Origin of the sequence: Neisseria sp. HMSC068C12 (assembly GCF_001814095.1) — a bacterium.
Classification (GTDB): Bacteria; Pseudomonadota; Gammaproteobacteria; order Burkholderiales; family Neisseriaceae; genus Neisseria; species Neisseria perflava.
In genome coordinates this window covers 57672-115342 of sequence record NZ_KV814808.1, presented here as the reverse complement: position 1 = coordinate 115342, position 57671 = coordinate 57672, and the positions used below count along the sequence as shown (strand labels likewise).

51 protein-coding genes, 4 tRNA genes and 1 pseudogene (1 of these 56 only partly in view) are annotated in these 57671 nt (G+C 49.5%); 32 read left to right on the top strand and 24 right to left on the bottom strand.

Going from position 1 to position 57671, the window contains the following annotated elements; all coding sequences use genetic code 11:
* The 3 genes from metZ to HMPREF2952_RS04385 all read right to left on the bottom strand — a co-directional run.
* Positions 1-437, bottom strand: the 5' portion of a protein-coding gene (metZ, locus tag HMPREF2952_RS04395) for an O-succinylhomoserine sulfhydrylase (protein WP_004521103.1). The gene continues 733 nt to the left of window position 1, outside the view; 437 of the gene's 1170 nt are visible here — the first part of the coding sequence; the start codon lies at positions 435-437; the stop codon falls past the left edge of the window.
* 144 nt (positions 438-581) lie between these two features.
* Positions 582-1142 carry a DUF3465 domain-containing protein gene (locus HMPREF2952_RS04390; protein WP_004521102.1) on the bottom strand — a complete coding sequence of 187 codons (561 nt, stop codon included), beginning with the start codon at positions 1140-1142 and terminating at the stop codon, positions 582-584.
* Positions 1143-1263: 121 nt separating this feature from the next.
* Entirely contained in the window at positions 1264-2064 is an 801-nt protein-coding gene (locus HMPREF2952_RS04385; protein WP_004521101.1) for a hypothetical protein, read from the bottom strand.
* Positions 2065-2226: 162 nt separating this feature from the next.
* On the opposite strand from HMPREF2952_RS04385, the gene HMPREF2952_RS04380 reads away from it, so the two are divergent.
* The 3 genes from HMPREF2952_RS04380 to HMPREF2952_RS04370 all read left to right on the top strand — a co-directional run bounded on the left by HMPREF2952_RS04380 (position 2227) and on the right by HMPREF2952_RS04370 (position 3727).
* Entirely contained in the window at positions 2227-2478 is a 252-nt protein-coding gene (locus tag HMPREF2952_RS04380) for an NGO1151 family protein (protein WP_003680526.1), read from the top strand.
* A gap of 76 nt (positions 2479-2554) precedes the next feature.
* Complete coding sequence (locus HMPREF2952_RS04375) at positions 2555-3358, top strand: basic amino acid ABC transporter substrate-binding protein (protein ID WP_004521100.1); 804 nt, start codon at positions 2555-2557, stop codon at positions 3356-3358.
* 129 nt (positions 3359-3487) lie between these two features.
* The gene (locus tag HMPREF2952_RS04370) at positions 3488-3727 is read left to right on the top strand and encodes a putative hemolysin (RefSeq protein ID WP_004521099.1); all 240 of its coding nucleotides are present in this window, start codon (positions 3488-3490) and stop codon (positions 3725-3727) included.
* Positions 3728-3792: 65 nt separating this feature from the next.
* Here the strand turns inward: HMPREF2952_RS04370 and serS are convergent, their stop codons facing one another.
* A complete protein-coding gene (gene serS / locus HMPREF2952_RS04365; RefSeq protein WP_004521097.1) occupies positions 3793-5088 on the bottom strand; it encodes a serine--tRNA ligase in 1296 nt (431 codons plus the stop codon).
* Between the two features lie 125 nt (positions 5089-5213).
* A tRNA-Glu gene (locus tag HMPREF2952_RS04360) sits at positions 5214-5289 on the bottom strand.
* A gap of 133 nt (positions 5290-5422) precedes the next feature.
* Between HMPREF2952_RS04360 and rdgC the strand changes: the two genes are divergently transcribed.
* From rdgC to dcd, 4 genes are all read left to right on the top strand, one after another.
* Entirely contained in the window at positions 5423-6322 is a 900-nt protein-coding gene (gene rdgC / locus HMPREF2952_RS04355) for a recombination-associated protein RdgC (RefSeq protein ID WP_004521096.1), read from the top strand.
* A gap of 78 nt (positions 6323-6400) precedes the next feature.
* Positions 6401-7183, top strand: coding sequence for an ADP-ribosylglycohydrolase family protein (locus HMPREF2952_RS04350; protein WP_039862574.1), 783 nt, complete (start codon positions 6401-6403; stop codon positions 7181-7183).
* Between the two features lie 22 nt (positions 7184-7205).
* Positions 7206-7637 (top strand): MORN repeat-containing protein, encoded by a 432-nt coding sequence (locus tag HMPREF2952_RS04345; RefSeq protein ID WP_004521094.1) that lies wholly within the window; start codon positions 7206-7208, stop codon positions 7635-7637.
* 126 nt (positions 7638-7763) lie between these two features.
* A complete protein-coding gene (gene dcd / locus HMPREF2952_RS04340) occupies positions 7764-8330 on the top strand; it encodes a dCTP deaminase (protein WP_003680541.1) in 567 nt (188 codons plus the stop codon).
* A 55-nt stretch (positions 8331-8385) separates the two neighbouring features.
* On the opposite strand, the gene HMPREF2952_RS04335 is transcribed toward dcd, so the two are convergent.
* Positions 8386-9207: a posphoenolpyruvate synthetase regulatory kinase/phosphorylase PpsR gene (locus tag HMPREF2952_RS04335; protein WP_004520520.1), complete on the bottom strand. Its 822-nt coding sequence runs from the start codon at positions 9205-9207 to the stop codon at positions 8386-8388.
* Between the two features lie 412 nt (positions 9208-9619).
* Between HMPREF2952_RS04335 and ppsA the strand changes: the two genes are divergently transcribed.
* The 5 genes from ppsA (at position 9620) to HMPREF2952_RS04310 (ending at position 15103) form a co-directional block, all read left to right on the top strand.
* The gene (gene ppsA / locus HMPREF2952_RS04330; RefSeq protein WP_004520518.1) at positions 9620-12004 is read left to right on the top strand and encodes a phosphoenolpyruvate synthase; all 2385 of its coding nucleotides are present in this window, start codon (positions 9620-9622) and stop codon (positions 12002-12004) included.
* Between the two features lie 270 nt (positions 12005-12274).
* Positions 12275-12979, top strand: a complete 705-nt coding sequence (locus HMPREF2952_RS04325) for a peptidoglycan DD-metalloendopeptidase family protein (RefSeq protein ID WP_049332073.1) — start codon at positions 12275-12277, stop codon at positions 12977-12979.
* Positions 12980-13149: 170 nt separating this feature from the next.
* Entirely contained in the window at positions 13150-13632 is a 483-nt protein-coding gene (locus HMPREF2952_RS04320; RefSeq protein ID WP_049336190.1) for a hypothetical protein, read from the top strand.
* 205 nt (positions 13633-13837) lie between these two features.
* Positions 13838-14797, top strand: coding sequence for a DnaJ C-terminal domain-containing protein (locus HMPREF2952_RS04315; protein WP_063068882.1), 960 nt, complete (start codon positions 13838-13840; stop codon positions 14795-14797).
* Between the two features lie 15 nt (positions 14798-14812).
* A complete protein-coding gene (locus tag HMPREF2952_RS04310) occupies positions 14813-15103 on the top strand; it encodes a chaperone modulator CbpM (protein WP_049336193.1) in 291 nt (96 codons plus the stop codon).
* A 117-nt stretch (positions 15104-15220) separates the two neighbouring features.
* Here the strand turns inward: HMPREF2952_RS04310 and HMPREF2952_RS04305 are convergent, their stop codons facing one another.
* Positions 15221-15415 (bottom strand): YbdD/YjiX family protein, encoded by a 195-nt coding sequence (locus tag HMPREF2952_RS04305; RefSeq protein WP_003747442.1) that lies wholly within the window; start codon positions 15413-15415, stop codon positions 15221-15223.
* On the bottom strand, positions 15405-17486 hold the full coding sequence (locus HMPREF2952_RS04300; protein WP_049336196.1) for a carbon starvation CstA family protein: 2082 nt from the start codon (positions 17484-17486) through the stop codon (positions 15405-15407). Before HMPREF2952_RS04300 ends, HMPREF2952_RS04305 begins: the two co-directional genes overlap by 11 nt.
* A 330-nt stretch (positions 17487-17816) precedes the next feature.
* Here HMPREF2952_RS04300 and HMPREF2952_RS04295 point away from each other — a divergent pair, with 330 nt between their 5' ends.
* Complete coding sequence (locus HMPREF2952_RS04295; RefSeq protein ID WP_004520512.1) at positions 17817-18560, top strand: pseudouridine synthase; 744 nt, start codon at positions 17817-17819, stop codon at positions 18558-18560.
* Positions 18561-18619: 59 nt separating this feature from the next.
* Here HMPREF2952_RS04295 and alr read toward each other — a convergent pair whose 3' ends face one another.
* Positions 18620-19678, bottom strand: a complete 1059-nt coding sequence (alr, locus tag HMPREF2952_RS04290; RefSeq protein ID WP_049336198.1) for an alanine racemase — start codon at positions 19676-19678, stop codon at positions 18620-18622.
* A 216-nt stretch (positions 19679-19894) separates the two neighbouring features.
* Between alr and HMPREF2952_RS04285 the strand changes: the two genes are divergently transcribed.
* Together HMPREF2952_RS04285 and HMPREF2952_RS04280 are read left to right on the top strand one after the other, a co-directional pair.
* Positions 19895-20356, top strand: coding sequence for a winged helix-turn-helix transcriptional regulator (locus HMPREF2952_RS04285; RefSeq protein WP_079453694.1), 462 nt, complete (start codon positions 19895-19897; stop codon positions 20354-20356).
* A gap of 574 nt (positions 20357-20930) precedes the next feature.
* Entirely contained in the window at positions 20931-22268 is a 1338-nt protein-coding gene (locus tag HMPREF2952_RS04280; RefSeq protein ID WP_070695322.1) for a GTPase/DUF3482 domain-containing protein, read from the top strand.
* 73 nt (positions 22269-22341) lie between these two features.
* Here HMPREF2952_RS04280 and HMPREF2952_RS04275 read toward each other — a convergent pair whose 3' ends face one another.
* The 3 genes from HMPREF2952_RS04275 to HMPREF2952_RS04265 are packed head-to-tail and all read right to left on the bottom strand — an operon-like array spanning position 22342 to position 28297.
* Entirely contained in the window at positions 22342-23748 is a 1407-nt protein-coding gene (locus HMPREF2952_RS04275) for an efflux transporter outer membrane subunit (protein ID WP_141754810.1), read from the bottom strand.
* Positions 23749-23804: 56 nt separating this feature from the next.
* On the bottom strand, positions 23805-27017 hold the full coding sequence (locus HMPREF2952_RS04270; RefSeq protein WP_070695320.1) for an efflux RND transporter permease subunit: 3213 nt from the start codon (positions 27015-27017) through the stop codon (positions 23805-23807).
* 11 nt (positions 27018-27028) lie between these two features.
* On the bottom strand, positions 27029-28297 hold the full coding sequence (locus tag HMPREF2952_RS04265) for an efflux RND transporter periplasmic adaptor subunit (protein WP_070695319.1): 1269 nt from the start codon (positions 28295-28297) through the stop codon (positions 27029-27031).
* A 226-nt stretch (positions 28298-28523) separates the two neighbouring features.
* Between HMPREF2952_RS04265 and HMPREF2952_RS04260 the strand changes: the two genes are divergently transcribed.
* Positions 28524-29159, top strand: coding sequence for a multidrug efflux system transcriptional repressor MtrR (locus tag HMPREF2952_RS04260; protein WP_070695318.1), 636 nt, complete (start codon positions 28524-28526; stop codon positions 29157-29159).
* A 65-nt stretch (positions 29160-29224) separates the two neighbouring features.
* Here HMPREF2952_RS04260 and ettA read toward each other — a convergent pair.
* Positions 29225-30901 (bottom strand): annotated as a pseudogene (gene ettA / locus HMPREF2952_RS04255) (energy-dependent translational throttle protein EttA).
* Between the two features lie 339 nt (positions 30902-31240).
* On the opposite strand from ettA, the gene HMPREF2952_RS04250 reads away from it, so the two are divergent.
* The 3 genes from HMPREF2952_RS04250 to pgmB all read left to right on the top strand — a co-directional run bounded on the left by HMPREF2952_RS04250 (position 31241) and on the right by pgmB (position 35604).
* A complete protein-coding gene (locus tag HMPREF2952_RS04250; protein ID WP_049336211.1) occupies positions 31241-32593 on the top strand; it encodes an SLC45 family MFS transporter in 1353 nt (450 codons plus the stop codon).
* A gap of 74 nt (positions 32594-32667) precedes the next feature.
* Positions 32668-34926 (top strand): glycoside hydrolase family 65 protein, encoded by a 2259-nt coding sequence (locus tag HMPREF2952_RS04245; RefSeq protein WP_049336213.1) that lies wholly within the window; start codon positions 32668-32670, stop codon positions 34924-34926.
* A gap of 12 nt (positions 34927-34938) precedes the next feature.
* Positions 34939-35604 carry a beta-phosphoglucomutase gene (gene pgmB / locus HMPREF2952_RS04240; RefSeq protein ID WP_049336215.1) on the top strand — a complete coding sequence of 222 codons (666 nt, stop codon included), beginning with the start codon at positions 34939-34941 and terminating at the stop codon, positions 35602-35604.
* A 161-nt stretch (positions 35605-35765) separates the two neighbouring features.
* On the opposite strand, the gene nadB is transcribed toward pgmB, so the two are convergent.
* Both nadB and nadA read right to left on the bottom strand, forming a co-directional pair.
* The gene (nadB, locus tag HMPREF2952_RS04235; protein WP_004520497.1) at positions 35766-37274 is read right to left on the bottom strand and encodes an L-aspartate oxidase; all 1509 of its coding nucleotides are present in this window, start codon (positions 37272-37274) and stop codon (positions 35766-35768) included.
* Between the two features lie 51 nt (positions 37275-37325).
* Positions 37326-38438, bottom strand: a complete 1113-nt coding sequence (gene nadA, locus HMPREF2952_RS04230; RefSeq protein ID WP_003747473.1) for a quinolinate synthase NadA — start codon at positions 38436-38438, stop codon at positions 37326-37328.
* A gap of 156 nt (positions 38439-38594) precedes the next feature.
* Here nadA and HMPREF2952_RS04225 point away from each other — a divergent pair, with 156 nt between their 5' ends.
* A complete protein-coding gene (locus HMPREF2952_RS04225; protein ID WP_049343932.1) occupies positions 38595-39533 on the top strand; it encodes an NUDIX hydrolase in 939 nt (312 codons plus the stop codon).
* 75 nt (positions 39534-39608) lie between these two features.
* Positions 39609-40490 carry a carboxylating nicotinate-nucleotide diphosphorylase gene (nadC, locus tag HMPREF2952_RS04220; protein ID WP_004520494.1) on the top strand — a complete coding sequence of 294 codons (882 nt, stop codon included), beginning with the start codon at positions 39609-39611 and terminating at the stop codon, positions 40488-40490.
* Positions 40491-40552: 62 nt separating this feature from the next.
* Here nadC and murI read toward each other — a convergent pair whose 3' ends face one another.
* On the bottom strand, positions 40553-41362 hold the full coding sequence (gene murI / locus HMPREF2952_RS04215; RefSeq protein ID WP_049343929.1) for a glutamate racemase: 810 nt from the start codon (positions 41360-41362) through the stop codon (positions 40553-40555).
* A gap of 61 nt (positions 41363-41423) precedes the next feature.
* Positions 41424-42653 carry a multidrug effflux MFS transporter gene (locus HMPREF2952_RS04210; RefSeq protein ID WP_070503814.1) on the bottom strand — a complete coding sequence of 410 codons (1230 nt, stop codon included), beginning with the start codon at positions 42651-42653 and terminating at the stop codon, positions 41424-41426.
* A 241-nt stretch (positions 42654-42894) separates the two neighbouring features.
* On the opposite strand from HMPREF2952_RS04210, the gene HMPREF2952_RS04205 reads away from it, so the two are divergent.
* Entirely contained in the window at positions 42895-44424 is a 1530-nt protein-coding gene (locus tag HMPREF2952_RS04205; RefSeq protein WP_070607567.1) for a helicase HerA-like domain-containing protein, read from the top strand.
* A 181-nt stretch (positions 44425-44605) separates the two neighbouring features.
* Positions 44606-45085: a DUF4410 domain-containing protein gene (locus tag HMPREF2952_RS04200; RefSeq protein WP_049343922.1), complete on the top strand. Its 480-nt coding sequence runs from the start codon at positions 44606-44608 to the stop codon at positions 45083-45085.
* A 99-nt stretch (positions 45086-45184) separates the two neighbouring features.
* Here the strand turns inward: HMPREF2952_RS04200 and HMPREF2952_RS04195 are convergent, their stop codons facing one another.
* From HMPREF2952_RS04195 to HMPREF2952_RS04185, 3 genes are all read right to left on the bottom strand, one after another.
* The gene (locus HMPREF2952_RS04195) at positions 45185-46540 is read right to left on the bottom strand and encodes a PFL family protein (protein WP_070695317.1); all 1356 of its coding nucleotides are present in this window, start codon (positions 46538-46540) and stop codon (positions 45185-45187) included.
* Between the two features lie 15 nt (positions 46541-46555).
* On the bottom strand, positions 46556-46828 hold the full coding sequence (locus HMPREF2952_RS04190; protein ID WP_003680574.1) for an ACT domain-containing protein: 273 nt from the start codon (positions 46826-46828) through the stop codon (positions 46556-46558).
* Between the two features lie 107 nt (positions 46829-46935).
* A complete protein-coding gene (locus HMPREF2952_RS04185) occupies positions 46936-48075 on the bottom strand; it encodes a polyamine ABC transporter substrate-binding protein (protein WP_070695316.1) in 1140 nt (379 codons plus the stop codon).
* Positions 48076-48403: 328 nt separating this feature from the next.
* On the opposite strand from HMPREF2952_RS04185, the gene HMPREF2952_RS04175 reads away from it, so the two are divergent.
* Positions 48404-48940 (top strand): RNA pyrophosphohydrolase, encoded by a 537-nt coding sequence (locus tag HMPREF2952_RS04175; protein ID WP_004520487.1) that lies wholly within the window; start codon positions 48404-48406, stop codon positions 48938-48940.
* A gap of 68 nt (positions 48941-49008) precedes the next feature.
* Positions 49009-50994, top strand: a complete 1986-nt coding sequence (gene parE, locus HMPREF2952_RS04170) for a DNA topoisomerase IV subunit B (RefSeq protein ID WP_070695315.1) — start codon at positions 49009-49011, stop codon at positions 50992-50994.
* A 191-nt stretch (positions 50995-51185) separates the two neighbouring features.
* Here parE and HMPREF2952_RS04165 read toward each other — a convergent pair.
* From HMPREF2952_RS04165 to HMPREF2952_RS04150, 4 genes are all read right to left on the bottom strand, one after another.
* Positions 51186-51262, bottom strand: a tRNA-Asp gene (locus HMPREF2952_RS04165).
* Between the two features lie 32 nt (positions 51263-51294).
* Positions 51295-51370: transfer RNA gene (locus HMPREF2952_RS04160), tRNA-Val, on the bottom strand.
* Between the two features lie 125 nt (positions 51371-51495).
* Complete coding sequence (ribA, locus tag HMPREF2952_RS04155) at positions 51496-52089, bottom strand: GTP cyclohydrolase II (protein WP_070695314.1); 594 nt, start codon at positions 52087-52089, stop codon at positions 51496-51498.
* The gene (locus HMPREF2952_RS04150) at positions 52082-52747 is read right to left on the bottom strand and encodes a hypothetical protein (protein ID WP_070695313.1); all 666 of its coding nucleotides are present in this window, start codon (positions 52745-52747) and stop codon (positions 52082-52084) included. Before HMPREF2952_RS04150 ends, ribA begins: the two co-directional genes overlap by 8 nt.
* Before the next feature lie 161 nt (positions 52748-52908).
* On the opposite strand from HMPREF2952_RS04150, the gene HMPREF2952_RS04145 reads away from it, so the two are divergent.
* The 7 genes from HMPREF2952_RS04145 (at position 52909) to HMPREF2952_RS04115 (ending at position 57637) form a co-directional block, all read left to right on the top strand.
* Positions 52909-52993, top strand: a tRNA-Leu gene (locus HMPREF2952_RS04145).
* A gap of 196 nt (positions 52994-53189) precedes the next feature.
* Positions 53190-54431 carry a tyrosine-type recombinase/integrase gene (locus HMPREF2952_RS04140; RefSeq protein WP_070695312.1) on the top strand — a complete coding sequence of 414 codons (1242 nt, stop codon included), beginning with the start codon at positions 53190-53192 and terminating at the stop codon, positions 54429-54431.
* Positions 54432-54769: 338 nt separating this feature from the next.
* A complete protein-coding gene (locus HMPREF2952_RS04135; protein WP_070587524.1) occupies positions 54770-55591 on the top strand; it encodes a hypothetical protein in 822 nt (273 codons plus the stop codon).
* Between the two features lie 251 nt (positions 55592-55842).
* Entirely contained in the window at positions 55843-56427 is a 585-nt protein-coding gene (locus HMPREF2952_RS04130; RefSeq protein ID WP_083300551.1) for a Panacea domain-containing protein, read from the top strand.
* 8 nt (positions 56428-56435) lie between these two features.
* A complete protein-coding gene (locus HMPREF2952_RS04125) occupies positions 56436-56852 on the top strand; it encodes a hypothetical protein (protein ID WP_070587521.1) in 417 nt (138 codons plus the stop codon).
* Between the two features lie 193 nt (positions 56853-57045).
* Positions 57046-57252, top strand: coding sequence for a helix-turn-helix transcriptional regulator (locus HMPREF2952_RS04120; protein ID WP_070587518.1), 207 nt, complete (start codon positions 57046-57048; stop codon positions 57250-57252).
* Positions 57253-57370: 118 nt separating this feature from the next.
* A complete protein-coding gene (locus HMPREF2952_RS04115) occupies positions 57371-57637 on the top strand; it encodes a helix-turn-helix domain-containing protein (RefSeq protein ID WP_070587516.1) in 267 nt (88 codons plus the stop codon).
* The last annotated feature ends 34 nt before the right edge of the window (positions 57638-57671 follow it).

The window sequence follows — 57671 nt, the reverse complement described above, 5'->3', positions numbered from 1 at the left end:
TTGGGCTTGATGGCAGCTTTCCATTCATCCACATCAACCGGCGATACATGGCTGACTTCGATGCCGAACTTGGTAACGATGTTATTGATGAAACCGACAGTTGTACCAAACAGGCTGCGGCTGGAAATAACATGATCACCGGCTTGCAAGAAGGTAAAAAACGCTGCCTGAATCGCGGACATACCGGTCGAAGTGGCTACCGCGCGCTCTGCGCCTTCCAATGCGGCAATGCGTTTTTCAAAAGCGGCAGTAGTCGGATTGGCTGTACGGGTATAGGTAAAGCCTTTAATTTTTTTGGAAAACAAATCTGCCGCATGTTGCGCGCTTTCCCACATGAAGCTGCTGGTCAAAAACAGCGCCTGATTGTGTTCGCGATATTCGGTTTGCTCTTTGCCGCCCCGGATGGCCAGCGTTTGCGGATGAAGTTTTTTGTTCATTTATTTTCCAATCTACTGTGTATTCCAATGGACGGAACAATATTTTTCCGTCTGTTTAACTTGTTAACATTTTGCGCCGATTTCTACTATCTTTCAAGCCGAAGGCCGTGTTTCGGACCGTCTGAAAAAACAGGAAAACCGTTTTTACTGATAAAGGCGGCCGTCGTGTTTCAACCAGCCGTCAGTATGCCGGGCTGACGGGTCATGGTGCGTCCAATGGATAACGCCGCCCTGCTCCGACCATTCGTATTCGCCGTAAAACGCTACTTTATCGCCTTTTTTCAAACCCTTAATCTTATCGGCAAGGTCGATATTGTGTGCCACCAAAAGCGTCTGACCGCTGGAGAGCTTCAAGATAAAGCGTTGGTGGCGCGTGCCTTTGTTGTCATCCGGCAGGGTTTTCCATACCGTGCCCTCGCCCTCAACCTGAATATCGCTTTGCTCGTTTTCAAACGCCTGTTTCAAAACCGCTTCGGCTGATTCTTTGCCCGAACCGATTTGCTGCTGAGCCGCATCGGCATTCTTTTTACCCACATTATTTTGTTTTTGAACAGCTTCTATTTTCTGCTGATTCTGCGATTGTACCGGCTGATTGTTTTGCATTTTGTTATAGGCAAATACGGCAACCAAAGCAATCAGCAATACAATGATTTTATTTTTATTCATAACAATCTCAAAAAAAATGCCCGATTCTGCATCGGGCATATCAACTATTTAGAAAGGATATTTATCACGAAAACGTGAGCCGCTATTATACACGTTTCGTAAAATTTTAAGGGAATTTTACGCCAAAGGCCGTCTGAAACTTTTCAGACGGCCAGGATACTCAACGGCGGTATTTCATTTCAGTCTTCATATCGTCCAAAATACGTTTGACGTTGTGTTCCAATACATCCTCCACCAAGCCAGGCGCCTGCTCGTTCAGCATTTGCTGCAACTGGTAAGTGAACAAGGCCATTTGTTTTTGCACGGCAATCCGAATCATGCCGTTGACCGCATCGGCCACATGGGGACGCAAACGCTTAATCAGACGCTCGGTCAAATCCTTTTCAGAAACACAGAATACTTCCCGACGGCCAATCGCCTGCGGGTTCAATACATTGATATGGACATTGATGGCCGGTTCTTTTTCAAGGCCGTCTGAAACCGCCTCTTCAGCCGCTTGCGCATCATCATTTTCCGGTTTTTCAGTTTCTTCCACTTCAGGCGCATCAAAATCTACGGCACCTGATTTCGGATTCAGTCTGACAGTGCGGGTGGATTCAATATGACGCTCTGAAGCCGCGGCCTGCAATGCCGATTGCGCGCTCAACCAGTTGTCCTGCAAAACCACCATCGCATCGGTTTCCACTGCTTCGCCATCGTCTGCAAGGGCAGTATTGTGTTCCAACTGCCAGCGGTACAAATATTCTTCCAATACTTTTTCACGATTGTCCGCATCTAATTTATATTCTTTTTTAGACGCGGTTTTGGGCGCAACATCGACAGCGTCGTCCGATTTTTTGACCAATGGCGCATGAGTCGGCGCAGTATTGAATTGTCGTGCCTGACGCAATCTTTCCAAGCGTTTTTCCCAATTCAGATCTTCTTCCTCGAGGGCTGTGGGGTCAAGACGGTTGTTTTCCATAATAATCTCGTTTTTTCATTTTTATTGTGAGCCGCATTCAAACCTAAAATCACTTGAAATACGGCCGATGGTTGGACATATCCGGCAAGCCGGCGCAAGCGTCACATTTTAATATTAATTCGCTATATAATCACTATTTTATTTAATACTCAAGGATACATCATGAGCAGCATCGAACAACGCCTCGAATATCTGGAAGAGGCCAACGACGCTTTGCGTATGCAAAACCACGTCCTCGCCACCGCCCTCAAAGGCCTTATCCGCTCCCTGCCCTCTGACATGGCCAACGATGCCGTAGAATCCATCCAGCTTGCCTTTGAAGACGCGTTGGCGGAATTGAGCTATGAAGACAGCCCGCACACCGACCTTTTCCATGACGTAACCTACGCATTTTTCCGAGAAAAAGACCACTGATTTCGGCTAGTTTGTTCACAAAATTATGCTAAACTAAGATTTTATCCGTTAACATTTTATTAAGAAAGCACATATCATGAACATGAAAAAATGGCTGGCCACTGCCCTCGCTTGTTCCGCCCTTGCCCTGACTGCCTGCGGCGGTCAAAGCAACAATGCCTCTGCTCCTGCCGATAAAGTGTACCGTGTCGGCTCTAACGCCGAGTTTGCCCCATTTGAATCTTTGGATTCTGCCGGCAAAGTGGAAGGTTTTGACGTTGACTTGATGAATGCCATGGCCAAAGCCGGCAACTTCAAAGTCGAATTCAAACACCAGCCATGGGAAAGCCTCTTCCCTTCGCTGAACAACGGCGACGTGGACATCGTTATGTCCGGCGTAACCATCACTGACGACCGCAAACAAAGCATGCTCTTCAGCGACCCATACTTTGAAATTACCCAAGTCGTCCTCGTTCCGAAAGGCAAAAAAGTATCTTCTTCCGAAGACCTGAAAAACATGGCCAAAGTCGGCGTGGTAACCGGCTACACCGGCGACTTCTCCGTTTCCAAACTCTTGGGCAACGACAATCCGAAAATCGCCCGCTTTGAAAGCGTTCCCCTGATTATCAAAGAATTGGAAAACGGCGGTTTGGATTCCGTAGTCAGCGACAGCGCAGTCATTGCCAACTATGTGAAAAACAACCCGACCAAAGGCTTGGATTTCATCTCCCTGCCTGACTTCACCATCGAAAACTACGGTATCGCTGCACGCAAAGGCGACGAAGCAACCATCAAAATGTTGAACGATGCGCTGAAAAAAGTACGCGAAAGCGGCGAATACGACAAAATTTACGCCAAATACTTTGCTAAAGAAGGCGAAAAAACCGAAGCAGCCAAATAATCCGGTATGACTTCTTAAACTAAAGGCCGTCTGAAAACTTTTCAGACGGCCTTTAATCTGTTTAACTCAATTAAACGCAAGCGTCCCCTATAATCCACTTGTTTTTATCCTTCAAATGAAAGATACGTCATGATCAAACCCCTTATCCTCAGCCTCGCTGCCGCCACTGCTTTGGCCGCCTGCTCCGCTTCTGAAAAACAAGAATCTCCTAAGGTCGGCGTGGCCAATCCTGCTTCTGAATTCTGCGTCAAACAAGGTGGCAAATCCGAAATCAAAAAAGATAAAGACGGTGGTGAATACGGCGTGTGCCACTTACCTAACGGTACCGTTGTCGAAGAATGGGAATATTTCCGTCAACACAACAAATAATTGCTCAATCATAGAAAAGGCCGTCTGAACCCAAGTTTCAGACGGCCTTTTTATTTAAACAACGATTATTTTACTTCCAATTTGGTCACGCCGCCCATATACGGTTGCAACGCAGCAGGAACATTAATGCTGCCATCGGCATTTTGATGGTTTTCCAATACCGCCACCAAAGTACGGCCGACTGCCAAGCCTGAGCCGTTCAAAGTATGCACCAAACGGTTTTTACCGTTTTCATCTTTGAAACGCGCTTTCATGCGGCGAGCTTGGAAATCTTCGCAGTTGGAACAGCTGGAAATTTCGCGGTAAGTGTTTTGCGCAGGAACCCAAACTTCCAAGTCGTAGGTTTTAGTTGCGCCGAAACCCATGTCGCCGGTACACAAAGTGATCACGCGGTATGGCAGTTCCAACGCTTTCAAAATATTTTCAGCGTGGCCGACCATTTCTTCCAGCGCTTCGTATGATTTTTCCGGATGAACGATTTGCACCATTTCCACTTTGTCGAATTGGTGTTGGCGAATCAAGCCGCGCACGTCTTTACCGTATGCGCCCGCTTCGGAGCGGAAACATGGGGAATGCGCAGTTAATTTCAACGGAAAATCACTGCCGGCCACGATGCTGTCGGCAACAGTATTGGTCAGCGTTACTTCAGCAGTCGGAATCAGATATTGCGTTTTCTTACTCTCATCACCGCCGCGGGTAACGTGGAACAAATCTTCTGCAAATTTAGGCAGTTGACCCGTACCTTGCAGGGTCAGGTCATCCACAATGTAAGGCGTGTAATGTTCGGTATAGCCGTGTTTCAGCGTGTGCGTATCCAGCATGAACTGAGCCAAAGCGCGATGCAGACGGGCGATTTGACCTTTCATGACGGTAAAGCGCGCGCCGGACAGTTTCGCACCGCCTTCAAAATCCAAGCCCAAAGGCTCGCCCAAATCAACATGGTCTTTGATTTCAAAATCAAATTCGCGCGGCGTGCCCACTTTGCGGACTTCAACGTTTTCAGTTTCGTCTTTACCGACAGGCACACTTTCGTGCGGCAGGTTCGGAATGCTCAGCAGCCAAGCATCCAATTCTTTCTGAACGGCATCCAAATCAGCGGCAGCCTGCTCCAAATCCGCCTTGATTTGGGTAACCTGATCCATCGCAGCTTGAGCCTCTTCGTGTTTGCCTTGACCTTTCAACGCACCGATTTGTTTGGAAATACTGTTTCGTGAAGCCTGCAACTCTTCTGTTTTCACTTGAACGGCTTTACGTTGCTCTTCCAAAGCGTTGAAACGCGCGGTATCAAACTCGTAACCGCGTGCGGCCAAACGTTCTGCAACTGCGGCGGTATTGCTGCGGAGCAATTGGATGTCTAACATTGTTTTCTCTCGTTAAGATTCAGAATGGCATTATTGTAAACCAATTTAAAGATATTTTCACAGCGACAGGCCGTCTGAAAACAAAAAACGCCCCTGAAAAAAGCAGGAGCGTTTTTTAAGAATTTTGGCACGCCCACGGGGATTCGAACCCCGGTTGCCGCCGTGAAAGGGCAGTGTCCTAGGCCTCTAGACGATGGGCGCGTAACCGAAGCGCGAACTATACAGAAAGCCTTTTCTTCTGTCAACGCCTTTACTGCATTTTTAAAGGTGCTGCCGATTTCCGTATGTTATTTTCCCTGTATAATGCCGGTTTTAATAAAAAGGAAAACTCGCCATGTGGTTTAAGCAAATCAGTTTTTATCCGCTCAACAAAGACAAATTGCCCGAATTGGAAGTCCTTGCCGACAAATTGGCGCAATCCGAATTTGCCCATTGTCAGGGTTTGGACTGGTTTAGCGAAGGCTTTGCCACGCCGGTTTCCTTTTCGCCCGAGCTGGTTTTCCCTGCCGATTACACTTGGCGTGTGGCCCTGAAAAAAGAAGAAAAAGTCCTGCCTGCCGGCGTCATCCGTGATATTTTGGATGAAAAGGTTTTGGAAATCCAAAACAACGAAGCGCGCAATGTCGGCCGCAAGGAAAAACAAGAACTGAAAGAACAGATTACTGACGACCTGCTGCCCCGTGCCTTTACGCGCAGCAGCCGCACACAGGTGATTTTCGACACGCGCCACGGGTATCTTTTGGTCAACAATGCCGCATCTGCCAAAGCGGAAAATATCCTGACCAAACTGCGCGAAGCCTTGGGCGGCCTTGAAGCAGCCCTGCCCAACACCAAACAATCGCCCTCCTCCCTGATGACCAGCTGGCTGCTGCAAGGCCATTGCGAAGGCGGTTTTGAATTGGACAGCGATTGCGAACTCAAAGGCGTAGGCGATGTTGTCCCGGTCGTCAAAGTTTCCAAACAAGACCTGACCGCCGATGAAGTGGTACAACACGTCAAAAACGGCAAAACTGTTACCCAGCTGGGCTTGGTATGGCGAGAACAAATCGCATTCATCCTTACCCAAGACTTTACACTCAAACGCATCCAGTATCTGGACGTTTTGCAAGAAGAAGCGGAAAGCAACGGCGACGATGCCGCCAGCCTCGCCTTTGCCTCGCAAATCCTGATGACCGAAGCCATCAGCACCATGTTGGAAGAACTGGTTTCTTATTTGGGCGGCTGGCAAGAATAATTTTTCAGACGGCCTTTTGATTGGGAAATATCAAAGGCCGTCTGAAATATAAATAGAAGTATCAGAAAGGATGTCATGATGTTGGGCGCAGTCATTGGCGATATTGCCGGATCAAGATTTGAGTTTGACAACTACCGTCACATCGATTTTGACATTTTCAGCCCCGACAGCGACTTTACTGATGACACGATTTGTACTGTTGCCATCGCCGATTGGGTTTTACAAGGCTGCAACGATCATTTAGCCTCTATTTTACAAGGCTGGTGTAGGGCATATCCCTACCCTAAAGGCGCATATGGCGGCCGCTTTTCACAATGGATAGAATGGAAAGATCCAGAACCTTATAATAGCTGGGGCAACGGCTCGGCCATGCGTGTTTCTGCCGTTGGCTGGGCATTTGCCACATTGGAAGAAACCCTGCATTTTGCCGAACAATCCGCCGCCGTAACGCACAACCATCCGGAAGGCATTAAAGGTGCACAAGCTGTAGCCGCCGCCATCTTTTGGGCGCGTACCGGCATCGGCAAAGCGCAAATCAAAGAAGACATTACACGACAATTCGGCTACAACTTGAGCCAAAGTTGCGACCAAATCCGGCCGCATTATCATTTCAACGAAAGCTGTCAAGAAACCGTACCTCAAGCAGTTACCGCCTTTCTTGAAAGCGATGATTTTGAACACGCCATCCGACTGGCAGTTTCCCTGGGCGGAGACAGCGATACTTTAGCAGCCATTACCGGCAGTATTGCCGAAGCCTACCATGGTATCCCTGCATCCATGCGCGAACACGCTTTAGCCATATTGCCACGCCGTATTGCTGAAACCCTGCTGACTTTTGAATCCCAATATCAGGCCGTCTGAAACTGCCTGCAAAAAGGAATGAATGATGAAATACCTCGCCCTACTCCCTATCGCCTTCATGCTGGGTTCGCCTGCCATTGCCGAAACCATCAATCCTTATCAGGAAAAAGGTTGCGTTTACGATGGCGATGTCGGCAAAGACGGCAAACCATCCGGCAAAGGCACATGGAAATGCCAAGACGGCCGCAGCTATGTCGGAGCCTTTAAAAACGGCAAATTTGACGGCAAAGGCGTATATACCGTTTCCAGCAACAGCGAAACCTTTATCGAACCTTTCTCCTCCAACAGCGCCAAATTACGCAATATGACGCTGGAGGGCGTGTTCAAAAAAGGCAGGGCGCACGGAAACTTTACCGCCTCCCAAAACGGCACACCAGTCTTCATCATGAAATGCGAAGACGGTATGATTAAAGAAGTCAAACTGCCTAAGAAATCTGCTTCCAAAACCAAATAAACAGCCTTTCAGACGGCCTTATCCATCTTCTAGGCCGTCTGAAACATCAATGAACAAGCCTGCCTATAAGGCTGTTGTGTTGATTTTAAAGAATTTCCAAACAACCCTTACCCCAGGACAACCACCATGAGCATTAAATCCGACAAATGGATACGCCGCATGGCCGAAGAACACGGCATGATTGAGCCGTTCGAGCCCAACCAAATCAAAGAGGCCAACGGCCAACGCATCATTTCCTACGGCACATCCAGCTACGGCTACGACATCCGTTGTGCTAATGAATTTAAAATCTTCACCAATATCAACAGCACCATCGTCGACCCGAAAAACTTCGACCCGAAAAACTTCGTTACAGTCGAAGACGACTGCTGCATCATTCCGCCCAACTCCTTTGCTTTGGCGCGCACAGTCGAATATTTCCGCATCCCGCGCAACGTCCTAACCGTCTGCTTGGGCAAATCCACCTATGCTCGCTGCGGCATTATCGTCAACGTTACCCCGTTCGAGCCAGAGTGGGAAGGCTACGTTACGCTTGAGTTTTCCAACACCACCCCCCTGCCTGCCAAAATCTATGCCGGCGAAGGCGTGGCTCAAGTCTTGTTCTTTGAAAGCGATGAAGTCTGCGAAACTTCATACAAAGACCGCAACGGCAAATACATGGGACAAACCGGTGTTACCCTGCCTAAGACTTAATACACAAAATAAAAAAAGGCCGTCTGAAATTTCAGACGGCCTTTTATCATTTCATTTAGAAACGGCGTTTCAACTTGCAAGCCTGCAAGATATGAACGGCAAGTTCTTCCACTGATTTATCGGTTGTATTGGTAAACGGTACACCGTGGCGTTTGAACATATTTTGCGCATCAGCAATCTCGCTGCGGCAAGTATCGATTTTGGCATAGGTCGAATTAGGACGGCGTTCCTGACGGATTGCCTGCAAGCGTTCAGGCTGAATGGTCAAGCCGAACAGCTTGTCTTTATAAGGTTTGACCATACGCGGCAAATCGGTCGATTCCAAATCATCGGGAATCAATGGATAGTTTGCGGCGCGGATACCGTATTGCAGGGCCAGATAGAGACAGGTCGGCGTTTTGCCCGAACGGGACACGCCCATCAAAATCACATCCGCTTCCTGCAGGTTTTTATCGCTGACGCCGTCATCATGATTCAGTGAAAAATTGACCGCCTCCATACGCGCATCATAGCGTTGGGTATTGCCGATACTGTGGTGCCCCTGCTGGGCGGCAACCGCCTCCGTATTGAGTTCCTTTTCCAAAAGACCGAGAAAGGTTTCAAAGAAATTAATATGGAACGCATTAGCTTTCTTGATGATTTCACGGATTTCGTCATTGACCACACTGACAAAAGCAATCGGGCGCACGCCGAATTTTTCAGCTGACTGGTTGACTTTGTCTACAACAGCACGCGCTTTTTCAGGCGTATCAATAAACGGATAGGTATGGCGTTTGAACTCAACATTGCCAAATTGGTTCAGCAAGGCTTCACCGATATTTTCAGCGGTCAGACCGGTTCGGTCGGAAATATAGAAGACTTGGCGTGGATCAGTCATAATGAATCCTCTTGAGGGTAACGTTTCAGACGGCAATCATAGCAGTTACAGCCTTTGCAATAAAGCGATTCCCGATAGATTACACAGGATTACAACAAATTTGAACAATTTTTAAATTGGCACAAAATTTTATTTTTTGCTATTTTGTAGAATTTTATTCTAAAATTGCAAAATAAATCTTGTTTATCAAATTTATTAACTTATTTTGTTTTCCATATTTAACAAGAAGATAACACGTAAAAACATGAATCTGATATTCACATTTCAGAAGGCTACACGCCTGAAAAGCACAATATCACAGACGAATTTGTGATTTTTAAAAAGATAAAACACATGACAGCCATCAAACGAATGGCTACAATAAGCAGGCGGATTTGTTTCTTTTTTAACATTTTTTGGATTGGACACACAAATGGCCGAAAACTACGTTATTTGGTTTGAAAACCTGCGTATGACTGACGTTGAGCGAGTGGGCGGTAAAAATGCCTCTTTGGGCGAAATGATCAGCCAACTGACTGAAAAAGGCGTGCGCGTTCCCGGCGGTTTTGCAACCACAGCCGAAGCTTATCGTGCTTTCCTGGCTCACAATGGTCTGAGCGAGCGTATTTCCGAAGCCCTGAAACAACTGGATGTTGAAGACGTTGCTGAATTGGCACGCGTGGGTAAAGAAATCCGTCAATGGATTTTGGATACCCCGTTCCCTGAGCAACTGGATGCTGAAATCGAAACAGCTTGGAACAAAATGGTTGCCGATGCCGGCGGTGCGGACATCTCCGTTGCCGTACGTTCTTCTGCAACAGCAGAAGACTTGCCGGACGCTTCTTTCGCCGGCCAACAAGAAACCTTCCTGAATATTAATGGTTTGGATAACGTTAAAGAAGCGATGCACCATGTATTCGCTTCCCTGTACAACGACCGTGCCATTTCTTACCGTGTCCACAAAGGCTTCGAACACGACATCGTTGCCCTTTCTGCCGGCGTACAACGCATGGTGCGCTCTGACAGCGGTGCCTCCGGTGTGATGTTCACCATCGATACCGAATCCGGTTACGACCAAGTCGTTTTCGTTACCTCTTCTTACGGCCTGGGCGAAAACGTCGTACAAGGCGCGGTAAACCCTGACGAATTCTATGTATTCAAACCTACTTTGAAAGCAGGCAAACCGGCTATCCTGCGCAAAACCATGGGTTCGAAACAAATCAAAATGATTTTTACCGACAAAGCCGAAGCCGGTAAATCTGTAACCAACGTTGATGTACCTGCAGAAGACCGTCAACGCTTCTCCATTACCGACGCCGAAGTAACCGAGTTGGCTCATTACGCGCTGACCATCGAAAAACACTACGGCCGCCCAATGGACATCGAATGGGGGCGCGATGGTTTGGATGGCAAACTCTACATCCTGCAAGCACGCCCTGAAACTGTAAAATCTCAAGAAGACGGCAGCCGCAACCTGCGCCGCTTCTCTATCAACGGCGAAAAAGTTGTCTTGTGCGAAGGCCGAGCTATCGGTCAAAAAGTTGGCCAAGGTAAAGTTCGCTTGGTGAAAGATGCTTCAGAGATGGATTCCGTTGAAGCAGGCGACGTACTCGTTACCGACATGACCGACCCGGATTGGGAACCGGTAATGAAACGTGCTTCTGCCATTGTTACCAACCGTGGTGGCCGTACCTGCCACGCAGCGATTATCGCGCGTGAATTGGGTATTCCGGCTGTTGTAGGTTGTGGCGATGCTACCGACCTGCTTTCAGACGGCCAAGAAGTTACCGTATCTTGTGCCGAAGGCGATACCGGCTTCATCTACTCCGGCCTGCTGGACGTACAAGTTACCGATGTTGCTTTGGACAACATGCCTAAAGCCCCTGTCAAAGTGATGATGAACGTTGGTAACCCTGAATTGGCATTCAGCTTCGCCAACCTGCCTAGCGAAGGCATCGGCTTGGCACGTATGGAATTCATCATCAACCGTCAAATCGGTATCCATCCTAAAGCCTTGTTGGAATTTGACAAACAAGACGACGAATTGAAAGCGGAAATTACCCGCCGCATCGCTGGCTACGCTTCTCCTGTCGACTTCTATGTCGATAAAATCGCAGAAGGTGTGGCAACTTTGGCTGCTTCGGTTTATCCACGCAAAACCATCGTCCGTATGTCTGACTTCAAATCCAACGAGTACGCTAACTTGGTAGGTGGCAGCATCTACGAACCGCACGAAGAAAACCCAATGTTGGGCTTCCGTGGTGCAGCGCGTTATGTTGCTGACAGCTTCAAAGACTGCTTCGCACTCGAGTGCAAAGCCTTGAAACGCGTCCGTGACGAAATGGGTTTGACCAACGTCGAAATCATGATTCCATTCGTCCGCACTTTGGGTGAAGCCGAAGCTGTTGTCAAAGCCCTGAAAGAAAACGGTTTGGAACGCGGCAAAAACGGCCTGCGCCTGATCATGATGTGCGAGTTGCCAAGCAACGCTGTATTGGCAGAACAATTCCTGCAATACTTCGACGGTTTCTCCATCGGCTCTAACGACATGACCCAGCTGACCCTCGGCCTCGACCGTGACAGCGGTTTGGTATCTGATTCCTTCGACGAGCGCAACCCTGCCGTTAAAGTGATGTTGCACTTGGCAATCTCTGCCTGCCGCAAACAAAACAAATACGTCGGTATTTGCGGTCAAGGCCCGTCAGACCATCCGGACTTTGCCAAATGGCTGGTTCAAGAAGGTATCGAGAGCGTATCGCTCAACCCTGATACCGTGATTGAAACTTGGCTGTATCTGGCTAACGAATTGAACAAATAAGTTCGATGAGACAAAAATCCCCTGTCCGTCTATCTCGGCAGGGGATTTTTATTGCCTTATTCAATACCGTCTGAAAAAACTTTCACTTTCTTTTACCTTATCAAAAAAATCCTTTATCATCAAAATGATAAAAAAATATACCGCCATATCCACAAATTTTCAATGTTAATATGCTGCCTTTATGCAGTTTATCCCATGCCTTTTGAGTGAACCTTTTTCCACTCTTCCTATCTATCATACACAACATAACGATACATTTTGAAACAACCCATGAATACAAATTTTATTTCCACCTTTCAGACGGCCTTAAAACGTCTGGCCCTCATCAGCACCATTGCCGTCTTAGCAGCCTGCGCCGGCAACAATACCTCTTCCAACCGAGCTGTACCTGACGGCTACTACAAAGTCCGCCCCGGCGATACCCTGACCCAAATTGCCAAACGCTACGGACAAAACGTCAATACACTGGTTGCATGGAATAACCTTCCCAACGCCTCACAAATCGAAGTCGGTCAAGTATTGCGAGTCCGCCGTCATGTTGCCTCCCGCAATACTGCTACGCAGCAACGCCAAGCAACCGCCGTTACCCCAATCAACCGGTTAAGCTTGCAATGGCCGACCGATAACGCCTCATCCTCCATTATCCAACGCTACAACGGCACAAGCAGCAAAGGCATAGATATTGCAGGCACGCAAGGCCAACAAATCCGTTCTGCCGCAGCCGGTACCGTCATCTACGTTGGCGAAGAAGTACGCGGCTACGGCAAGCTGATTTTAATCAGCCACAACGACTACACCATTACCGCCTATGCCCACAACGACACGCTTTTGGTACAAAAAGATCAAAAAGTCCAAGCAGGTCAAGTTATCGCGACCATGGGCAGCAGCGATACAGACAGCGTCAAGCTTCATTTTGAAGTTCGTCTAAACGGCAAAGCAGTCGATCCCCTGCCTTATTTGACTAGAACAAATTAATGCCCCAATCAAAAGGCCGTCTGAATAGCAGTATTTCAGACGGCCTTTTGATTATCTTGCTATAACAGCTATTTCAACAAAATCTTTTCCTATTTAACTTATGTTGATTGAGTGTAAATACCGTTATACAATAACAACTCTTTTTAACATTCCATTTCAGGTACCCTACTATGTCTCCTAGCAGTATCCTTGCAACCGCATTCTTGTTTGCATCTGCATTTGCCAGCGCAGATGTCCATATTGATGAAAGCATTCCTTACCGCGATAAAGAAGAAATCGATACCCGTATTGTTTCTGAGTGTTTAGAAGTGGGCAGCATCATGTCCAAATCTTTGCAAGAAACTGCAGCCAAAAGCGATGTAACAGTTGTCCGTGACGGTAAAAAACAAGGCACATACGCAGATATCGCTATCACTTCCGCCATGAGTGCAGGCAATGCCTTTATCGGTCACGCCAAAGGGATGGCGGTTTCAGCCACTTTGTATGTTGACGGCAAACAAGTTAATAAAAAAACCTTTACCCGCAACTCTTCCGGTGGCATGTTTGGCGCTTATAAAAGCTCTTGCGCCGTCTTGAACCGCACTTCTAAAGTATTGGGTTCAGATATTGCCCAATGGGTGGTTCGCGAACAAAAAAATGCTCAAGACAAATAAAACCCCAATTTGATAAAGGCCGTCTGAAAAACCGTATTTCAGACGGCCTTTATATTTTCTATTTCTCTAAAAACAAAGAAATAAATTACCCATTAATCATTGTCAGAAATAGAGAATTTTATTTCCAATGCCCTTGATTTTAGAATATCTACCCTCAATTATTAAAACTATAAGAATTTTGTATATTAGCAGTCAAAGGAATAACATGGCAGAAAAAAACTATTATGAAATACTAGGCGTTGCCAAAGATGCGGATGAGGCCGAAATCAAAAAAGCCTACCGAAAACTGGTGCGCAAATACCACCCCGATGTCAGCAAAGAACCTGACGCAGCCGAACGTACGGTAGAAATCAACCGTGCCTACGAAACGCTTTCCGATAAAGAAAAGCGGGCCGAATACGATGAAATGTTGGCTAATCCTTACGGACGCAGCGCCGGAGGCAATCCGTTCGGTCAAGGCGGCAATCCGTTTGGCAATGGATTTAACGGTGGCGGCTTCCACTATGAACGTCATGAAGGCGAACCGTTCGGAGCGGGAGACTTCAATTTTGAAGATCTGTTTTCATCATTCCGCCAATCCCACACTCGTTCCGAGCAACCCCGCGGCCCAATAAAAGGCGAGGATCAACATGCTGAATTGAGTATTGATATTTACGCAGCGTATGTTGGCGCAGAACGTAGCATGACTTTGAATGTGCCGACTCTAGACGAATACGGACGTGCGGTTTATCAAAATAAAACCCTCAACGTCAAAATCCCCAAAGGCATTGCAGAAGGCCAACAAATCCGTTTGGCCGGTCAAGGTTTGCCGGGATATAACGGTGGAGAAAACGGTGACTTGTACTTAAAAATCAAGTTCCACGACCAACCTGATTTATACGTCAAAAACAGGAAAGACGTATATCAAACAATAGATGTCAAACCTTGGGAAGCCGTATTGGGCGGCAAAATCATCGTCCCTACCGCTTCAGGCCGCTTGCAGGTCAATCTGCCTGCCAACAGCCAAAGCGGTAAAAGCATCCGCCTCAAAGGCAAAGGTATTCCTGCAAAAGAAGCCGGAGACCTTTATCTCAATATCCGCATTAATGTTCCGCCAGTAGAGAGCGAAGCCGACCGTGCCGCATGGGAAAAATTGGCCGAACACTTTGCCGCGAAACAAGCATAAGAGAAAGGATAAATTATGATTCAGTCCTCCGATGTTACCCTTACTTTTGAAGAAATCGTTGCCGCCAGCCGCTGCCGTCGTGATTGGCTGTTGGAACTTATAGCAGAAGACATCATCAGCATAGATGGAGTGCCCGAAAAAAGCACCTTCAGTGGTTTTCATCTTGCCCGCATCCGTCGCGCACAACGCTTAAGCCGTGATTTTGAGGCCGGCATTCCTGCATTGGGGCTGATTATGCGGCTGTTGGACGAGGTGGAAGAACTCAGAAAAATACAGCGTCCGCTGGTCCTGCTCGAAGAAGAGTAAATATTGGCAAGTTGTTCGATTAAATATTGATGACAAGACAAAGTTTTTGATTTTTATTGATATTCCATAATGAAAGGCCGTCTGAAAATATTTTCAGACGGCCTTTTTATGCCTTCATTAACAACAGCGTCCGCCGTTGCCGCCGCAACGGCGTTTGCGGCAGTAGTCTTGGAATTGCAGCTCGGTCATGACCGGCGCGTTGGGATTATGTTTGCGCTGGCGGGCAACGTAGTTTTCATAATCTGGGACACCGGCCATCAAGTTCGCTGTCAACTTGATGGTTTTCCACCAAGATGCGAGCTTATGCTTCACTTTGAGTCTCCGGCTGTTTACCGTCGCGGTACACTGCTGGAATTTCTTTAGCAGTTGGCCAACCGACTTTGCGGGCTTTCATGGCAGTACGGAAACCGTACACGGCGACAATCACGACAACTGCCAAGAACAAAGCGGTCAAACCGGCATTGATTTGGTCGTTGAAGATGATTTGTGACATTTCGCCAATGTCTTTAGCAGGAGCGAGGACTTCGCCTGAAGCCAAGGCATCGCGGTATTTGCCTGCGTGAGCCAAGAAGCTGACGCGCGGGTCGCTGTGGAACAGTTTTTGCAAACCGGCATAGCAGGTTACGAACAATACGCCGACAGCAGGAACCAAAGTTACCCAAACATAGCGGTCGCGTTTCATTTTCACCAATACGACGGTACACATAATCAACGCTACGCCTGCAAGCATTTGGTTGGCGATACCAAACAACGGCCAGAGCGAGTTAATACCGCCCAGAGGGTCGGTTACGCCGGTATAGAGGAAGTAACCCCACAATGCCACAGCAAAGAATGTGGCAACCAAGTTGGCAGGGATTGAGTCGGTGTTACCGAATGGTTTGTAGAAGATACTGCCCAAGTCTTGAATCATGAAACGGGCAACGCGTGTACCGGCGTCAACTGCGGTCAGGATGAACAAGGCTTCAAACAGCAAGGCAAAGTGATACCAGAACGCCATCATGGCTTCGCCCGGAATCAGACGGCTCATGATGTGTGCCATACCGACTGCGAGGGTTGGTGCACCGCCTGCGCGGGATAGAATGGTGTTTTCGCCCACTTCTTTAGCAGTGTGCAACAGGGTTGCGGCATCAACAGAGAAATTCAGTTTAGTGGTGATGACTTCGGCAGCTGTGTTGGCATCTGTACCAATCAGCGCGGCCGGGCTGTTCATCGCAAAGTACACGCCTGGCTCAAGCGAAGCGGCGGCAGCCAGCGCCATAATAGCCACAAAGCTTTCCATAATCATGCCGCCGTAACCGATCATGCGGACGTGGGTTTCGTTTTCCACCATTTTTGGAGTGGTACCTGAAGAAATCAGCGCATGGAAGCCTGAAACTGCACCACAAGCAATGGTAATGAACAAGAATGGGAACAATGCACCAGAGAATACCGGGCCTGAACCATCGATAAAGTGGGTAACTGCAGGCATTTGCAGAGTCGGGTTAACAATAACGATACCCAAAGCCAAAGCTGCAATCGTACCGATTTTCAGGAAGGTAGACAGATAGTCGCGCGGAGTCAGCAAGAGCCAAACCGGCAATACGGAAGCCACGAAACCGTAAATCATAATCGCCCAAGTCAGCTGAATGCCGTCAAGGTCGAACCAGTGACCGAAGGAGCTGTGGGCAACATCTTCACCGTAAATCACGGCCAACATCAGCAAAATAAAGCCGACGATGGAAATCTCGCCGATTTTGCCCGGACGGATATAACGGGTGTAAATACCCATAAACAGAGCAATCGGCATAGTCGCTGCGATGGTGAACGTACCCCAAGGGCTGTGAACCAATGCTTTCACAACAATCAGCGCCAACACCGCCATAATGATGACCATAATCATCAAAATACCAATGGATGCAATCACGCCGGGAACGGTACCGAGTTCTTGTTTCACGATATCGCCCAAAGACTTACCGTCACGGCGCATAGAAACAAATAGTACCATCATATCCTGTACGGCACCGGCAAATACCACGCCGAAGATAATCCACAAAGTACCGGGCAGATAACCCATTTGCGCTGCCAATACAGGACCAACCAGAGGGCCTGCGCCGGCAATAGCGGCAAAGTGGTGGCCGAACAGTACGCCTTTATGTGTGGGAACATAGTCCAAGCCGTCATTGTGGCGTTCTGCCGGAGTCAGACGGTTAGGATCAAGCTGCATCACACGGTTGGCAATGTAAAGACTGTAGAAACGGTAGGCAATGCAGTATACCGAAATGGCGGCCGTAACCATCCAAATCGCACTGACTTGCTCGCCACGGCTGAGAGCTAAAGTAGTAAAGGAGGCCAAGCCTACCAAAACCACAATGCCCCAGATCAAAAATGATTTGAGCGATTTCATTGATTTATCCTTAAAACGTGATGCACCAAGGCTTGCTTTAGCGACAAACTGCCTTAATGCGCTTCAGAAAGACCAGTCATTATAGTCTTCATGATTTCATGAGTGAAATGTCATTTCAACCCCAATTCGACTGAAAACAAAATGATTAGTTCGTCCGTAAGGTTAACACAAACAGACAATATACCCTTCATTTTTTACTTCAAAACTAAATATTCCTTAACATATAACAAACGAAAGGCCGTCTGAAAACCCAAAAATTCAGTTTTCAGACGGCCTGACAAACAGTCAATGCTATAATCCGACATTCCCATTTCTCTATATTGCCATACCATGCAAAACAACGATTCCGAAACCATGCGCCTCTCCAAACGCATGGCGCAATTGGGCTTATGCTCGCGCCGCGAGGCAGACAGCTACATCGAGCAAGGCTGGGTCAAAGTCAACGGCCAAACCGCCGTACTCGGTCAAAAAGTCACCGAGCGCGACCGCATCGATCTCAACAAACAAGCCCATGAAAAACAAGCAGCGCGCGTAACCATCCTGCTGAATAAACCCGTCGGCTACGTCAGCGCGCAAGCAGAAAAAGGCTATAAGTCCGCCGCCGAACTCATTACCGCCGAAAACCATTGGGAAGGCGACGATAGCCGTATCCCTTTCAGCGAAAAGCACAAATTCGGCTTAGCCCCTGCCGGCCGCCTGGATATCGACTCTGTCGGATTGTTGGTACTCACTCAGGATGGCCGCATTGCCAAACAGCTGATTGGCGAAAACAGCAGTAGCGAAAAAGAATACCTTGTCCGCGTCCGTGGCAAACTGGACGACAAAGGCCTCGCCCTGCTCAACCACGGCTTGAGTTTGGACGGAGAAAAATTGCGCCCCGCCAAAGTCGAATGGCAAAACGAAGACCAGTTGCGCTTTATTTTGCGACAAGGCAAAAAACGCCAAATCCGCCGCATGTGCGAACTGGTCGGCCTGCGCGTCGTCGGTTTGAAACGCATCCGCATGGGTAAAGTCAAACTCGGCAGACTGCCGCCGGGCAAATGGCGTTATTTACGCGCTGACGAATCGTTTTAATTGCAGATAAAAAAAAGGCCGTCTGAAAACACATTTCAGACGGCCTGATCTTTTACTGCTTACTCGATATACGTAAACTTCGCACGTTTAATATTGCAGAGAATTTCGTACGGAATCATACCGGCAACTTCAGAAACTTCATTGATATTAATCACATCGCCCCAAAGCTCGACTTCCGCGCCCAAGCCCTCTTTCGATGCTTCCAGCTCAACCGTAATCATATCCATAGATACCCTGCCGATAATACGGCTGCGTTTGCCATCCACTGCCACAGGGGAATTAGTGGAAGCGCGACGCGGATAACCGTCGGCATAGCCGCAGGCAATCAAACCGACACGGATAGATTTGCTGGTGTAGAACGTTGCGCCGTAGCCAATCGGAGAATGCGGTTGCAACACGCGCTCGCCGAAAACACGGGAAGTCAGGCGCATAACAGGTTTCAAACGCTCATCCACGCCGCCGAAAGGCGAAATACCATACAAGGCCAGACCGGCACGTCCCCAATCGCGCCGCGCTTCAGGCACGTTCAAAATCGCGGCGGAATTCGCCAAGCTCTCTTCGCCTTCCAAACCCTCACACGCCAAATCAAACGCTTCAAGCTGCATTTCGGTCATGCCGTTTTCCGGTTCGTCCGCGCAGGCAAAATGGCTGAATTTCACAATGTTTTCAACCGATTCGGATTGTTTCAATGCAGTATAGGCGGCGGCATAGTTATGCGGAAAGAAACCGGCACGGTGCATACCCGAGTCCATTTTCAGCCATACGGTCGTCGGACGTTGCCACTCATGATGCACAAACGCCTCCAACTGCCATTGGCTACCGATTGCCGGCCACAAATCATAACGGTCAACATCCGCATATTCCGCAGCCTCAAACACGCCTTCCAACAAAACAATCGGATTTTTAATGCCGTTTTGACGCAATTCCACGCCTTCATCTACCGTTGCCACCGCAAAGCCGTCGGCAATATCCGCCAACGCGTGTGCACATCTGACCGCACCATGCCCGTAAGCATCGGCCTTAATCACGGCCAACAATTTATTGCCATGCAACTCTTTGAGAAAACGATAATTTTGACGTAAATTATCCAAACGGATTTGCGCATTGAGCGGACGCATAATGTATTCCTCTTATCGGCATTCCGTTTCAGACGGCCTGCCCTATTACTTTGAAGTAAATATTATAGGTCAAAAACTACACAGGATTCCATGAAATACACAAGAATAATCTATTCATATTTTAGAACTCATGCGCACCTTTAGGCATTTATGCTTCTTCTCAGCCTGTTTTAAGGTTATGATTCAATCCAAATGAAAACGACAGACATCAAGGCCATGAAAGAACTCGACAAAACCGACTTAAAAATCCTCAAGCTCCTACAACAAAATGCACGTATCCCCATGACTGAATTGGCTGAAAAAGTCGGCCTCTCCACTACGCCAGTAACCGAACGCGTCCGCCGCTTGGAACGCGACAACCTCATTACCGGCTATCACGCCCATCTGAATCCTCATGCTTTAGGCCAAAGCCTCTTGGTCTTTGTCGAGCTGAAACTGCGTTCCAAATCCGGCAATATTTTTGAAGACTTCAAACGCGAAGTGCTGAAGATTCCGCAAATTCTGGAATGCCACTTAGTATCCGGCGAATACGACTACCTTATCAAAGTCCGCCTGCCCAATATGTCCGCCTATCGCGATATGCTCGGCAATATCCTGCTGCAACTGCCGGCTGCTTCCGAAAGCCGCAGCTATGTTGTCATGGAAGAAGTCAAAGAAGAAGTAGTATTAGACATCTAATTCTATTCAACAAACAAAGGCCGTCTGAAAGATTACAACATTCAGACGGCCTTTATTTTAAATAGGCAAAAAAAAATGCACACATCCGATAGAATGTGTGCCAAGTCTACAAAGGAGAAATAGAGGAGAAACTATTAACTGACTACTCGAACCAGCTAACGAAACGAATTATGCAACAAGAGATTCAACCATGCAAGTATTTTTCTTGTAAAGTTTCTTAATTATCCAATTTACAGAACTTAAATGTAATCATGTTTCAATTCAGATAAAAAAATGCGCATACCGTTTCGATATGCGCCAAGTCTACAAAGGAGAAATAGAGGAGAAAAATCAAGCTGCATCAAGCAACTCAACGGCGCGAATTATCCTAGCCTTCTACCCTCCTGTCAACTGTTTTCCCATCTATTTTCAAGTATTTTGCTAAAAAACAACAAATCCACTATTCCCCTCTTTTTCTTGCTATTTTCGCCCATATATAAAAAGAATTTAGGGCCGTCTGAAACATATATTGCCACTAAAGATAAACGGCTCCATACTCACACATTCATAGTCCATATCAACCCAACCCACAACCATGACCACCCCACTTTCCCTTGCCGTCGTCGGCCATACTAACACAGGCAAAACCTCGCTCTTACGTACGCTTTTGCGCGACAGCACCTTCGGCGAAGTGAAAAACGCGCCCTCGACCACGCGCCATGTCGAAGAAGCCCTTATCAACGACGGCGACGACAGCTTGGTTTACCTCTACGACACACCCGGCCTCGAAGATGCCGGCGGCGTGTTGGACTGGCTGGAAACCCACACATCCGCACGCGATGACGGCATCGAGCGCATTCAGCAATTCCTCAACAACCATGAAGCGCATCACGAATTCAACCAAGAGGCCAAAGTGCTGCGCCAAGTCATACAAAGCGACATGGCTATGTATGTCATCGATGCGCGGGAGCCCGTCCTTAACAAATACAAAGACGAGCTGACCATTTTGTCTTGGTGCGCCAAGCCCATCATGCCCGTGTTCAACTTCACCCAAAATCAAGACCTGACCGTTTGGACCAATATGCTCGCCCGCAGAAACCTGCATGTTTATGCCGGTTTCGATACCGTTGCGTTTGACTTTGAAGGCGAAATCCGATTGTGGGACAACCTCGCCACCATGTTACCGAAACGCGACATCCTCGACCGCCTCATCAATATGCGCCGTCGCGAGTGGCAACGGCTGGATACGGAAGCACGCCGTGAAATTGCCGATTTTCTGCTGGATGCCGCCGCATTTACCCAAGAAATTGCCGAAAACGACGACCCTGCCCCGACTTTGGAAGTCATGCAATCGGAAATCCGCCAACTTGAGCGGCAAATGCAACAACGCCTGTTCACACTTTACCGCTTCTATCACGACGAAGTCGGCAGCGACAGCACATGGATGCCCAAAGCCTTCAAACAAGATCCGTTTGACAGCGAATTGCTCAAACATTACGGCATCCGTACCGGTACCGGCGCAACCGCAGGCGCACTCATCGGCCTAGGCTTGGACATTGCCACGCTTGGCGGTTCGCTTGGTTTGGGTACGGCCATCGGCGGCCTGTTGGGCGGCATTTTGCCCAACGCCCAAGACATCACCGACAAAATCAACGGCCGACAAACCCTGCATACCGATCCGGAAACCCTTACCCTGCTCGCCGCACGCGCGCTGGATTTGTTGCACGTCTTGCAAACGCGCGGCCATGCCGCCCAATCGCATATCGAGCTAAACGAACGCAAAGCGCCATGGAATGCGGCCAAACTGCCAAGCGAACTCAACAAAGCACGCAGCAACCGCAAATGGTCTTCGCTCAACACACACCAGCCCGAACTCAGCCGTAACGAACGCGCAGCCTATGTCGGTTCTTTAAGCGAGAAATTAAAAGTTTAAAATCACTGTTTAACAAAAAGGCCGTCTGAAACCTAAATGTTTCAGACGGCCTCTTGATTTTAGCTGACAAAACTTATTCGGCAGCTTTGGTTTCTCGTTTCAAACCGCCGCCAAGCGCTTTATACAAGTCGGCAAGGTTTTCCAGACGGGTCAGCTGATTGGCTAAAAGAGCAGTTTCTGCGCCGTAACTGCTGCGTTCGGCATCCAACAAATCCAATGCGCTGGATACGCCATGTTTGTAGCGCAGGCTGATGAGGCGCAGGCTGTCGTTGTAGGCACGGCTTTGTTTGCTCAAAGCGGCATAGCTTTTATCCAGCTGTTCGCGTGCAACCAACGCATTGGAAACATCTTTGAATGCGGATTGAACAGCGGCTTCATAAGCAACGATTTGTGCCTGTTGGCGCAGTTTGGCTACGTCAAGATTGGCTTTGTTTGTGCCCCAGTCAAAGATAGGCAGAGTAATTGACGGTGCAAAAGCCCAAATACCCGTACCGCTCTTAAACAGACCGCTCAGCTCGCCGGAAGCTGTACCGACAGAACCGGTCAGGCTGATACGTGGGAAAAACGCCGCACGTGCCGCGCCGATATTGGCATTGGCTTGTTTGAGCGCGTGTTCGGCCGCACGGATATCCGGACGGTTGAGCAACACGTCCGAACTCAAACCGGCAGGCAGTTTGGTCAATTTGAACTGTTTGCTCAAAGGCAAACCGGCAGGCAAATCTTCAGGCAAAGGCTGATTAATCAGCATGGCCAAGGAATTGCGCGCTTGCTCGCGGTTTTTCACCGCGGATGCATAATCGGCTTTGGCCGATTCAATCAACGCTTCTTGTTGGCGCAAATCAACGGCGGAAATCACGCCGGCTTTATGGCGCAATTGCGAGAGCTTGTACGTCGCCTCACGGGTTTGCAACACGCGTTGTGCCAATGCCATGGTTTCTTCCGCGTAGCGTTCGTTAAAGTAGGCTTTGGCCACGGTAGAAATCAAGGTCAGATGCGCTGCATCACGGTTGGCAGCCACATTAAAATAACCTTGCAACGCGGCTTCGCTGGTGCTGCGGACTCGGCCGAAAAGGTCGAGTTCATAAGAGGCCGCGCCCAAACCCACGCTGTATTGGCTGCTGACGCTTCCGCCGCTCAAGCTGCCTTGACGCGAACCTGTACCGCTGGCATTGACGGTTGGCAACAAATTATTACGCGCAATCATATATTGCTTGCGGTAGATTTCCGCATTCAGCGCGGCCGTACGCAAATCGGTATTGCGTTCCAATGCGATGTCGATCAGGCGGTGAAGGCGCGGATCGGCAAAGTAATCTTGCCAACCCAATTCAGCGGCACGGATACCGTCGTCAACAGTGTCGTATTTAAACGTATCGGCAACGGCAACTTGAGGCTGCTCATATTTCGGCATCATGGTACAGGCCGACAAAGCCGCGGCGGCGGCAACGGCGGTCAGTACAGGTTTGAATGTAATCTTCTTCATTTTAGAATCCTTTAGCATTTTGAGGCCGTCTGAAAATTTTTCAGACGGCCTTTGCTTTAGTGCTTGTCTGAATCGTGTTTACCGTCTTCAATCATGCCGGCTTCAGCGGCGTGTTTGGCGGCCATCTCATGCTCGTGTGCGGTTTCTTTAAAGAATTTGCGCACAACCACATAGAACAAAGGCACAAGGAACACAGACAGAATCGTACCGATCAACATACCCCAGACCACGGTCGTACCAATCGCACGTTGGCTGGCGGAGCTGGCACCGCTGGCAACATAAAGCGGTACCACGCCCAAGATGAAGGCAAACGAAGTCATGATAATCGGACGGAAACGCAAGTGTGCGGCGGCAAGCGCAGCTTCAAGCGCGCTCTTGCCTTGCGCTTGCAGGTCTTTGGCAAACTCGATAATCAAAATCGCGTTTTTCGCACTCAAACCCATCACCGTAACGAAACCGACTTGGAAGTAGATATCGTTGGCGTATGCCGGAATACTGCCCAGCAGCGCTTCAAACATGTTGCGGCCGGTCACGCCCAATGCCGCGCCAATCAAGCCCAACGGAATCACAAGGATAACCGCCAACGGGATAGACCAGCTTTCGTACAAAGCAGCCAATACCAAGAATACAGCGGCAGCGGCCAATGCATACAACACGACAGTTTGCGAGCTGCCTTTGGCCTCTTCACGAGACTGGCCGCCCCATTCCAGGCTGTAACCGCCACCCATGTCATCAACCATTTGCTGTACCGCAGCCATGGCTTGACCGGAAGACACGCCATTAACAGGCGAGCCGGAAAGCTCCATTGCCGGATAACCATTGAAGCGGACGCTTTGTTCCATACCGTTTTCCCAAGAAACAGTAGCAATGGTAGAAAGCGGTACGGCAACGCCGGATTTATTCGGTACAGTCAGGTTCAGAATATCGGCAGGCTGCATACGGGCACTCGCATCAGCTTGTACCATCACGCGTTGCAGACGGCCTTGATTCGGGAAGTCGTTTACATAAGACGAACCCAAAGCAGAAGCCAAAGCAGTACGGATGTCAGAGAACGAAATACCTTGTGCTGCTGCGGCAGAGCGGTCGATGTCGATTTTCAACTGCGGCGCATCTTCCAAACCGCTCGCACGAACGGTACTTGGGTTAAACAAACCGCTTTTGCGCATTTTGTCAATCAACTCATTGCGCTTGGCCAATAATGCGGCATGGCCGCTGTTGTTACGGTCTTGCAGGTAAATCGTCAAGCCGGAGCCTGTACCCAATTCCATAATGGTAGGAGGCACAATCGCCAAACCGAAACCGTCTTTCAGCGTAGCCATCATCATGCCGGTCAACTTACCGGAAATAGAAGTCGCATCGCTGCCCGGAGCAGTACGTTCGCTCCAGTCTTTCAGAATGACAAAGCCCAAAGCCATGTTTTGGCCGGAACCGCTAAAACTAAAGCCGGAAACGGTAACAATGTTCTCGATCTCAGGTACAGATTTCGCCAGTTGAGTGATTTGAGCCAAAGTTGCATCGGTACGCTCTTTGGTCGCGCCGGCAGGCAGCTGTACGCTCAACATCAAGTTACCTTGGTCTTCAGTCGGCAAGAAGGAAGTCGGCAGACGCATAAACAGGAATACGCCCACAACAGTCAAACCGATATAGACAACCATCATGCGCAAAGTCTTGCGCAAGACTTTGGCTACCCAGCCTTCGTAGCCGTGTGTCCAGTTGTCGAATTTCTTGTTAAACCAACCGAAGAAACCTTTTTTCTCTTCGTGATGACCATTCTGAATCGGCTTGAGCATGGTGGCACACAATGCCGGAGTCAGCGTCAAAGCAAGGAATGCGGAGAAGCCGATCGATGCCACCATGGTCAGGGCAAACTGTTTGTAAATGTTACCGGTTGCACCGCTAAACATTGCCAGCGGCACAAATACGGACATCAACACGGCAGTAATACCGATCACCGCGCCGGAAATCTGACTCATCGCTTTTTTGGTTGCAGCCTTAGGCGGCAGACCTTCGCTCGCCATAATACGCTCAACGTTTTCAACGACCACAATCGCGTCATCGACCACAATACCGATCACCAATACCATCGCAAACATGGTCAATACGTTAATCGACATACCCATGTATGAGATAAAGGCAAAACCGCCCAACAGGGAAATCGGTACAATAATGGTCGGAATCAGCGTATAGCGGATGTTTTGCAGGAAGAGATACATCACCAAGAATACCAAAACAATGGCTTCCAAAAGCGTATGGATCACTTTCTCAATCGAAATTTCCACAAATTTGGAAGTATCGTAAGGAACTTTCCAGCTCATACCGTCTGGGAAATACTTCTGCAAAACCGCCATTTTTTCTTTCACAGCAGTCGCTGTTGCCAAAGCGTTACCGCTGTTAGACAGCATCACTGCCATACCGGTGGTATTCACGCCGTTCAAGCGGGTGGAAGAAGAATAGTCCTGCATACCCAAGCTGACTTTGGCAACGTCTTTCAGATAGACATTCGAGCCGTCGGTATTGGATACCAAAATGATGTTGCCGAACTCTTCAGCAGTGCTCAGCTGACCTTGCGCTGTAACGGTTGCCGAAATAGTCTGTCCCGGCACAGCAGGCAGAGAGCCGATAGAGCCTGCAGAAATTTGGATATTTTGAGTAGCCAGTGCGTTGGTTACCGTTGCAAAAGACAAGTTGTAGTTTTGCAGTTTTTTCGGGTCAACCCAAATACGCATGGCGCGTTGCGCACCAAACAATTGTACCTGCCCTACCCCGTCGATACGCTGCAGTTCAGGAATGATATTGCGCTGGGCGTAATCGTTCATTTCCTCAATGGATTGCTTTTCAGAAGCAAGCATGACCACTTGCAAGAAGTTGGAACGCGCTTTAGATACGGTTACACCATATTGCTGTACGGTAGAGGGCAATGTGGACAACACTTCCGACAATTTGTTCTGCACGTCTACCTGCGCCAAATCTTCATTGGTTTCCGGTGTAAACGTCAGACTGACGCTGCCGCTGCCGCTGGAATTAGCAGAAGTCGTCATATAGTCCAAACCTTCCACACCGTACATATTACGTTCGATAACGGCCAGTACGCTGTCTTCCATTACCTGAGCAGAAGCGCCCGGATAAGTAGCGCGCAAAGTAATGGTCGGTGCAGCAACGGACGGATATTGGGAAATCGGCAGTTTTTGAATGCCGAAAATACCCGCTGCGATGATAAAAATCGCAATAACCCATGCAAAAATGGGGCGGTCAATAAAAAACTTAGACATTCATGCGTTCCTTATTTGGCTTCAGATGCAGCTTTAGCTTCAGGCTTGGCCTCGGATGCAGCTTGGCCGTCTGAAACTGCCGTTGTTGCTGCCGCAGCGCTTGCAGGCGGCGTCCATTCTTTCGGCGTTACCTGTTTAGCACCCGACATAGCGGCAATGCTGATGCCTTCAACAATCACTTTGTCGCCGTCTTTCAGGCCGTCTGTAATCACCCAATTGCTACCTTGCTGTTGGGCAACGGTCACGACACGCGCTTCCATTTCGCTCTTGTCATTCACCACCATCACCGTATCTTGCGAACCGCGGGTAACTGCTTGCTGCGGCACTACAAATGCATTATCCACTGCCACTTGTTCCATCAACACGCGCACATACAAGCCCGGCATCAAGATATTTCTGTCGTTAGGAATGGCGGCGCGCAAGGTAATTTGACCGGTCGTTTCGTTGACAGTCGGATCTGCAAACAGCAGACGGCCTTTTTCAGGGTAAACCGTACCGTCGTCAAATTTGATATCCACTGCAATCGCGCCGTTTGCCGCCAACAATTTGCCTTCGGCAACCTGTTGACGCAGTTTCATGACCTCACTCGCAGACTGGGTAACGTTGACATACATCGGATTGGTTTGTTGGATGGTGGCCAAAACAGTGGTATCGCCGGAATTCAGCAGCGTACCTTCAGAAACTTTAGATTGACCGATAAAGCCGGAAATCGGCGCAGTAATGCGGGAGCGGTTCAGGCTGATACCGGCAGATTTGATGGCTGCTTGTGCAGATTTGACGCCTGCCTCTGCTGAACGCTTGGCCGTTACGGCCGCATCATATTCTTGTTGGCTGATGGCATCGGCGGCAACCAGCGGTTTGTAACGGGCCAGGTCGGCGTTCGCTTTGGCCAAAGTCGCTTGCGCACTTGCCAACTGGGCGCGTGCGCTTTCTAAGTTTGCTTCATAAGTCGAGCTGTCGATTTGGTACAAAGGCTGACCGGCTTTAACATAGCTGCCCTCTTGGAACAGGCGTTTTTGCAGAATACCGCCGACTTGGGCGCGAACTTCGGCAGTACGCAATGATTCCAGACGGCCCGGCAACTCGGTTGTCAATGCAACGGTTTCCGGATGCACAGTAACCACACGGACTTCAGGTGCAGGTTGTTTTTGCTGTTGCTGACTGCCTTGCGCCTGTTGGCCGGCTGCTTTTTCATCGCCTTTGCCGCAAGCGGAAAGCGCCAACGCAGTAGCTGCTGCAATTGCCGCGACACGCATCATTTTAGAAGCATAAAGAGCCATAATTTTCCTATCTCTATGATAAATAAGGGTTTGACTAATTAAAAATTGATTACTTTAATCTCATATTTCGCAAACAGAAATTGCCTGCTTTTATGAAAAACAGGCTGATTATATAGTGTTGAGAAACACTATCAAGTATTGAATTAAATTATACATACATTCTTGCATGTTCAGAAGTAATTTTTTATAATCCGAACCATAAATTTACATTCCCCACAAAACAACTATGAGAAGAACCAAAACCGAAGCCTTAAAAACCAAAGAATATCTCATACTTGCCGCATTGGATACGTTTTATCAGAAAGGCATTGCCCGCACCTCGCTTAACGAAATCGCCCAAGCCGCAGGCGTAACGCGCGGCGCGCTGTATTGGCATTTCAAAAACAAAGAAGATTTGTTTGACGCCTTGTTCCAACGGATTTGCGGCGACATCGAAAGCTGCATAAAAGAAGACTCGAACAACAATAACGAACAGGCTTGGTCAAGCTTCCGACTGACTCTGACCCGTTTTTTCGAGCGCCTGCAACACAACGAGCTTCACTATAAATTCCACAGCATTTTGTTTTTAAAATGCGAACACACCGAGCAAAACGAGGCGGTCATTGCCATCGCTAAAAAACACCAATCATTATGGCGTGGAAAAATCGTTGCCGTCCTGACTGATGCAGTACAACAAAAAGCGTTGGCGGATAATTTGGATATCGATATGGCAGTCATCTTCATCAAGTCTTCATTAGACGGCTTGATTTGGCGCTGGCTTTCTTCAGGTCAAGGCTTCGATTTAGCGCAAACTGCCCCACGCATGATTGAAATCATCATTGATACATTGGAAAACCATCCGCAATTAAGAAAACAATCATAAACATCAAAAATAAAAGGCCGTCTGAAACATTAAAAGTTTCAGACGGCCTTTTGGTTCAAACCTAATTAACGTGTTACCGGTTTATAACGGATACGTTTCGGTTTCGCGCCTTCTTCACCCAAACGGCGTTTCTTGTCGGCTTCGTATTCTTGATAGTTGCCGTCAAAGAACACCCATTTAGAGTCGCCTTCACAAGCCAAAATATGCGTAGCGATACGGTCGAGGAACCAGCGGTCGTGCGAAATCACCATCACGCTGCCGGCAAATTCCAGCAATGCATCTTCCAGCGCGCGCAGGGTTTCCACGTCGAGGTCGTTAGACGGTTCGTCCAGCAGTAAGACATTACCGCCGCTCAACAAAGTTTTTGCCAAGTGCAGACGGCCGCGTTCGCCGCCGGAAAGTTGCCCCGCAATTTTGCTTTGGTCGCTGCCTTTGAAGTTAAAGCGTCCCAAATATTGGCGGGCGGGAATTTCAAACTGACCAACCTGCAAAATATCGCGGCCTTCGGCGATGTTGTCGAACACGGTTTTATCGTTTTGCAAACCTTCGCGGCTTTGGTCGATCAAGCTCATTTTCACGGTTTGACCGATTTTCACTTCGCCGGAATCAGGCTGCTCTTTGCCTGAAATCATTTTAAACAGCGTAGATTTACCCGCGCCGTTCGGACCGATGATGCCGACAATCGCGCCCGCAGGTACTTTAAAGCTCAAATCGTCAATCAGCACTTTATCGCCGAACGATTTGGAAACGTTCACAAATTCAATTACTTCGTTACCCAAACGTTCGGCAACAGGGATAAAGATTTCCTGAGTTTCGTTGCGTTTTTGGTATTCGTAGTTGCTCATTTCTTCAAAACGCGCCAGACGCGCTTTGGACTTGGCTTGGCGGCCTTTGGCATTTTGGCGTACCCATTCCAATTCCTGCTTCATCGCTTTCACGCGCGCAGCTTCGGATTTCGCCTCGTTTTCCAAACGTTTTTCTTTCTGCTCCAGCCAAGACGAGTAATTGCCTTTCCACGGAATGCCGTGTCCGCGGTCGAGTTCCAAAATCCATTCGGCGGCGTTGTCGAGGAAGTAGCGGTCGTGCGTTACCGCAACGACTGTACCGGGGAAGCGGACCAAGAATTGCTCCAGCCATTCGACAGATTCCGCGTCCAAGTGGTTGGTTGGCTCGTCCAGCAAAAGCATATCGGGCTTGCTCAACAAGAGTTTGCACAAAGCCACACGGCGTTTTTCACCGCCGGATAAATTGCCGATTTTGGCATCCTAATCAGGCAGGCGCAGCGCGTCGGCAGCAATTTCCAATTCATGCTCTGCACCGCCGCCGGTAGATGAACCCGCCGCAATAATCGCTTCCAAACGGCCTTGTTCTTCCGCCAACGCGTCAAAATCCGCATCAGGATTGGCATACTCGGCATATACTTCTTCCAAACGTTTTTGTGCGGCAGCCACTTCGCCCAAACCGCTTTCCACTTCCTCGCGCACAGTTTTCTCAGGATCAAGCTCAGGCTCTTGCGGCAAATAGCCGATTTTAATGCCGCCCATCGGCACGGCTTCGCCCTCAAATTCTTTATCCACGCCCGCCATAATCCGCAGTACAGTAGATTTACCCGCACCGTTCAAACCGAGCAAACCGATTTTTGCACCGGGGAAAAATGAAAGGGAAATGTCTTTAATAATGGTTTTTTGCGGCGGCACAACCTTGCTCACGCGCAGCATAGAATAGACGTATTGTTGGGACATAGTTTTCTCGTTTTCATCAAACAAATTTCAGACGGCCCATTTTAACCTATTGCCCCAATACTTGCTTGTTCAAATGCCGTCTGAAAATAGAAATAAGCATCAAAATATACACCGAGCCGAACCGATACCCTCATTGCCCGACGGTATCAATGCCAAACCGCAAAAAATTTGATTTAAGCCAGTTTATCCTTGAACTGGCATTGCCAATATCCGGCGCGCTTCATAAAATGCACCTATATCCTTGAAAGTACGCACACAAACAATAACGACAGAGAACGCCACACCAAGGAACCTTTCAGATTTCTCAATAAAAATACTTTTAAAAAAAGGATTTACCTCATGTCGGAAAATACGCAAAAAACAGCAAAACAAGGTTTGCCGTCACTGGCAAAAAGTACGATTTGGATGCTGAGCTTCGGCTATCTCGGCGTTCAGACGGCCTTTACCCTGCAAAGCTCACAAATGAGCCGAATTTTTCAAACTTTAGGCGCCGACCCGCATAATTTGGGCTGGTTTTTCATTCTGCCGCCGCTAGCCGGTATGTTGGTTCAGCCGATTGTGGGCTACTACTCAGACCGCACTTGGATGCCGCGCCTGGGCGGTCGTCGTCTGCCCTATCTGCTTTATGGCACGCTGATTGCAGTTATCGTCATGATTCTGATGCCGAACTCGGGCAGCTTCGGTTTTGGCTACGCTTCTTTGGCGGCTTTGTCGTTTGGCGCGCTGATGATTGCGCTGTTGGACGTATCCTCCAATATGGCAATGCAGCCGTTTAAAATGATGGTCGGCGACATGGTCAACGAGGAGCAGAAAAGCTACGCCTACGGGATTCAAAGTTTCTTAGCGAATACGGGCGCGGTTGTGGCGGCGATTCTGCCGTTTGTGTTTGCGTATATCGGTTTGGCGAACACGGCCGAAAAAGGCGTCGTACCGCAAACCGTGGTCGTAGCATTCTATGTGGGCGCAGCGTTGCTGATTATTACCAGTGCGTTCACCATCTTCAAAGTCAAAGAATACGATCCGGAAACCTACGCCCGCTATCACGGCATCGATGTCGCCGCGAATCAGGAAAAAGCCAACTGGTTCGAACTTTTGAAAACCGCGCCTAAAGCGTTTTGGACGGTGACTTTGGTGCAATTCTTCTGCTGGTTCGCCTTCCAATATATGTGGACTTACTCGGCAGGCGCGATTGCAGAAAACGTTTGGCAGACAACCGATGCCTCTTCCGTAGGCTACCAAGAAGCAGGCAACTGGTACGGCGTTTTGGCGGCGGTGCAATCCATTGCTGCCGTCATATGTTCGTTTATTCTGGCAAAAGTACCGAATAAATACCATAAAGCCGGTTATTTCGGTTGTCTGGCTCTGGGCGCGCTCGGTTTCTTCTCTATTTTCTTTATCCACAATCAATACGCATTAATCCTGTCTTATACCTTAATCGGCATCGCGTGGGCAGGTATCATTACCTATCCTTTGACGATTGTAACCAATGCCCTCTCCGGCAAACACATGGGTACTTATTTGGGTCTGTTTAATGGCTCTATCTGTATGCCTCAAATCGTCGCCTCCCTGCTGAGCTTTATCCTCTTCCCTATGCTGGGCAGCCATCAGGCAACCATGTTCTTGGTTGCAGGCGCAGTCTTGCTGCTGGGAGCCTTCTCTGTATGTCTGATTAAAGAGACCCACGGCGAATAATCCATCCATACCATCGGCAAAGGCCGTCTGAAACCTTTGCCGAACTTACGATTTTAATAACAGGAGCTTCATAAATGTACACAAGAATCATGGAAATCAGCCCTTGGACATTGCGTTCGGCAAAACTGGAAAAAGAATACAAACGGCTGCAAGAGAGCCTGACCAGTTTGGGCAACGGCTATATGGGTATGCGCGGCAACTTTGAAGAAACCTACTCCGCCGACAGCCACTTGGGCACCTACATCGCCGGTGTTTGGTTCCCCGACAAAACCCGCGTCGGTTGGTGGAAAAACGGCTATCCTAAATATTTTGGCAAAGCCATCAATGCGCTCAATTTCAGCAAAGTTAAAATCTTTGTCGACAATCAGGAAGTGGACTTGGCGAAAAACGACGTTGCCGACTTCTCCATCGAACTCGATATGCAGCACGGCGTGTTGCGCCGCTCGTTCACCGTATTCGGCGTGCGTTTCGATGTGTGCAAATTCCTGTCCGTCGCGCAAAAAGAGCTGGCGGTTATCCGCTGGGAAGCCGTATCCGTTGACGGCAAAACCCACCAAGTCCGCATCGATTCCATCATCGACGCCGATGTGAAAAACGAAGACTCCAACTATGAAGAAAAATTCTGGCAGGTATTGGACAAAGGCGTTTCAGACGGCCTCTCCTACATTGCCACCCAAACCGTCGCTAATCCCTTCGGCGTGGAACAATTCATCGTCAACGCCGAGCAAACCTTCGCCGGCAGCTTCAAAGCCCTTGGCGGCAGCCAAACCGACTGGCAGGTCTCCAATTCTTTTGAAGCTAAAGTCGGCAGCACGCCCGAAACCTTTGAAAAACGCGTGATTGTTACTACCAGCCGCGATTATCAGGGCTTGGAAGCAGTGAAAGCCGCAGGTCGCGCCTTGTCGGAAAAAATCGCAGGCGTTGCATTTGAAACCTTGCTGGACGCACACAAAGCAGGCTGGCTGCACCGTTGGGAAATCGCCGACGTGGTCATCGAAGGCAGCGACGAAGCGCAACAAGGCATCCGCTTCAACCTGTTCCAACTGTTCTCCACCTACTACGGCGAAGACGCGCGCCTGAATATCGGCCCCAAAGGTTTTACCGGCGAAAAATACGGCGGCGCGACCTATTGGGACACCGAAGCCTACGCCGTGCCGCTCTACCTCGCACTAGCGGAACCCGAAGTTACCCGCAACCTGCTGCAATACCGCCGCAACCAACTGCCGCAGGCGCAACACAACGCGCGCGAACAAGGCTTGGCAGGCGCACTCTATCCGATGGTGACGTTTACGGGCATCGAGTGCCACAACGAATGGGAAATCACCTTCGAGGAAATCCACCGCAACGGCGCGATTCCTTACGCCATCTACAACTACACCAACTACACCGGCGACGAAAGCTATCTTGCCAAAGAAGGCTTGGAAGTCTTGGTCGAAGTGTCCCGCTTCTGGGCGGACCGCGTCCACTTTTCCAAACGCAACGGCAAATACATGATTCACGGCGTAACCGGCCCGAACGAATACGAAAACAACATCAACAACAACTGGTACACCAACACCCTCGCTGCATGGGTATTGGATTACACCCACGAAGCCTTGGCGAAATACCCGCGTCCGGATTTGAACGTGAGTGCCGCCGAGCTGGAAAAATGGGCGGACATCAGCGCGAATATGTACCGTCCGCATGACGAAGAACTCGGCGTATTCGTCCAACACGACGGCTTCCTCGACAAAGACATCCGCCCCGTGTCCGCGCTTTCGCCCGACGATTTGCCGCTCAACCAGAAATGGTCGTGGGACAAAATCCTGCGTTCGCCCTTCATCAAACAGGCGGACGTATTGCAAGGCATCTACTTCTTCGGCGACCGTTTCAATATCGACGAAAAACGCCGCAACTTCGACTTCTACGAACCGATGACCGTTCATGAAAGCTCGTTGTCTCCATGTATCCACTCCATCCTCGCCGCCGAACTGGGCAAAGAAGAAAAAGCCGTGGAAATGTACCAGCGCACTGCCCGCCTGGACTTGGACAACTACAACAACGACACCGAAGACGGCCTGCACATTACTTCTATGACCGGCTCGTGGCTCGCCATCGTCCAAGGTTTCGCCCAAATGAAAACTTGGGGCGGCAAACTCAGCTTCGCACCGTTCCTGCCGAGCGCATGGACAGGCTACGCCTTCCATATCAACTACCGAGGCCGTCTGATTAAAGTCGCCGTCGGCAAAGAAAACGTCGTCTTCACCCTGCTCAAAGGCGAGCCGCTAGATTTGCAGGTGTACGGCAAAGACATCACGCTCAACGGCAGCCACACTGTCGCGTTGGAAAAATAAGGAGGGCACAAAATGACTTTTACCGCAGTCCTATTTGACCTCGACGGCGTCATTACCGACACCGCCGAATACCACTACCGCGCATGGAAAAAGCTTGCCGAAGAACTGGGCATCAGCATCGACCGCAAGTTTAACGAGCAGCTCAAAGGCGTATCGCGCGACGATTCGCTCAAACGCATCCTCGCGCACGGCGGCAAAACCGTCAGCGAAGTCGAGTTTGCCGAACTGACCCGCCGTAAAAACGACAACTACGTCGAGATGATTCAGGCAGTCAAACCCGAAGACGTATACCCCGGCATTTTGCCGCTGCTGGAAGCATTGAGAGCAAACGGCAAAAAAATCGCCCTCGCGTCCGCCAGTAAAAACGGTCCGTTTCTGCTGGAACGCATGGGGCTGACCCACTTCTTCGACGCCATTGCCGACCCTGCCGCCGTCGCGCATTCCAAACCCGCCCCCGACATCTTCCTCGCAGCAGCCGAGGGCGTAGGCGCGGACATCCGCCAATGCATTGGCATTGAAGACGCCGCCGCCGGCGTCGCCGCCATCAAAGCCGCCGGCGCATTGCCCATCGGCGTGGGCAAAGCCGAAGATTTGGGCAGCGACATCGCGCTGGTATCCGACACTGCCGACCTGACCTACGCCTACCTGCAAAACGTATGGGAACAATCAGACAGATAAAATATTAAGGAAGTAAAAGGCCGTCTAAAAAATATTTCAGACGGCCTTTCTGATTTTAGAACAGAATGATAACCCAACTTACGCAACCATAAAGACTGAATACCAACTTTTCAACCATGCTATTCAAATTTATTTGAACGACTTTCTATGACCTGCCAACCTTAACAATCACTATTAAAATGCGCGCCTATGTTCTGTCTCCGCCTGTATGCGGCTTGGGCGACAGCGAGGCTGCATTCGAGTAGGTTGCGGTTTTCGTATTCAGACGCGGTGTGCGGCTCGGCTTGGTTTTGCTTCCAAAGCCGCAGTTGGGCGATGGCGCGGCTCAGGCCGGTATCGTTGCGGAGGATGCCGAGATGGCGTTGGTTGAACGCTTGCAGGGCGGGACGGCTGAAGGTGTTTTGGAGGTCGTCTGAAAAGATACCTGCTTCAACAGAGGGGCTTTCAGACGACCTTTGGGACGGTACAGCTTGGAATGCTTGTCCGTCCGCGATGGTTTGGGCGGCAAGTCTGGCGGTAACGACGCATTCGAGTAGGGAGTTGCTGGCGAGGCGGTTGGCTCCGTGCAAGCCGGTGCAGGCTGTTTCACCTAAGGCGTAGAGCTGCGGCAGGGAGGTTCTGCCGCTGGGGTCGGTTTGGATGCCGCCGCAGGTATAGTGTTGCACGGGGCGGACGGGGATGGCTTGGCGCGTGATGTCCAAGCCGCATTGGGACAGGCAGTGCCGATGGATGGACGGGAAATGCTGGCGGACGAACGCTGCGGGTTGGCGGCTGATGTCGAGCGAGACGAAGTCTTGCGTTTGCTTGGCGATTTCGGCGGCGATGGCGCGGGCAACGATGTCACGCGGCGCGAGTTCGGCGCGGCGGTCGTAATGCGGCATAAACCGTTCGCCCGCTTGGTTGGTCAGGATGCCGCCTTCGCCGCGTACGGCTTCGGAAATCAGGAAGGTACGGCCGTTTTCAGACGACCTTGCCAAGCCTGTAGGGTGGAATTGGATAAATTCGAGGTTTTCGACTGCGCAACCTGCGCGTATCGCCATGGCGATGGCGTCGCCCGTGCATTCGGGCGGCGTGGTGGTGGCGGCGTAAATCTGTCCCAAGCCGCCGCCTGCGAGTACGGTATGGCTGGCACGGATGCTGTAGGTTTCTTGCGCTCGGCGGTCGAGGACGGTCAGTCCGCACGCTGCACCCGATTCGGTTTGGATGTCCAACGCCATCTGCCGCTCGCAAACGCGGATGCTCGGGCGGCGGCGTATTTGGGCAATCAGGCTCTGCATGACTGCTTCGCCCGTGTAGTCGGCGACGTGGGCGATTCGGCGGCAGGTGTGCCCGCCTTCGCGCGTCAGGTGCAAGTCATTATTATTTTGGTCGAATGCCACGCCCTGCGCCAGCAGCCATTCGATTGCCGGTTTGCCTTGCGACAGGATGGTGCGGACGGCAGCTTCGTCGCACAAACCTGCGCCCGCTTCCAAAGTATCGGCGACGTGTTTTTCGATGTCGTCCTCTCCCGACCACGCCGCCGCAATCCCGCCTTGCGCATGACGGCTGGCGGTGTCGTCCAGCCGGTTTTTGCACAAAATGACGATGCGGAACGATTCAGGCAGCGACAGGGCGAGCGTCAGTGCCGCCAGCCCGTTTCCGGCAATCAATACGTCGCAATCGGTTTGCATGGTGTTGTCCTTGTTTGAGAGGCCGTCTGAAACGGCAATATTGACAGCAAATCAGGCGGGTCCCATGCCGTTGAACACATCTTTTTTCTTCAGCCCTGCCGCGAAGTCGAGCATACGCTGCAAAGGCAGTTTGGCGGCTTCGCCCAGCTTTCTGTCCAACAGGATTTCGTTGTGCCCGCTCGTCAGGGCGTGTTTGATGCCGCCCAGCGAATTCATTGCCATCCACGGGCAGAACGCGCAGCTTTTGCAGCTTCCGCCGTTGCCCGCCGTCGGTGCGGCGATAAATTCTTTGTCGGGCGCCTGCTTTTGCATTTCGTGCAGGATGCCCAAATCGGTCGCCACGATGAATTTTTTTTCGGGGCGCGATACGGCGGCTTTCAGTAGTTTGCTGGTCGAGCCGACCACGTCGCCCAGCTCGATGACGCTTTGCGGCGATTCGGGATGAACCAGTACCACCGCGTCGGGGTGTTCCGCCTTCAACGCTGCCAATTCCTGCCCTTTGAATTCGTTGTGGACGATGCACGAACCCTGCCACAACAGCATATCCGCGCCCGTTTCGCGGCGGATATAGTCGCCGAGGTGGCGGTCGGGTCCCCAAATCAGCTTCTCACCGCGCGATTTCAGATACGATACGATTTCCAACGCCACCGAAGACGTTACCACCCAATCGGCACGCGCTTTCACGGCGGCGGAAGTGTTGGCGTACACAACGACCGTGCGGTCGGGGTGTTGGTCGCAAAACGCTGAAAACGCTTCTTCCGGACAACCCAAATCCAAAGAACATTCTGCTTCCAAATCAGGCATCAGCACTGTTTTTTCAGGACAGAGGATTTTTGCGCTCTCGCCCATGAAGCGTACGCCCGCCACCACCAGCGTATCGGCTTCGTGTTCCGCGCCGAAGCGTGCCATTTCCAACGAATCGCCCACGCATCCGCCCGTTTCCAAAGCCAAATCCTGAATCAGCGGATCAACATAATAATGCGCTACCAAGACCGCGTTTTTCTCCTTCAGCAAAGCCTTGATTTCGTCTTTCAGACGACCTGCCGTTTCGCGGTCGGGCGTGTCGGCAACCTTTGCCCACGCCTGACGGATTTGGCAGGCGGAAGTCGGTGTTTGGATGAGGGGCATATCGTAATCGAACGAGCGGCGGGCGGCGGTTTGCATGAGACTTCCTTATGGCTGGTTTTTCAGACGGCATAAAGATTTGCCGTTTATATTTTGAAATATTTTTATATTATGCTCAAATTGAGTATAATAAGCAAGGTCGTCTGAAAACCGCTTTGGTTTACAATAAGGTTTCCTCTTGAATGAAAGCCACGCATGGATGCCTATCCTGAAACAGCAGCCAATACGCAAAGTATCGTCGAGCTTGTTCCTGTACTGATTGCCATTACAAATGGCAGCTTGAGGGTTTTGACAGTTGCCAAAGGAGAGCTATTACCCAATGGCCTGCTTGCACCGCTTCGCCACTCTCTGCAAGCAGGAGTCAGGATGTGGGTTGCCAAACAGACATCACAGCCTATGGGCTATGTAGAACAGCTTTATACGTTTGTAGATACGCGCCGTCAAAACGAGCAAGGCCTACCTGTCTTGTACGTCAGCTATTTGGGACTGGTGCGCGAGGCAGCCGACAGCATCCTGCACCCGGATGCGAAATGGCAGGACTGCTACTGCTATTTTCCGTGGGAAGATTTGCGCACTGACGGCGGGCTGCGCGATACCATCGTCAGCCGCCTGCGCATTTGGGCAAACTCGGCGGATACGGAGGAAGTGCGCCAGAAGCGGCTCAAGCGCATTCAATTGTGCTGGGGGGTAGAACCTGAAAATTGGTCGGAAGAATACGTTTTGCAACGCTATGAAATGCTATACGAAAGCGGCCTGATAGCGGAAGCAGCCGAGTCTCAGGAAAACTTCAATTTCTCACTCACGGGGCAGCCTATGCGCCACGACCACCGCCGCGTACTGGCGACAGCCTTATCCCGCCTACGAGCCAAAATCAAATACCGCCCCGTGATTTTTGAACTGATGCCGCCCGAATTCACACTGCTGCAACTGCAAAACAGCGTCGAAGCCATCAGCGGCAGATTGCTGCACAAGCAAAACTTCCGCCGCCAGATTCAGCAGCAAAACCTCATCGAGCCGTCGGATACCGGCGTATCAGGCAGTAAAGGCCGTCCTGCACAGCTTTACCGATTCCGCGACGACGTCCTACCCGATCAGCTGATTTCTGATATTGGACTGCCGCTGGGTAGCCACTAACTGATTTTCAGACGGCCTCAAATTAAATTTTGTCCCATCAGGCAAATATCAATATTTTTCAACAAAGGAACCTTCATGTCGTCTGAAAACAATCTTCTTCCTCTACCCGATACCCTGTTGCGCCCCATGGTAGAACAAGCCTTGAGCGAAGATTTAGGCAGGCGAGGCGATGTTACGTCCGCCGCCGTTATCACTCCCGACAAAACCGCCAAACTTTTCCTCGTCAGCCGCAAAGACGGCGTTATCGCCGGCATGGATTTGGCGCGTCTTGCCTTTCAGACGATGGATCCGTCCGTCCGTTTCCAAGCCGAAATCCAAGATGGGCAAGCCGTTTGCGTAGGTCAGACACTTGCCACCATCGCAGGAAACGCCCGCGCGCTGCTCGCCGTCGAACGTACTGCGCTCAACTATCTTACGCACTTGAGCGGCATCGCCACCGCCACCGCACATGCAGTAGCCGAAGTTGCTGGTTACAATGTGGACATCGTGTGCAGCCGCAAAACCATCCCACTGCTTCGCGTCCTGCAAAAATACGCCGTCAGGGCAGGCGGCGGCGTAAACCACCGCATGGGCTTGGACGACGCCGTACTCATCAAAGACAACCACCTCGCCTATTGCGGCAGCATCGCCCAAGCCGTTCGGCAAGCGAAGCAGGCGGTCGGACCGTTGACTTGCGTGGAAATCGAAGTGGACACGTTGGCACAACTGGACGAAGCCATCGCGGCTGGCGCGGAACGGATTTTGCTGGACAACATGGACGACGAAACCTTGAAAGAAGCGGCAAACCGCTGCCACACACAAACCGTCCACACACACACCATCTATTGCGAAGCATCGGGTGGCATCGGCTTCGACCGCCTGAAGCGCGTGGCACAAACCGGCGTGGACGGCATCGCCCTCGGCTATCTGACCCACAGCAGCCGCTCGTTGGATATAGGTTTGGATTTCGTGGCTTAAATTTCGAGTTTGCTATAAAGCAAAGGCCGTCTGAAATTTCAGACGGCCTTTAATATTTCCCATCAACCCAACGTTACCATTTCAATCTGCTCCATACTTCTGCCTAAGAAGCGTTCGCCGATGGTACGGAAACGCAGTGGGATGTCGCTGACATAGAAGCGGTAATCCGGGTTGTCGTTTTCTGTATTCAGCAAACCTGCTTGCGCTAAGGCTTTGGCGGTGGCTTCGGCGGTGGTGATGGCGGAGTCGACCAAGGTAACGTTTTGTGCTTCGCAGCCGATAAGCGGTTTGAGCAGTGGGAAGTGGGTACAACCCAACACCAGCGTATCAATGTCGTCGGCCAAAAGCGGCTTCAAGTATTCGCGCACGGTCAGGCGGGTGACTTCGTGATCGAGCCAGCCTTCTTCTACCAATGGCACAAGCAGGGGCGCGGCTTGTGTGCGCACCAGCGTGTCGTTGTTTTTTGAATGGATGGCACGCGCGTAGGCATTGCTGTTGACGGTGGTGTTGGTCGCGATAATGCCGATTCGGTTGTTTTTAGTGGTTTGCAAAGCAGCTTCCGCACCGGCGGAAATGACGTCCAATACGGGCATATTGCCTGCTTTTTGGCGGATTTTTTGTCCGGCAACGGCAGCGATGGTGTTGCACGCGATGACGAGTGCTTTGACATCGTTTTCCAGCAGGAAATCGACAATCTGCATGGCGAAGGTTTCGATGGTGGCGCGGGATTTGGTGCCATAGGGAACGCGTGCGGTATCGCCGAAATAGATGATGTTTTCCATCGGCAGGCGTTCCATCAGGGCGCGGACGTTGGTCAAGCCGCCGACACCGGAATCGAATACGCCGATGGGGCGTTGTTTGCTGGTACTCATGGTTAATTTCTTCAATATAAAGTCGAGGCCGTCTGAAACCGTTTTTCAGACGGCCTGAAGGTTAAACATATTCTTTTTTATCGTTTTCCATCCAAGCCTGATGCGAGCAAATCCACAACAGTACGATACCGCATACGGTCGAGCTTAACATCATACCGGCCATTACCAAGGCGGAACCATTATGCAGCCAAGTCGTTGCCATACCGACCGATGCGCCGACAAGGGATTGGAACACGCCTAAAACCGCATTTGCGCTGCCGCCCTCTGCACTGAAATAGCTCATAAAGCAGGCCTGAGTGTTCGCACCGACCAAGCCTTGCGTACCGACTGAAAACATCACACATGGCACTAAAGCCCACAAAGGCGGCAAAGACAGCGACAACACCAAAACCGTCATCAGCAGATTGGCGGAAAATTGGACGATAATGCCCCATTTGAGGATGTTTTGCGGATGCGTACCGGTTTTCAAACGCCATGCGGTAACGCGGTTAAACGACATCATGGTAATGATATTGAGCGCAAATATCCAAGCATATTGGTTTGGTGAAACATGATACAGATGTTGGTACACGAACGATGATTCGGTCAAAAAGGCAAACATCGAACCAAAACTGAAAGCTTGGAAAAACAGATAGCCCATCGCGGCGCGCGTTCTCAAAACACGTTTAAACCTGCCGGCCACCACGCCGAACACGTCCATGCTGATTTTGCCTTTTTGGTGCGGCTTAGGCAGGAAATACCACATCAAACCCCAAAGCAGCAGCGAATAACAGGCCAGAAAGCCGAAAATCATGCGCCAGCCGCCCAAATTCTGCAAGCCTGCACCAATCATCGGTGCCATCAATGGCACAATCATCAGAATAATGCCGATTAAGGCAAACATCTGCGCGGCTTTGCGTCCGGAATAATAATCGCGCACCATCGCACCGGAAATCACCACGGTCATCCCCGCGCCAAACGCCTGCAAAGCACGCAAGTTCAACAGCTGCTCGACATTATTCACCATCGTCAAACCGATAACGGCGGCAAAATAAATGCTCAATCCCACCAAGGCGACAGGTTTGCGGCCTTTAATATCCGAAATCGAACCGCCGACCACCTGACCAAACGCCACGCCAAACATAAAAAAGCTCAGACTTTGCTCAATACGGTGGATGTCCGAACCCAGCGACTTTGCCATTTCGGGAATCGCAGGCAGATAGGCATCGACAGAAAACGGCATCAGCGCGACCAACATCGCCATCAGCACGGCCATGGTTTTTTCGCCCAAAGGGGCTTGTTGTGCAGTCATTCCGACTTTCGCTTTCGTAAAAAATATTCAAAAAACAAAGAAAACAACCGCCTTGTCAGACGGTTGCGGATTGGATGGAATTATAGCAGATTTCAACCTTGTCCAATCACTGCAAAAAAACCTTTGCAAAACTTAAGGCCGTCTGAAACTTTGCTTGGTTGAATCCCCTCGCCGCAAACGTTAAAATGCTTGTTTTTTAAGACAACAAATTGTTTCACATCACGGATTCTAAGGAATAATCATGACTACATTTCAAATTGCGCGTGCCGACGGGAAAACGCTCGAAATCCAAGGCAAAATGGCCAACCGCCACGGCTTGATCGCCGGTGCGACCGGTACGGGTAAAACCGTTACCCTACGCCGTATGGCGGAAGCCTTCAGCAGCGAAGGCGTCCCTGTATTCTTGGTCGATGTCAAAGGCGATTTGTCAGGCATCGCGCAAGCCGGTGCCAACAGCGGCAAAGTAGGCGAACGCATCGCCGAGTTTGATTTGGGCGAACATTGGCTGCAAAATTTCCCCGTGCGCTTTTGGGATGTTTACGGCGAAACCGGTATTCCCATACGCGTAACCGTTTCAGAAATGGGCCCTATGCTTTTGGCCCGCCTGATGAATCTGAACGATACGCAAGAAGGCCTGCTCAACCTCGTGTTCAAAGTTGCCGATGACAGAGGCTGGCACATTCTGGACTTGAAAGACCTGCGCAGCATGTTGAAACACGTTTCCGACCATGCTTCGGAATACCGCACGCAATACGGCAACGTTTCTGCCGCCAGTATCGGCGCAATTCAACGCCAACTGCTGACTTTGGAAAACGAAGGTGCAGAAAAATTCTTCGGCGAACCTTCCCTCAACCTGCAAGACTGGATGCAAACCGACAACGGCAAAGGCATCATCAACATCCTTAATTCCGAAAAACTAATGTGCTCTCCGCGTATGTACAGCGCGTTTTTGCTGTGGATGCTGGCGGAGTTGTTTGAAACCCTGCCCGAAGTCGGCGATTTGGACAAACCAAAATTTGTGATGTTCTTCGACGAAGCGCATTTGATGTTCGACAATGCCGCCAATGCGTTGGTCGAACAAATCGAACAAGTCGTGCGCCTGATCCGTTCCAAAGGCGTGGGCGTATATTTCGTCACCCAAAACCCGCTCGACTTGCCCGATACTATTCTCGGCCAACTGGGTAACCGCGTACAACACGCCCTGCGTGCCTTCACACCGCGCGACCAAAAAGCAGTCAAAGCCGCTGCCGAAACCTTCCGCAGCAACCCAAACATCAAAGTTGCCGAAGCGATTGCCGAACTCGGCGTCGGCGAAGCCCTCGTTTCCTTCCTTGATGAAAAAGGTATGCCCGAGCCGGTAGAACGCGCCCTCATACTGCCGCCGCAATCTTCCTTAACCCCGCTTACCGCAGAGGAACGCAACCGCCTGTTCCAAAACGACGATTTGTATCCAACCTACAAAGACATGGTGGACAACTACTCCGCCTTTGAAGCATTGGCCGAAGCAGACAGCCAGGCTGCCGCTGAAAAAGAAGCCACAAATGCCGCCAAAGAGCAGGAAAAAGCGCAAAAAACCGCAGAAAAAGAGGCTGCCAATGCCGATCCCGGCATTCTCGGCGGACTGATCGGCGGTTTGAGCGGCGGACGCAAAAAATCCGGCCAAGGTTTGGGCTACAACGTTGCCGACGCCATCGGCAGCCAAATCAACCGCCAAGTAACCAACGCCATTTCCCGCAGCGTAATGGGCATTATTAAAAATATATTTAAATAATCAGCCTGCAAATATAAAAGGCCGTCTGAAATTTCAGACGGCCTTTTGTTGTTTATATAAAGCTAAACTTTGAATTACCTTAATATATAAGCATAATAAATTGAAAGAAAAGAAAAAATGATTGATAATTCGATTTGCTTAAACTTAAGCATTTTATCAATTAAAAAAGAGAACTTTTACCATGAAAAAACTACTCACACTAACGGCATTAGCCTTTGCTTTATCTGCTTGTTCAACAACCAGTACTGTTGATTTCGGACAAAAAGAAAAAAGCTACCATAGCTACACTATTCGTGATCTTTCCCAAGATCATATTCCATCTGATACACGCGCACTTTTTACCCAATACTTGAACAATGAATTAACCACTCTCGGTTATACCGTAGGCGATGACTTAGATATTAATATCAATATCGAAAACTTTAATGAAGGAAACCGTGCTCTGCGTTATTGGGTGGGCTTTGGCGCAGGCAAAGCAACGTCAAAAATCGTTACAACACTGGTTGATAAAGAAAGCGGAAAAATTGTCGGTAATATTCAAACTGACGGTATGTTGGCAATGGGAGTATTTGGAGGAAATAGCAAAGATGTTCTGAAAAGATCAGCTAAAGACATTGCCAAAAAAATTGCAGAATCCGGTATTTTGAAAAAAGGGAAATAATCAAGATATTATTTTCTAAAAACGTTTTACCAAATAGCTATAAATAAAAGGCCGTCTGAAAATCAATTTCAGACGGCCTTTTTTTATTTATCAATCCAATCAGTTTTTCATTGATTGAACCGGAGCCGGGATTCTGCCGCCTCGGTTGACAAACACTTCGCACGAACCTTCTTTAACCGGCATCACAGGCGCGTAGCCCAACAGGCCACCGAACTCGACGCTGTCGCCGACGGTTTTGCCGGTTACCGGAATAATGCGCACGGCAGTTGTTTTACTGTTGATCATGCCGATGGCGGCTTCGTCGGCGATGATGCCGGAAATGGTATGAGCAGGCGTATCGCCGGGTACAGCAATCATGTCTAAACCAACGGAGCAGACAGCGGTCATGGCTTCGAGTTTGTCCAGCGTCAGCACACCAGCTTCGGCAGCGGCAATCATGCCCTCGTCTTCCGAAACGGGGATAAACGCGCCGCTCAAACCGCCGACCGCGCTGGAAGCCATCATGCCGCCTTTTTTCACGGCATCGTTCAGCAAGGCCAAAGCCGCTGTCGTGCCGTGCGTACCACAGACGCTCAAGCCCATCTCTTCAAGGATGCGCGCCACCGAGTCGCCGACAGCGGGGGTTGGAGCCAACGATAAATCAAGAATACCAAATGGGATGCCCAGTATTTTCGAGGCTTCGCGGCCGATGAGTTCGCCCACGCGGGTGATTTTGAAGGCAGTTTTCTTCACAACTTCCGCAACTTCGGTCAGGCTGACCGCGTCCGAATTTTCCAGCGCGGCTTTGACCACGCCCGGCCCCGATACGCCGACATTGATAACGGCATCCGCTTCGCCCGAACCATGAAACGCGCCCGCCATAAACGGGTTGTCTTCCACTGCGTTGCAGAACACGACAATTTTGGCGCAGCCGAAACCTTCGGGCGTGATTTCCGCCGTGCGTTTGATGGTCTCGCCTGCCAGCTTGACCGCATCCATATTGATACCGGCGCGCGTGCTGCCGATATTGATGGAGCTACACACGATATCGGTGGTTTTCATCGCTTCGGGAATGGAACGGATCAACACCTCATCCGAAGGCGACATGCCTTTTTGTACCAACGCAGAAAAGCCACCGATAAAGGACACGCCTATCGCTTTGGCAGCTTTATCCAAAGTTTGCGCCACGCTGACGTAAGAATCAGCATGGGTGGCCGCGGCGATTTGGGCAATCGGCGTAACGGAAATGCGCTGATTCACAATCGGCACGCCGTATTTGGCAGACAGATATTTTGCCGTTGCCACCAAGTCTTTGCCGACTGTGGTAATTTTATTGTAAATATTTTGGTTCAACACATTGATATCGCTGCTGATGCAGTCGTGCAAATCAATGCCGATGGTAATGGTACGGACATCAAAATTCTGGTCGGCCACCATTTTGACGGTTTCTAAAATCTCGCCGGATTGAATACTCATGACTCTCCCTCCGACTTAAATACGGTGCATGGCTTGGAAAATTTCTTCGTTTTGCATACGGATATCAAGCGCAAGTTTTTTGCTCTCTTCCGCAAACAAATCCAAAACCTCTTGACGAGATTTGGTGCATTTTGAAGTGTCCACCAAAATAATCATGGTAAAAAAATCGTCCATCAGCTGTTGGCTGATGTTGAGAATATTGATTTGGTTTTCCGCTAAAATTTTGGAAACGTCGTACACAATACCCACACGGTCTTTACCGATGACGGTGATGACTGAATTGTTCATAACGCTGTTTCTCCTCATAGAATATTTGAAAAGTGTTGACAATTATAACACTCAGGCCGTCTGAAAAACTGTTTCAGACGGCCTGAGTATTCAAATTTCAATTTTAATTATCGCCCTGCTTTCAAAGCCTGCCACAAGCGAACGCTGAGTTTGCTCGCATCGGTTGACTTGGGAGAGACGATGAAGCTTTTTTCCATCAATTCTTTACTTGGGAAAATCGATTCGTCAGAAGTATATTTTTCATCCATCAAATCACGCGCCGGACGGCTGGCAGGAGCATAAGTCACATAGTTGCCGTTTTTGGCCGCTGTTTCCGGATTGAGCGTGTGATTGATGTATTTGTGTGCATTGGCCACATTTTGCGCATCACGCGGAATCATCAGCGAATCCACCCAAATACCGACGCCGCTTTTCGGCGCCAATACTTCGACTTCGACGCCGTTTCCTGCTTCTTTGGCACGGGTTTTGGCAATATTGAGGTCGCCGCCATAGCCTACCGATACGCAAAGATTACCGGCCGCCATATCGTCAATATAGCCGGACGAGGTAAAGCGTTTGATGTCGGGGCGCACTTTTTTCATCATATCGACAGCTGCTTTGATGTCATCAGGGTTTTCACTGTTTGGGTCTTTGCCCAAATAATGCAAAGCCAAAGGAATCTGCTCGATGGCGCTGTCGAAATAGCTGATGCCGCAAGATTTCAGTTTTTGGGTGTATTCAGGATTGAACACCAAATCCCATTCGTTTTCAGGCAGCTTGTCCGTACCCAAAGCCTTTTGAACCTGCTGTTTGTTAATCGCCAGCGTATTGATGCCCCAGAAATAAGGGACGGCATATTCGTTGCCTGGATCGACAGCTTCCATCATTTTCAACAAATCGGGATCGATATTGGCGTAATCGGGAATTTGCGATTTGTCGATTTTTTGATACGCGCCGGCTTTAATCTGACGGCCGACATTGGCAATAGAAGGCGCAACCAAGTCATAACCCGACTTACCGGTCAGCAGCTTAGCTTCCAGCGCTTCGTTGCTGTCGTAGTAATCGTAGCGGACGTTGATATGTGTTTTGTTTTCAAACGCAGACAGCGTGGCCGGATCGACATAATCCGACCAGTTGTAGATATTGAGTTTATCGGTTTGGGAAGAGGAAGTTTGAGATGCGGAAGATTCTGCGGCGGTTCCTTGTCCGCCGCCGCACGCAGTCAAGACGAGGCTCACGATTGCCGCCGCCATCAAAGATTTTTTCATGGTTTCAGACCTTTTGTTCGGGGGGTAAAAATATTGCAGCGGTGGCAGATGCCACTTACAAAAGGGAAACTGTGGGGGCGGCCGGCATGTGTCCTTTGCCCTTGATTCAGCAAGGTTTGCATTAAACGGCAAAAAGCTTTTGAATGCAAGACCTTAAAGCAGAAAAAAATTTCATTTTTCAGACGGCCTGAAGCTATGGTTTTATTCATAAACAACATTTTTTGAAAAACGGTTTCATGCCGTCTGGAAAAAACTGTGGGCTTATTCAGACGGCCTCAAGATTTGTCAAAACCGCCCAATTTGTGGGAAAATTGCACGATTGAATTTAATGAAGGGCGACACCGTGTTAGACAGAGAAGGCTATCGCCCCAATGTCGGTATTATCCTGATTAATGAGCGTAACGAAGTCTTTTGGGGCAAACGCGTACGCGAACATTCATGGCAGTTTCCGCAAGGCGGCATCAAGCCGGGTGAAAGCCCTGAGACCGCCATGTACCGCGAATTGTACGAAGAAGTTGGCCTGTTGCCGCAACATATCAAAATCGTTGGCCGTACGCGCGACTGGTTGCGTTATGACGTTCCCAGCCACTGGGTGCGCCGCGAATGGCGCGGTTCGTATCGCGGACAAAAACAGATTTGGTATCTTTTGCGTTTGGTCGGCCGCGACAGCGACGTCAACCTCCGCGCCTGCCATCATCCTGAATTTGACGGCTGGCGCTGGCACCAATACTGGGCGCCGGTTGACGAAGTCATCGACTTCAAGCGCGGCGTGTATTTGGACGCATTGACCGAACTCTCCCGTTTCTTGCGCGGCATAGAAAGCTATGAAGACTTTATCCGGCGCAATCCAATAGAAAACCTATAATCCAAACGCTTTCAGGCCGTCTGAAAGCGTTGTTTTTCATCCTTTCAGACGGCCTTTACATTATTCCTATGGCTAAAAACAATCAATACAGCGAATCCAGCATTACCGTCCTCAAAGGCTTGGAGCCAGTCAAAGAACGTCCCGGCATGTACACCCGTACCGACAGCCCGACCCATATCTGTCAGGAAGTAATTGATAATGCGGCGGACGAGGCGTTGGGTGGTTTCGCGACTGAAATTGACGTGCAAATTCATGAAGACGGTTCTCTTTCCGTCCGTGATAACGGCCGCGGTATTCCCGTCGGCCTGCACCCTGAAGAAGGCGTACCCGTAGTCGAACTCGTGTTCACCCGTCTGCACGCAGGCGGCAAGTTCAACAAAAAAGACGGCGGCAGCGCGTATGCCTTTTCAGGCGGCCTGCACGGCGTTGGCGTATCTGTTACCAACGCCCTCTCCACCCGCCTTGAAGTAACGGTCAAACGCGAAGGAAAAATCCACCGCATCGTCTTTTCCGGTGGCGACGTCATTGAGCCATTGACTGAAGTGGGCAAATGCGCCGTCAAAGACAGCGGTACCGAAGTGCGCGTGTGGCCGGACGGCAAATATTTTGAAAGCCCGAATTACAGCATTCCCGAACTTGAACGCCTGCTGCGCGCCAAAGCCGTATTGCTGCCCGGCGTGCGCGTTTCCCTAACCCGCCCGGTCAAAGGCGAAGATGAAGCGCACACCCAAACTTGGCACTACCCGGACGGCCTGAAAAGCTATCTGACCGACCTCATTGCCGACGCGCAAGAAGCCGTGCCTATCTTCTCTTGTGAAAACTACATTTCAGACGGCCACAATGGCGATTTCAGCATTGGCGAAGGTGCAGCATTTGCCCTGACTTGGCTGGAAGAAGGCTCATGCGCCAACGAAAGCTATGTCAACCTCATCCCCACCCCTTTGGGCGGCACGCACGAAGCAGGCTTGAAACAAGCCGTGTTCAACGCCGTCAACAACTTCATCAATCTGCACAACCTCTTGCCGCGCGGGGTAAAAGTACAAAGCGACGACGTGTTCAGCAAAACCGCCTTCGTCCTCTCTGCCCGTGTCCTCGACCCGCAGTTCCAAGGTCAAACCAAAGACAAACTGACCAACCGCGACGCACTGAAACTTGTTGCCACCGTATCGGGTGACCCTTTGGAATTGTGGCTGAACCAAAACGTGGACTTCGGCAAAAAAATCGCCGAACTCGCTATCCGTCAGGCACAAGCACGGATGCGTTCAGTTAAAAAGATTGAAAAGAAAAAAGGCAGCGGCGTCGCCGTCCTGCCCGGTAAGCTGACCGACTGCGAAAGTGAAGATATCCGCGAAAACGAACTCTTCCTCGTCGAAGGCGATTCCGCCGGCGGCTCAGCCAAACTTGCCCGCGACAAAGCCACACAGGCCATCCTGCCCCTGCGCGGCAAAGTGCTTAACAGCTTTGAAGTCCACCCCGACCAGCTCTTCGGTAATGCCGAAATCCATGATATTTCCGTTGCCATCGGCGTTGATCCGCATGGAATCAACGATAATCCCGATTTAAGCGGCCTGCGCTACGGCAAAATTGCCATCCTGTCCGATGCCGACGTGGACGGCTCGCATATTCAAGTTTTGCTGTTGACCCTGTTCTACCGCCACTTCCCGAAACTGGTCGCCGACGGACACATCTACGTCGCCCAGCCGCCGCTGTTCCGCGTCGATGTCAACGCACAAGGCAAAAGCAAACCCGCCCGCAAATTCTACGCCCTCGACCAAAACGAACTCGACAGCATTTTGGAGCGACTGCAAAAAGAAGGCGTTAAAGAAACTGCTTATTCCATCAGCCGTTTCAAAGGCTTGGGCGAGATGAACCCCGACCAGCTCAAAGACACCACCATGCACCCCGACACCCGCCGTCTGTTGCAGGTACAAATCCCAGAAGGTGCAGATGACGAAACACGCGATATCTTCGTCAAACTGATGGGCAAAGGCGAAGCCGCCGCCCGCCGCGCATGGATGGAAAAAGAAGGCGATACGGCAGAATTGGATATCTAATCTATTGTTTCAATAGACTAAAGGCCGTCTGAAACGTTAAAAGTTTCAGACGGCCTTTTTCAAAATCATCAGAATTTAAGGTCAAACAGTATTTCCATACCCCGTTACTTACCCTATTTCTATTTTTGCAGCTTGATTGAGTTTTTAAGACAAATAAAAAAGCACTGATATAATCAGTGCTTTTTAAATAATGGCGCGGCGGACGGGGCTCGAACCCGCGACCCCCGGCGTGACAGGCCGGTACTCTAACCAACTGAGCTACCACCGCGCATCCACTGTCAAAGACAATGAAAGGAAACTTGGTGGGTGATGACGGAGTCGAACCGCCGACATTCTGCTTGTAAGGCAGACGCTCTACCAACTGAGCTAATCACCCGATAAGCCGACATTAAATCAAAAAATCAGGCTACGCGCAAGGTTTTTATTTAAATAAAAATATATCCCATTGAAAGAATATAGAATATTTTATTTAATCGCAAAAAACACCGTTATGCCTATCTATCAATCAAAAATCAAATGCCCCAATTTATCCGCTTTAGTATGCAGATAACGCTCATTTTCCACATTTTCGCCGACATGTAATGCAATCCGTTCGACCACATTAATGCCGGAATCTTTCAACGTTTGGATTTTTTCAGGATTATTGGTCAACAATCTGACCTCCCGAATATGCAGACAATCATAAATCTGCTTAGCCAAAGTGAAGTCGCGCGCATCAACAGGAAGGCCGAGCGCTACATTGGCCTCAACCGTATCCAAGCCCTGATCTTGCAGACGATAAGCACGGATTTTGTTTATCAAACCAATGCCCCTGCCTTCTTGGCGCAAATATACGATAACGCCACGCCCTTCTTTCTGAACGGCTTGCATCGCCGCTTGAAGCTGAGGGCCACAATCACATTTCACCGAAAATAAAGCATCGCCGGTCAAGCACTCGGAATGAATACGCGACAACACAGGCAGGCCGTCTGAAACATCGCCCATCGTCAATGCGACATGTTCCTGCCCGCCCTCTTCTTCAAAGCCGTGCATGGTAAATTCGCCCCATTCCGTAGGCAAACGGCATGACGCGACAAACTTTAACGCGTTACTCATTTTCCGCTTCCTCGTTTTCAGCCACGCCCAACAGATTTTTCAAAGAATCCGACAGCGCCAAGGCAAGGGCAATCCAAGCCACCAATACTTCATCGGGCGCGCCGTCTTTGACATCAAACTCGGCATGTACCACACCCAAAACCGCACCGCTGGGCATACAGACAGGAACAGAAATCTGACTCAAACCAGGATGATTGCGTTCGTTCGACAATTCACCAATTTCCTGCCAATACGCCACATTCTGACAAACATTCATCCAACCGCTTTGTGCCGTACGCACAGCCAAAAAAGCCTGTCCGGCCTGCTCGTCGATTGGAATCACATTTTCCAACGGCACGCCCCAGCGGCACAGACGAACCAGCGACAACGCGCCATCTTTCGGAAACGCTGTATAAACTGCTGCGCTTTTCAAATGCTCAGTGCGCTCGGCAACTGAGTCCAAAGCCATAAAAATCTGTTTCAGCAACCATTCATGTTCGGCATCGACATAATCCGCCAACTGCCAACCATTTTCAGACGGCCACAAAATCGAACGCTCAACCGAAGCATTGCCCATTTTAATCACAGCCTGGGCAGTCAAATAAGCAACATGTATATCATCCGCAGACAACTTCAAACCTTGCGTCTGCAAAAAATCTTTAATCAATAAAGCAGGCATCTGCCCTTCCTCACCAATAGTAAAGTTGAGGCCGTCTGAAAACAAACCCTGCTTTCAGACGGCCGGAATAAACCATTATATAAGGGATAAGCCGAAAAATTCAAGCAAACAAGACTTTGCACCCCCATTAATCTTGTGTATAATCCACGGTTCAAATTAGTGCGGACGTGGCGAAATTGGTAGACGCACCAGATTTAGGTTCTGGCGCCGCGAGGTGTGAGAGTTCGAGTCTCTCCGTCCGCACCACCCAACCCCTTTACGGGGCTTTTTTTTCGTCTAATCTCGCCCAACACGGGCAACCAATCCCAGTAATATCAATGCCTTAAGGCCGTTCAACCGCTTTCTAATCGTCTAATACAAATAATGCCGTTTAATTGAGTAAACCACAAATTGTGGGTATGATTCAGGGAATCAGCCAAAACCACTGAAAAACATCCCCACAATGCCACTAAACGACCGCCAAATTAAAGCTGCCAAACCGTCTAACACTGGAAAGAAAGTTAAGTTATTTGACGGAAACAGCCTATATCTTGAAATTACGCCAGCGGGCGGGAAAATATTCCGCATGAGATACCGCATGAATGGCAAAGATAAAGACTTCACTATCGGGAAATATCCAGCCGTTTCACTGGTAGAAGCCCGACAAGCCACCGAAAACGCCCGCCGCATGATTGCACAAGGGCAAGACCCTACCAAAGCCAAGCAAGAAGCCAAAGCAGCCCAGCAAGCCGCCTTGTTAAATACTTTTGAGCATTTGTCCAAGCAATGGCACAAGGACAATTTGCCCCGCTGGAAAGAACACCACGCCGAGCGGATCATGCGTTATTTGAAAAATGACGTTTTCCCAGTCATTGGAGAAATCCCCGTTAATGAAATCAAGGTAACCCACATCAAAAACTTGCTTGATGACATTATGGCAAGGGGCGTTACTGATACCGCCGACAAAATCAGGGGCTGGATCGGGGCGGTTTTTGACTATTCCGCCATGCTGGAAATTTCAGAAAACAACCCAGCCCGCCTGTTGAAAAATCACATTCCCAATTTACCCACCAAACATAAACCCGCCCTGCCCCGTGAAGAATTGCCGGAGTTTTACCGCCGCTTGATACTGGCAACCAACATAGAGCGGCAAAACAAAATTGCCATCATGCTGATCATGCTGGTGTTTGTGAGAAATAACGAATTGCGCAGCGGGCAATGGCAAGAAGTGGATTTTAAAAACAAGCGTTGGATCATTCCCGCTGAAAGAATGAAGCATGAAAAGATGAAGCCCAAGCCCGCTTTATGTGTTCCTCTTTCTGATTGGGCGATAGAGCTGCTACAAGAGTTACACACGCTGACAGGGCATAGCCGGTTTATGTTTCCAAGTAGAACCAGCGTAAACCGCCATATCAGCGAGAACACGCTAGGAAAAATCATTAACGAGAAGCTAGGCTACAAGGGCAAGGCCACGCCGCATGGCTTCAGAGCAGTAGCAAGTAGTTTGCTTTATGAAAACAACTTCAACGGCGGCGCAATCGAGATTCAGCTTGCCCACGTTGAAGAAGATAAAACAAAGGATTCATACGCCTACATGGCCGAGTATATGCCCCAGCGTATCGAGTTTATGCAATGGTATAGCGACTATTTGCGGGAGCAATACAACCAGGCATTACAGATGATCCAAGAGAGCAGGACGGTTTAAAAATTCCCTATGCGCGTGAGTAAATATAGTGGTTACACTGGTTACCACAAAATTTAACAAATATAACTATATGAATATAAATATAAATACAAAGAAAAAGCGGTAACCAGTTAACGTAAATTTACTGGTTACCAACTGGTTACCACTGGTTACCATTTTATACAGAAAGAAATTAACCCTATGAAATACAGTGCATTAGATGTTTTGCTTTCGTTGGTTGGCTTGGACGTGAGAGATGATACCGACACGGAGCAACACGCAACGGCCGCCGGTATTGAGCATTGAGGCGTGAAACTTCTAAGCCCTTTTTGTGGTTACAACAAAGGAGATATAAGCAAATGACTGACTTTACAGATGACAAACCTATTGAGCAGATAAATGACGTGGTAGATGAATATCCTATTGATCATATGTTTTTTAGTACAGATAGCGATGATAAATCCTGTCTTGACCATGAAAAATACAACGCTATTTATCAAATAAAAAACTCAAAAATGTTCTATGAAGCATTGGGGATATATTGGTTTAACGCTGAAAGAGTTGTAATCAGGGCTTTCCATGACTTCAAGCATTTAGAACAGCCTGAATTTTTCGGCTGGATAATAAAAGGCATAAAAGAAATTGAACGAACTGAACAAAAATGTTTGGAAGCTATTAAAAGATATGAGGAGGAATATAACCAGCCATATAATTATCTGGAGGAACTAAACCCTTTTGAATCCTTTATACTTGATGATGCAGATTGGGAAACAGCCGTAAATATGCTGAATTTCTTTACAGCAAAAGCCATTTTTGATTATGTAACAGAATTTGATGGCCTTAGTTACGAAGATAGGTTTTATAAATTTCAAGGACTTGCAAACTTTATAACCGCTTCTTTGGGAGCGATAGAACTTGAAGCCAATCCGGATGAATCTCTTATAGAAGCTGCCCGAAAAGGAGGACGCGCCAAGCAAAGCCCTTACGAAAAAGCCGGCACGATAACAGCAGTGAATGAGCTACTAGAAGAAAAACAAGATATTCTGAAACAAAAGGGCGGCAAAACGACATTGTACAAATTGATAAGAGATTTAATTGCTTCAGGAGTTATTCCCGCGCCTGGAGAGCCAACAGAAAAAACGATACTTAAATGGATAGACAACTTTAAAAATATGAAATGAGCAAGCTATTACAGGAAATCAGCAAGCTACTTCCTAGAAGCCGCCCTGATCGCCATGAATCAGGCATAGCCCACCCCATTCAACCCGCCCGCACACGCGGGCTTTTTCACACCTCGCCGAACCTGAAACGACACAAACGGTTCGTGTCGGATTGAGGAATATGCTGAGATATATCGAAAAGATGTAAAATGTACGGAAATGTGCCAGATTTAGATTGCCTGCTTTACAAACAACCGCATATAATTAAAAGTATGAAACCGCACAACGATACCATTTTCCAAGAGCCAAAGGCTGCCCAAGCGGCCGCCTTCATGCTGTACAAGGCAAACGGCAGGCTTGAAGTACTGAAGCTGATGAAGCTGATGTACTTGGCTGAACGTGAGTCTTTTTTGCGCTTCGGAGAAGGCCTGACAGGTGACGCATTGGTTTCAATGCCGCATGGCCCGGTACTCTCCATGACCTTGGATTTCATTAACGGCGGACATGAGTCCGTTCCAAACGGATGGGCAACGTGGGTTAGCGACCGCGAAAACAGAATGCTTGCCTTACGCGATCCAAGTATGATTCGGACGCCCGAGGAAGACTTATTGGCATTATCCGAAACCGATTTGGAAGTACTGGAATCGGTTTGGGAGAATTACGGCCATTATTCCGCATGGGATCTGCGCAACATGACCCACAACGGGTTATGCCCGGAATGGGAAGACCCTCACGGCTCAAGCCGCCCAATTCCCATCAAAAAACTGTTGTCTGTGCTTGGTTATGATGACGAACAAGCCGTAGCGATTGTAGAAAGACTGGAAGAACAGGCTTACATCAATCGCGCTTTCGGGTAGGAGACGGTATGCCTCAATCGTGGCAATGCAGGCAAGGAGAATGCCTACTCATCCCATCCGGTCCAAATAGCTACCAACACTTATTTACCATCCTAGTCAATCCGTGTATTCTGCCCAACCGTGGGAATAAGCCGCAGGTTCTTTCTGTCGGCATTTCTTCTATCCGGGAAAATATCCCATATGATAATGCCTGCATCATCAGGCAGGGAGAACATCCTTTTGTCCAACATGACAGTTATGTCCGCTACCGTGATGCAAGGATTGATGCCGTCGAACACATAGAAAACCGTGTGCACGAAGGGATATTCTCCGTGAAATCACCATGTAGCGAACAACTGTTGGGGCGTATCATTGCCGGGGCTTCAACATCACAATATGCCAGCAGGGAAGTTAAGCTTCTGATTGCAAAATTTGCTATAGCATAATCCTCCGCCCGCATTACGCGGGCTTTTTCGTATATCAAACATGAAATCAACTAGTTCATTTCATGAAATCAGCTAGCTATTACAGGAAATCAGCTAGCTATTACAGGAAATCAGCAAGCTACTTCCTAGAAGCCGCCCACAGAGGCGGCTATTCTTTTGCCTGTCATATAACCCCGACTAAGAAAGGCAATCAATGAATAACACTGTATTAAGAGTAAACGATACCGCCCGCGTTATGGGTGTTTCACGAGCGACTATCTGGAATTGGGTAAACCCTAAGAGCCGCCATCACCGCCCTGATTTTCCTAAGCCTATCAAACTTTCTGAAAATATTACCGGCTGGCTTTCCAGTGAGATTGAAGAGTATCTCAACAAACTGGCCGCCAAGCGTGAAGAGTAGGAGTTTTCGTAGCAATACGCGCGCGCGCGAAGAATCAGCGGGAATCTATCCCTTTAGACAAAATAAAACCGCCTGAACGGACATTCAGACGGCCAAACAAATTAAGAGGTAAAAAATTATGAAAAATTATTCTAGCAGTATTAAGGCCAAAACGCCAAGCCAAAGAGAGCGCATTTTAGCTCGATTGAGAAAAGGGAGCGTTACTTCATGGGAGCTGGCACAGATGGGCATACTTAGCTATAACACACGCATTATGGAGCTTCGCAGAGCCGGGCATGAAATCATAACCGTGATGGAAGAAGTGCAAAACCAATTCGGGGAGACCGTGAAATGCGGGCGGTTTTCTTTGCTGGTGTCGGGAAAGAGTAAGCATAACGCCGTCTAATCCCGTAAAAAACTATTTGACAGATTGAGCTTTG

Bases quoted from the DNA above. Each gene is read 5' to 3' on its own strand.
- HMPREF2952_RS04315 (WP_063068882.1), top strand. From the start codon at position 13,838: ATGGCAGAAAAAAACTATTATGAAATACTAGGCGTTGCCAAAGATGCG.
- HMPREF2952_RS04390 (WP_004521102.1), bottom strand. From the start codon at position 1,142: ATGCCCGATGCAGAATCGGGCATTTTTTTTGAGATTGTTATGAATAAA.
- HMPREF2952_RS04295 (WP_004520512.1), top strand. From the start codon at position 17,817: ATGCAAAACAACGATTCCGAAACCATGCGCCTCTCCAAACGCATGGCG.
- HMPREF2952_RS04325 (WP_049332073.1), top strand. From the start codon at position 12,275: ATGAATACAAATTTTATTTCCACCTTTCAGACGGCCTTAAAACGTCTG.
- HMPREF2952_RS04350 (WP_039862574.1), top strand. From the start codon at position 6,401: ATGTTGGGCGCAGTCATTGGCGATATTGCCGGATCAAGATTTGAGTTT.
- nadC (WP_004520494.1), top strand. From the start codon at position 39,609: ATGTCGTCTGAAAACAATCTTCTTCCTCTACCCGATACCCTGTTGCGC.
- HMPREF2952_RS04225 (WP_049343932.1), top strand. From the start codon at position 38,595: ATGGATGCCTATCCTGAAACAGCAGCCAATACGCAAAGTATCGTCGAG.
- HMPREF2952_RS04210 (WP_070503814.1), bottom strand. From the start codon at position 42,653: ATGACTGCACAACAAGCCCCTTTGGGCGAAAAAACCATGGCCGTGCTG.
- HMPREF2952_RS04245 (WP_049336213.1), top strand. From the start codon at position 32,668: ATGTACACAAGAATCATGGAAATCAGCCCTTGGACATTGCGTTCGGCA.
- HMPREF2952_RS04335 (WP_004520520.1), bottom strand. From the start codon at position 9,207: ATGACTGATCCACGCCAAGTCTTCTATATTTCCGACCGAACCGGTCTG.
- HMPREF2952_RS04260 (WP_070695318.1), top strand. From the start codon at position 28,524: ATGAGAAGAACCAAAACCGAAGCCTTAAAAACCAAAGAATATCTCATA.
- HMPREF2952_RS04345 (WP_004521094.1), top strand. From the start codon at position 7,206: ATGATGAAATACCTCGCCCTACTCCCTATCGCCTTCATGCTGGGTTCG.
- ppsA (WP_004520518.1), top strand. From the start codon at position 9,620: ATGGCCGAAAACTACGTTATTTGGTTTGAAAACCTGCGTATGACTGAC.
- HMPREF2952_RS04200 (WP_049343922.1), top strand. From the start codon at position 44,606: ATGAAAAAACTACTCACACTAACGGCATTAGCCTTTGCTTTATCTGCT.
- parE (WP_070695315.1), top strand. From the start codon at position 49,009: ATGGCTAAAAACAATCAATACAGCGAATCCAGCATTACCGTCCTCAAA.
- HMPREF2952_RS04385 (WP_004521101.1), bottom strand. From the start codon at position 2,064: ATGGAAAACAACCGTCTTGACCCCACAGCCCTCGAGGAAGAAGATCTG.
- HMPREF2952_RS04195 (WP_070695317.1), bottom strand. From the start codon at position 46,540: ATGAGTATTCAATCCGGCGAGATTTTAGAAACCGTCAAAATGGTGGCC.
- HMPREF2952_RS04300 (WP_049336196.1), bottom strand. From the start codon at position 17,486: ATGAAATCGCTCAAATCATTTTTGATCTGGGGCATTGTGGTTTTGGTA.
- HMPREF2952_RS04140 (WP_070695312.1), top strand. From the start codon at position 53,190: ATGCCACTAAACGACCGCCAAATTAAAGCTGCCAAACCGTCTAACACT.
- pgmB (WP_049336215.1), top strand. From the start codon at position 34,939: ATGACTTTTACCGCAGTCCTATTTGACCTCGACGGCGTCATTACCGAC.
- HMPREF2952_RS04205 (WP_070607567.1), top strand. From the start codon at position 42,895: ATGACTACATTTCAAATTGCGCGTGCCGACGGGAAAACGCTCGAAATC.
- HMPREF2952_RS04135 (WP_070587524.1), top strand. From the start codon at position 54,770: ATGACTGACTTTACAGATGACAAACCTATTGAGCAGATAAATGACGTG.
- HMPREF2952_RS04370 (WP_004521099.1), top strand. From the start codon at position 3,488: ATGATCAAACCCCTTATCCTCAGCCTCGCTGCCGCCACTGCTTTGGCC.
- HMPREF2952_RS04115 (WP_070587516.1), top strand. From the start codon at position 57,371: ATGAAAAATTATTCTAGCAGTATTAAGGCCAAAACGCCAAGCCAAAGA.
- ribA (WP_070695314.1), bottom strand. From the start codon at position 52,089: ATGAGTAACGCGTTAAAGTTTGTCGCGTCATGCCGTTTGCCTACGGAA.
- HMPREF2952_RS04275 (WP_141754810.1), bottom strand. From the start codon at position 23,748: ATGAAGAAGATTACATTCAAACCTGTACTGACCGCCGTTGCCGCCGCC.
- HMPREF2952_RS04185 (WP_070695316.1), bottom strand. From the start codon at position 48,075: ATGAAAAAATCTTTGATGGCGGCGGCAATCGTGAGCCTCGTCTTGACT.
- HMPREF2952_RS04250 (WP_049336211.1), top strand. From the start codon at position 31,241: ATGTCGGAAAATACGCAAAAAACAGCAAAACAAGGTTTGCCGTCACTG.
- HMPREF2952_RS04280 (WP_070695322.1), top strand. From the start codon at position 20,931: ATGACCACCCCACTTTCCCTTGCCGTCGTCGGCCATACTAACACAGGC.
- HMPREF2952_RS04125 (WP_070587521.1), top strand. From the start codon at position 56,436: ATGCCTCAATCGTGGCAATGCAGGCAAGGAGAATGCCTACTCATCCCA.
- HMPREF2952_RS04270 (WP_070695320.1), bottom strand. From the start codon at position 27,017: ATGTCTAAGTTTTTTATTGACCGCCCCATTTTTGCATGGGTTATTGCG.
- HMPREF2952_RS04265 (WP_070695319.1), bottom strand. From the start codon at position 28,297: ATGGCTCTTTATGCTTCTAAAATGATGCGTGTCGCGGCAATTGCAGCA.
- rdgC (WP_004521096.1), top strand. From the start codon at position 5,423: ATGTGGTTTAAGCAAATCAGTTTTTATCCGCTCAACAAAGACAAATTG.
- HMPREF2952_RS04380 (WP_003680526.1), top strand. From the start codon at position 2,227: ATGAGCAGCATCGAACAACGCCTCGAATATCTGGAAGAGGCCAACGAC.
- HMPREF2952_RS04320 (WP_049336190.1), top strand. From the start codon at position 13,150: ATGTCTCCTAGCAGTATCCTTGCAACCGCATTCTTGTTTGCATCTGCA.
- HMPREF2952_RS04285 (WP_079453694.1), top strand. From the start codon at position 19,895: ATGAAAGAACTCGACAAAACCGACTTAAAAATCCTCAAGCTCCTACAA.
- HMPREF2952_RS04120 (WP_070587518.1), top strand. From the start codon at position 57,046: ATGAATAACACTGTATTAAGAGTAAACGATACCGCCCGCGTTATGGGT.
- nadB (WP_004520497.1), bottom strand. From the start codon at position 37,274: ATGCAAACCGATTGCGACGTATTGATTGCCGGAAACGGGCTGGCGGCA.
- nadA (WP_003747473.1), bottom strand. From the start codon at position 38,438: ATGCAAACCGCCGCCCGCCGCTCGTTCGATTACGATATGCCCCTCATC.
- dcd (WP_003680541.1), top strand. From the start codon at position 7,764: ATGAGCATTAAATCCGACAAATGGATACGCCGCATGGCCGAAGAACAC.
- alr (WP_049336198.1), bottom strand. From the start codon at position 19,678: ATGCGTCCGCTCAATGCGCAAATCCGTTTGGATAATTTACGTCAAAAT.
- murI (WP_049343929.1), bottom strand. From the start codon at position 41,362: ATGAGTACCAGCAAACAACGCCCCATCGGCGTATTCGATTCCGGTGTC.
- HMPREF2952_RS04190 (WP_003680574.1), bottom strand. From the start codon at position 46,828: ATGAACAATTCAGTCATCACCGTCATCGGTAAAGACCGTGTGGGTATT.
- HMPREF2952_RS04175 (WP_004520487.1), top strand. From the start codon at position 48,404: ATGAAGGGCGACACCGTGTTAGACAGAGAAGGCTATCGCCCCAATGTC.
- HMPREF2952_RS04375 (WP_004521100.1), top strand. From the start codon at position 2,555: ATGAACATGAAAAAATGGCTGGCCACTGCCCTCGCTTGTTCCGCCCTT.
- serS (WP_004521097.1), bottom strand. From the start codon at position 5,088: ATGTTAGACATCCAATTGCTCCGCAGCAATACCGCCGCAGTTGCAGAA.
- HMPREF2952_RS04130 (WP_083300551.1), top strand. From the start codon at position 55,843: ATGAAACCGCACAACGATACCATTTTCCAAGAGCCAAAGGCTGCCCAA.
- HMPREF2952_RS04310 (WP_049336193.1), top strand. From the start codon at position 14,813: ATGATTCAGTCCTCCGATGTTACCCTTACTTTTGAAGAAATCGTTGCC.
- HMPREF2952_RS04150 (WP_070695313.1), bottom strand. From the start codon at position 52,747: ATGCCTGCTTTATTGATTAAAGATTTTTTGCAGACGCAAGGTTTGAAG.